At 36.3% G+C, this 57,671-nt stretch carries 52 protein-coding genes and 1 riboswitch (2 of these 53 cut by a window edge); of the genes, 24 read left to right on the forward strand and 28 right to left on the reverse strand.

Translation table 11 applies throughout. From position 1 onward, the window contains the following. Positions 1 to 225 carry the 3' end of a thioredoxin fold domain-containing protein gene (locus NHE85_RS08560; protein ID WP_252811610.1) on the forward strand. Its footprint begins 237 nt before the window's first position, so only the last 225 of its 462 coding nucleotides appear in the window; the start codon falls outside the window, past its left edge; the stop codon is at positions 223 to 225. Positions 226 to 336: 111 nt separating this feature from the next. Next, complete coding sequence (locus NHE85_RS08565) at positions 337 to 804, forward strand: thioredoxin family protein (protein WP_252811611.1); 468 nt, start codon at positions 337 to 339, stop codon at positions 802 to 804. 9 nt (positions 805 to 813) lie between these two features. Here NHE85_RS08565 and NHE85_RS08570 read toward each other — a convergent pair whose 3' ends face one another. From NHE85_RS08570 to surE, 4 genes are all read right to left on the reverse strand, one after another. Beyond that, the gene (locus NHE85_RS08570; protein ID WP_252811612.1) at positions 814 to 2,856 is read right to left on the reverse strand and encodes a ComEC/Rec2 family competence protein; all 2,043 of its coding nucleotides are present in this window, start codon (positions 2,854 to 2,856) and stop codon (positions 814 to 816) included. A gap of 31 nt (positions 2,857 to 2,887) precedes the next feature. After that, on the reverse strand, positions 2,888 to 3,646 hold the full coding sequence (locus NHE85_RS08575; RefSeq protein ID WP_252811613.1) for a C40 family peptidase: 759 nt from the start codon (positions 3,644 to 3,646) through the stop codon (positions 2,888 to 2,890). A 72-nt stretch (positions 3,647 to 3,718) separates the two neighbouring features. Beyond that, a complete protein-coding gene (lpxB, locus tag NHE85_RS08580; RefSeq protein WP_252811614.1) occupies positions 3,719 to 4,831 on the reverse strand; it encodes a lipid-A-disaccharide synthase in 1,113 nt (370 codons plus the stop codon). A 26-nt stretch (positions 4,832 to 4,857) separates the two neighbouring features. Then, entirely contained in the window at positions 4,858 to 5,640 is a 783-nt protein-coding gene (surE, locus tag NHE85_RS08585) for a 5'/3'-nucleotidase SurE (RefSeq protein WP_252811615.1), read from the reverse strand. A 154-nt stretch (positions 5,641 to 5,794) separates the two neighbouring features. On the opposite strand from surE, the gene NHE85_RS08590 reads away from it, so the two are divergent. Both NHE85_RS08590 and NHE85_RS08595 read left to right on the forward strand, forming a co-directional pair. Then, a complete protein-coding gene (locus tag NHE85_RS08590) occupies positions 5,795 to 7,996 on the forward strand; it encodes a carboxy terminal-processing peptidase (RefSeq protein WP_252811616.1) in 2,202 nt (733 codons plus the stop codon). A gap of 6 nt (positions 7,997 to 8,002) precedes the next feature. Beyond that, positions 8,003 to 9,109, forward strand: coding sequence for an ABC transporter permease (locus tag NHE85_RS08595; protein WP_252811617.1), 1,107 nt, complete (start codon positions 8,003 to 8,005; stop codon positions 9,107 to 9,109). Between the two features lie 24 nt (positions 9,110 to 9,133). On the opposite strand, the gene rodA is transcribed toward NHE85_RS08595, so the two are convergent. The 6 genes from rodA to purH form a co-directional block, all read right to left on the reverse strand. Next, a complete protein-coding gene (gene rodA / locus NHE85_RS08600; RefSeq protein ID WP_252811618.1) occupies positions 9,134 to 10,390 on the reverse strand; it encodes a rod shape-determining protein RodA in 1,257 nt (418 codons plus the stop codon). Positions 10,391 to 10,408: 18 nt separating this feature from the next. After that, positions 10,409 to 12,280 (reverse strand): penicillin-binding protein 2, encoded by a 1,872-nt coding sequence (mrdA, locus tag NHE85_RS08605; RefSeq protein WP_252811619.1) that lies wholly within the window; start codon positions 12,278 to 12,280, stop codon positions 10,409 to 10,411. Continuing rightward, positions 12,277 to 12,783, reverse strand: coding sequence for a rod shape-determining protein MreD (locus NHE85_RS08610; RefSeq protein ID WP_252811620.1), 507 nt, complete (start codon positions 12,781 to 12,783; stop codon positions 12,277 to 12,279). The genes mrdA and NHE85_RS08610 overlap by 4 nt, the downstream gene beginning before the upstream one ends. After that, positions 12,776 to 13,606, reverse strand: a complete 831-nt coding sequence (mreC, locus tag NHE85_RS08615; RefSeq protein WP_252811621.1) for a rod shape-determining protein MreC — start codon at positions 13,604 to 13,606, stop codon at positions 12,776 to 12,778. The genes NHE85_RS08610 and mreC overlap by 8 nt, the downstream gene beginning before the upstream one ends. Positions 13,607 to 13,619: 13 nt before the next feature. Next, positions 13,620 to 14,648, reverse strand: coding sequence for a rod shape-determining protein (locus NHE85_RS08620; protein WP_252811622.1), 1,029 nt, complete (start codon positions 14,646 to 14,648; stop codon positions 13,620 to 13,622). Between the two features lie 61 nt (positions 14,649 to 14,709). Then, the gene (purH, locus tag NHE85_RS08625) at positions 14,710 to 16,233 is read right to left on the reverse strand and encodes a bifunctional phosphoribosylaminoimidazolecarboxamide formyltransferase/IMP cyclohydrolase (protein ID WP_252811623.1); all 1,524 of its coding nucleotides are present in this window, start codon (positions 16,231 to 16,233) and stop codon (positions 14,710 to 14,712) included. 156 nt (positions 16,234 to 16,389) lie between these two features. Here purH and NHE85_RS08630 point away from each other — a divergent pair, with 156 nt between their 5' ends. Beyond that, complete coding sequence (locus NHE85_RS08630; RefSeq protein WP_252811624.1) at positions 16,390 to 17,637, forward strand: ABC transporter permease; 1,248 nt, start codon at positions 16,390 to 16,392, stop codon at positions 17,635 to 17,637. 287 nt (positions 17,638 to 17,924) lie between these two features. Here the strand turns inward: NHE85_RS08630 and NHE85_RS08635 are convergent, their stop codons facing one another. The 4 genes from NHE85_RS08635 to NHE85_RS08650 all read right to left on the reverse strand — a co-directional run bounded on the left by NHE85_RS08635 (position 17,925) and on the right by NHE85_RS08650 (position 24,548). Beyond that, positions 17,925 to 19,781 (reverse strand): tetratricopeptide repeat protein, encoded by a 1,857-nt coding sequence (locus NHE85_RS08635; protein WP_252811625.1) that lies wholly within the window; start codon positions 19,779 to 19,781, stop codon positions 17,925 to 17,927. A 208-nt stretch (positions 19,782 to 19,989) separates the two neighbouring features. After that, positions 19,990 to 20,844 carry an acetyl-CoA carboxylase, carboxyltransferase subunit beta gene (accD, locus tag NHE85_RS08640; protein WP_252811626.1) on the reverse strand — a complete coding sequence of 285 codons (855 nt, stop codon included), beginning with the start codon at positions 20,842 to 20,844 and terminating at the stop codon, positions 19,990 to 19,992. A gap of 40 nt (positions 20,845 to 20,884) precedes the next feature. After that, entirely contained in the window at positions 20,885 to 21,952 is a 1,068-nt protein-coding gene (gene fbaA, locus NHE85_RS08645; RefSeq protein ID WP_252811627.1) for a class II fructose-bisphosphate aldolase, read from the reverse strand. Between the two features lie 46 nt (positions 21,953 to 21,998). Continuing rightward, positions 21,999 to 24,548, reverse strand: a complete 2,550-nt coding sequence (locus NHE85_RS08650) for a BamA/TamA family outer membrane protein (protein ID WP_252811628.1) — start codon at positions 24,546 to 24,548, stop codon at positions 21,999 to 22,001. Between the two features lie 39 nt (positions 24,549 to 24,587). Here NHE85_RS08650 and NHE85_RS08655 point away from each other — a divergent pair, with 39 nt between their 5' ends. After that, on the forward strand, positions 24,588 to 25,328 hold the full coding sequence (locus NHE85_RS08655; protein ID WP_252811629.1) for an RNA methyltransferase: 741 nt from the start codon (positions 24,588 to 24,590) through the stop codon (positions 25,326 to 25,328). Here NHE85_RS08655 and NHE85_RS08660 read toward each other — a convergent pair. The 10 genes from NHE85_RS08660 to NHE85_RS08705 form a co-directional block, all read right to left on the reverse strand. Further along, the gene (locus NHE85_RS08660; RefSeq protein WP_252811630.1) at positions 25,315 to 26,028 is read right to left on the reverse strand and encodes a porin family protein; all 714 of its coding nucleotides are present in this window, start codon (positions 26,026 to 26,028) and stop codon (positions 25,315 to 25,317) included. The genes NHE85_RS08655 and NHE85_RS08660 overlap by 14 nt on opposite strands. Before the next feature lies 1 nt (position 26,029). Then, complete coding sequence (gene ubiE, locus NHE85_RS08665) at positions 26,030 to 26,761, reverse strand: bifunctional demethylmenaquinone methyltransferase/2-methoxy-6-polyprenyl-1,4-benzoquinol methylase UbiE (RefSeq protein ID WP_252811631.1); 732 nt, start codon at positions 26,759 to 26,761, stop codon at positions 26,030 to 26,032. Positions 26,762 to 26,923: 162 nt separating this feature from the next. Beyond that, a complete protein-coding gene (locus tag NHE85_RS08670) occupies positions 26,924 to 27,463 on the reverse strand; it encodes a hypothetical protein (RefSeq protein ID WP_252811632.1) in 540 nt (179 codons plus the stop codon). A gap of 2 nt (positions 27,464 to 27,465) precedes the next feature. Further along, positions 27,466 to 27,957: a dihydrofolate reductase gene (locus NHE85_RS08675; RefSeq protein ID WP_252811633.1), complete on the reverse strand. Its 492-nt coding sequence runs from the start codon at positions 27,955 to 27,957 to the stop codon at positions 27,466 to 27,468. After that, positions 27,957 to 28,298: a 2TM domain-containing protein gene (locus NHE85_RS08680; RefSeq protein WP_252811634.1), complete on the reverse strand. Its 342-nt coding sequence runs from the start codon at positions 28,296 to 28,298 to the stop codon at positions 27,957 to 27,959. Before NHE85_RS08680 ends, NHE85_RS08675 begins: the two co-directional genes overlap by 1 nt. A 161-nt stretch (positions 28,299 to 28,459) precedes the next feature. Further along, positions 28,460 to 29,284 (reverse strand): thymidylate synthase, encoded by an 825-nt coding sequence (locus tag NHE85_RS08685; RefSeq protein ID WP_252811635.1) that lies wholly within the window; start codon positions 29,282 to 29,284, stop codon positions 28,460 to 28,462. After that, entirely contained in the window at positions 29,281 to 29,916 is a 636-nt protein-coding gene (locus NHE85_RS08690; RefSeq protein ID WP_252811636.1) for a hypothetical protein, read from the reverse strand. The genes NHE85_RS08685 and NHE85_RS08690 overlap by 4 nt, the downstream gene beginning before the upstream one ends. A gap of 3 nt (positions 29,917 to 29,919) precedes the next feature. After that, positions 29,920 to 30,543: a bifunctional nuclease family protein gene (locus NHE85_RS08695; protein WP_252811637.1), complete on the reverse strand. Its 624-nt coding sequence runs from the start codon at positions 30,541 to 30,543 to the stop codon at positions 29,920 to 29,922. Between the two features lie 95 nt (positions 30,544 to 30,638). Further along, the gene (locus tag NHE85_RS08700) at positions 30,639 to 31,610 is read right to left on the reverse strand and encodes an electron transfer flavoprotein subunit alpha/FixB family protein (RefSeq protein ID WP_252811638.1); all 972 of its coding nucleotides are present in this window, start codon (positions 31,608 to 31,610) and stop codon (positions 30,639 to 30,641) included. Between the two features lie 88 nt (positions 31,611 to 31,698). Beyond that, the gene (locus NHE85_RS08705; RefSeq protein WP_252811639.1) at positions 31,699 to 32,445 is read right to left on the reverse strand and encodes an electron transfer flavoprotein subunit beta/FixA family protein; all 747 of its coding nucleotides are present in this window, start codon (positions 32,443 to 32,445) and stop codon (positions 31,699 to 31,701) included. Positions 32,446 to 32,719: 274 nt separating this feature from the next. Here NHE85_RS08705 and NHE85_RS08710 point away from each other — a divergent pair, with 274 nt between their 5' ends. From NHE85_RS08710 to NHE85_RS08735, 6 genes are all read left to right on the forward strand, one after another. After that, positions 32,720 to 33,697 carry a pyruvate dehydrogenase complex E1 component subunit beta gene (locus NHE85_RS08710; RefSeq protein ID WP_252811640.1) on the forward strand — a complete coding sequence of 326 codons (978 nt, stop codon included), beginning with the start codon at positions 32,720 to 32,722 and terminating at the stop codon, positions 33,695 to 33,697. Positions 33,698 to 33,764: 67 nt separating this feature from the next. Continuing rightward, positions 33,765 to 36,260, forward strand: coding sequence for a DUF5686 and carboxypeptidase-like regulatory domain-containing protein (locus NHE85_RS08715; RefSeq protein WP_252811641.1), 2,496 nt, complete (start codon positions 33,765 to 33,767; stop codon positions 36,258 to 36,260). Positions 36,261 to 36,323: 63 nt separating this feature from the next. After that, positions 36,324 to 36,848, forward strand: coding sequence for a hypothetical protein (locus NHE85_RS08720; RefSeq protein ID WP_252811642.1), 525 nt, complete (start codon positions 36,324 to 36,326; stop codon positions 36,846 to 36,848). A gap of 94 nt (positions 36,849 to 36,942) precedes the next feature. Then, positions 36,943 to 37,506, forward strand: coding sequence for a hypothetical protein (locus tag NHE85_RS08725; RefSeq protein WP_252811643.1), 564 nt, complete (start codon positions 36,943 to 36,945; stop codon positions 37,504 to 37,506). A gap of 229 nt (positions 37,507 to 37,735) precedes the next feature. Further along, on the forward strand, positions 37,736 to 38,266 hold the full coding sequence (locus NHE85_RS08730; protein ID WP_252811644.1) for an inorganic diphosphatase: 531 nt from the start codon (positions 37,736 to 37,738) through the stop codon (positions 38,264 to 38,266). Positions 38,267 to 38,377: 111 nt separating this feature from the next. Then, a complete protein-coding gene (locus NHE85_RS08735) occupies positions 38,378 to 40,804 on the forward strand; it encodes a sodium-translocating pyrophosphatase (RefSeq protein ID WP_252811645.1) in 2,427 nt (808 codons plus the stop codon). A gap of 82 nt (positions 40,805 to 40,886) precedes the next feature. On the opposite strand, the gene NHE85_RS08740 is transcribed toward NHE85_RS08735, so the two are convergent. Continuing rightward, positions 40,887 to 41,501 (reverse strand): deoxynucleoside kinase, encoded by a 615-nt coding sequence (locus NHE85_RS08740; RefSeq protein WP_252811646.1) that lies wholly within the window; start codon positions 41,499 to 41,501, stop codon positions 40,887 to 40,889. After that, complete coding sequence (locus NHE85_RS08745) at positions 41,501 to 42,295, reverse strand: hypothetical protein (RefSeq protein WP_252811647.1); 795 nt, start codon at positions 42,293 to 42,295, stop codon at positions 41,501 to 41,503. The genes NHE85_RS08740 and NHE85_RS08745 overlap by 1 nt, the downstream gene beginning before the upstream one ends. Before the next feature lie 170 nt (positions 42,296 to 42,465). On the opposite strand from NHE85_RS08745, the gene NHE85_RS08750 reads away from it, so the two are divergent. The 4 genes from NHE85_RS08750 to NHE85_RS08765 all read left to right on the forward strand — a co-directional run bounded on the left by NHE85_RS08750 (position 42,466) and on the right by NHE85_RS08765 (position 46,903). Beyond that, positions 42,466 to 43,353: a GLPGLI family protein gene (locus NHE85_RS08750; RefSeq protein ID WP_252811648.1), complete on the forward strand. Its 888-nt coding sequence runs from the start codon at positions 42,466 to 42,468 to the stop codon at positions 43,351 to 43,353. 52 nt (positions 43,354 to 43,405) lie between these two features. Further along, the gene (locus NHE85_RS08755; RefSeq protein WP_252811649.1) at positions 43,406 to 46,150 is read left to right on the forward strand and encodes a TonB-dependent receptor; all 2,745 of its coding nucleotides are present in this window, start codon (positions 43,406 to 43,408) and stop codon (positions 46,148 to 46,150) included. A gap of 148 nt (positions 46,151 to 46,298) precedes the next feature. Further along, positions 46,299 to 46,595 (forward strand): hypothetical protein, encoded by a 297-nt coding sequence (locus tag NHE85_RS08760; protein ID WP_252811650.1) that lies wholly within the window; start codon positions 46,299 to 46,301, stop codon positions 46,593 to 46,595. An 89-nt stretch (positions 46,596 to 46,684) separates the two neighbouring features. Further along, on the forward strand, positions 46,685 to 46,903 hold the full coding sequence (locus NHE85_RS08765; protein ID WP_252811651.1) for a hypothetical protein: 219 nt from the start codon (positions 46,685 to 46,687) through the stop codon (positions 46,901 to 46,903). Between the two features lie 60 nt (positions 46,904 to 46,963). Here NHE85_RS08765 and metK read toward each other — a convergent pair whose 3' ends face one another. Further along, a complete protein-coding gene (gene metK / locus NHE85_RS08770; protein ID WP_252811652.1) occupies positions 46,964 to 48,214 on the reverse strand; it encodes a methionine adenosyltransferase in 1,251 nt (416 codons plus the stop codon). A gap of 280 nt (positions 48,215 to 48,494) precedes the next feature. Between metK and NHE85_RS08775 the strand changes: the two genes are divergently transcribed. The 5 genes from NHE85_RS08775 to NHE85_RS08795 all read left to right on the forward strand — a co-directional run bounded on the left by NHE85_RS08775 (position 48,495) and on the right by NHE85_RS08795 (position 52,166). Then, positions 48,495 to 49,088 carry a TetR/AcrR family transcriptional regulator gene (locus tag NHE85_RS08775; protein WP_252811653.1) on the forward strand — a complete coding sequence of 198 codons (594 nt, stop codon included), beginning with the start codon at positions 48,495 to 48,497 and terminating at the stop codon, positions 49,086 to 49,088. Positions 49,089 to 49,099: 11 nt separating this feature from the next. Beyond that, on the forward strand, positions 49,100 to 49,324 hold the full coding sequence (locus NHE85_RS08780; RefSeq protein WP_252811654.1) for a hypothetical protein: 225 nt from the start codon (positions 49,100 to 49,102) through the stop codon (positions 49,322 to 49,324). A 61-nt stretch (positions 49,325 to 49,385) separates the two neighbouring features. After that, positions 49,386 to 50,633, forward strand: a complete 1,248-nt coding sequence (locus tag NHE85_RS08785; RefSeq protein WP_252811655.1) for an MFS transporter — start codon at positions 49,386 to 49,388, stop codon at positions 50,631 to 50,633. 458 nt (positions 50,634 to 51,091) lie between these two features. Then, positions 51,092 to 51,532, forward strand: coding sequence for an OsmC family protein (locus NHE85_RS08790; protein WP_252811656.1), 441 nt, complete (start codon positions 51,092 to 51,094; stop codon positions 51,530 to 51,532). A 109-nt stretch (positions 51,533 to 51,641) separates the two neighbouring features. Beyond that, entirely contained in the window at positions 51,642 to 52,166 is a 525-nt protein-coding gene (locus NHE85_RS08795) for a hypothetical protein (RefSeq protein ID WP_252811657.1), read from the forward strand. A gap of 68 nt (positions 52,167 to 52,234) precedes the next feature. On the opposite strand, the gene NHE85_RS08800 is transcribed toward NHE85_RS08795, so the two are convergent. Next, entirely contained in the window at positions 52,235 to 52,765 is a 531-nt protein-coding gene (locus NHE85_RS08800; RefSeq protein WP_252811658.1) for a GNAT family N-acetyltransferase, read from the reverse strand. 90 nt (positions 52,766 to 52,855) lie between these two features. Next, positions 52,856 to 52,962: riboswitch (SAM riboswitch) on the forward strand. 173 nt (positions 52,963 to 53,135) lie between these two features. Between NHE85_RS08800 and NHE85_RS08805 the strand changes: the two genes are divergently transcribed. The 3 genes in view from NHE85_RS08805 to metF are tightly spaced (each overlapping or abutting the next) and all read left to right on the forward strand, a layout consistent with a single transcriptional unit that may run on beyond the window. Beyond that, a complete protein-coding gene (locus NHE85_RS08805; protein ID WP_252811659.1) occupies positions 53,136 to 54,137 on the forward strand; it encodes a homocysteine S-methyltransferase family protein in 1,002 nt (333 codons plus the stop codon). Beyond that, complete coding sequence (metH, locus tag NHE85_RS08810; RefSeq protein WP_252811660.1) at positions 54,138 to 56,810, forward strand: methionine synthase; 2,673 nt, start codon at positions 54,138 to 54,140, stop codon at positions 56,808 to 56,810. It begins immediately after the preceding gene. Then, positions 56,810 to 57,671, forward strand: the 5' portion of a protein-coding gene (metF, locus tag NHE85_RS08815) for a methylenetetrahydrofolate reductase [NAD(P)H] (protein WP_252811661.1). The gene runs 95 nt beyond the window's last position; the window shows 862 of its 957 coding nt (coding positions 1-862); the start codon lies at positions 56,810 to 56,812; the stop codon falls past the right edge of the window. Before metH ends, metF begins: the two co-directional genes overlap by 1 nt.

The following is a 57,671-nucleotide window of genomic DNA, read 5'->3' on the forward strand; positions in this document are numbered from 1 at the left end:
AATGCAGAAAGTAATTCTGAAATAAATTATAAAGGCAAAAAGTACACTAATCCGCAATACAATCCTGATCGTAAAGGGAGAAATGCAGTACACGAATTTGCTATGTTTTTAGGAATAAGAGCATATCCTTCTATGATAGTATTTAATGCTAAAGGCGATGTTAAAGAGCCTATTGTAGGATATTATCAGCCTTCACAGTTACTGGAAGCACTTAAGTCTAAGTAATTATCTTAATTATATATAAAGTCCCTTTTCGCCTTTTTGTCGGAAAGGGCTTTTTTTGTTTAAGTAATATTATTTCTTTTCTTAAATTAGGCTCATTAAAATTTAGATAGCATGAAAAAGATATTTATACTACTATTTATTGCTTTAGGTACTATAACACTGCAGGCACAGGAAACAGAATGGCATACTAATCTTAGTAAAGCGATTACTTTGTCTAATAAAACCCATAAACCTTTGTTTCTTTTCTTTACTGGAAGCGACTGGTGTGGTTGGTGCATGAAGCTTCAAAAAGAAGTTTTTAAAACTCCCGAATTTAAAAAATGGGCGAAAGAGAATGTTATTCTGGTAGAACTTGATTTTCCGAGAAGGACACCACAACCTGACGAACTTAAGCAGCAAAATGCTCAGTTAAATAACTTTTTTAAAGTAAGGGGCTATCCCACTGTATGGATCACTGATGTTGTAATGACCAGTGAAGGCAAGATTCAGTTTGCGCCACGAGGCAGCAGCGGCTATGTTGCCGGAGGGCCTTCGGCATGGCTTGAAGGGGCTAATAAAATAATGGTTAATAAAACATAATAGTTATTGCTATTCAACAATTCTGTAAAATCCTTTTTCGGCTGTGGCATGAAAAGGGATTTTTTCTTTTCTGCACGTAGCCCGCCATTGACTTAGCTTAGTTTTATAGTTTGTGCCGTCTGCTATTACCTGTCTGGGTTTATATTGCTTTATAATACGCTCCAGGTTTATTTTTGCCGATTCGGTTAGTATTACTATGTCAGGTTTTATATTCTGTATAATGCAGTCCTTATCTATCAGGAGTATTTTTTTTCCGTTGAACCAAATTATATTTTGTTTTTTCTTTAAGTTTACCGGAAGATTAAAATTATCTCTTGTATAATCACGCCCCAAATTACTGGCCGGCATTAGGCTGTCATCACTTATAAATGTAATAGAGTTGTTTTGTTTTAATGCAATGCTGGTATTTTTGTAATCATTAAAAACTATCAGTTCTTGATTAGTTCTTGTCTCCAAAACGGTTAATGTATATGTACATTGAAGAAGTAATATTGAGACTAAAAAGAAAACTGTCCGTATAAAATTCTTTTTATAGATCCACAAACCAAAAAGAAATATAACTATATATAATGTACAGGTCAAAAGCAGCGTAAAAGGAATATCTTTTATAATAAAGCTCTCAAAAGACGCTATCCAGGCTATAAACAAATTCATGAGCGTCACTACAAATCCTAACAGTTTTCCTAATAGTAATGTGGCATCTATCCATATGAAATTTAATAATAGAACAATGAGCCCCAGTAGTAAGATTATATTTGATAATGGAATAACAATTAAGTTTGCCAACAGGAACAATAAAGGGAAACGTTTAAAATAAAACAATATTAAGGGAAGTACACCTACCTGAGCAGATAATGAAACTAATACTGTATCACGAAAATAATTTACAGCTTTGAATTTTGATGTTTTTAATTGTTGGTAAAAAGGCTCAAACCAGACAATTGCAAATACTGCCAAGTAACTAAGCTGAAAACCTGCATCAAAAATAAAACCGGGTTTCGCAACTAATAATACAAGCATTGAAATTGCTATAGAATTATAAATTGGGGTTTGACGATTAAGATACTTTCCGATGCTTATGAAACTAAACATAATAACTGAACGCACTACCGATGCAGACAGTCCGGTTATAAATGCAAATCCCCAAAGTAAAATAAGAATAGTTATAAGCTGTATAATCTTGCCTTTATTTTTTAAGCGTTTTAATGGTTTGAGTATATTTATTAAGGCGTAAAAAAGTACAGCGAAATGTAATCCGGATATTGCTAAAATGTGCATCACACCTGCATCTCTATAGCTATTGTTGGTTGCGGTATCAATATCCTGCCGCTGACCCAGCAAAAGTGCATTAAGTGTGTTTTGTAATGTAGTACTATAATTGTGTATTTTAAAACTATTTGAAAGTTTAAATCGAAGTAAACCTAAATAATAATTGAAATTATATTTTCTTCCGGTTTTTATATAATTGCTTCTGAGTTGCAGTTGATAGAAAATATCCTGTTTTTCCATATAAGCAGCATAATCAAACTGATTTGGATTTAAAGGTTTTGCTATAGCTGTAGGAGTGTCTGCAATGATAAATATATCACCTGGAAACAGGAGAGTTTTCAGACTGTCTTTTGCTGTTGTCAGTAAAATTTTTCCTCTTGTCTTTTTTTTGTTTACCGAAACAACTTCTAAATAATATTTTTCCTGATAATTATTAGGCTTTAAGCGTTCTAAAATAATACCTTTTATAACATTATCCGTGTTTTTTAAATAGTGGCTGTAATGTAGTTTGTTATTTGGGCTATAGTGCAATATTTGTATCAGCGAGCCCAGTGCAAGCATGAATGAAAATGCGGCAATACCAAAATAAGGTTTAGGTAAGAATGTTTTTTTAGAATGCCAATAAGCTATAATTAAAATAATAAATGTAAAGGAACATACAATAAGAGATGTTTCAGGTGAGGGTTTAAAAAAATCCCCGATAATTATGCCTAAAGCTAAAAATAAGGTAAGGACTGCAATAGGATATTTCAATGCCGGCAAACTGTCAGTATTGAAACGCACTATAATAAAATTTAATTTAAATGGATTTTAATTAATCTTCTATAACCCTGTTAGCCTGAACAAATGTTCTTTCATTGTAAGGCTCATTCATAGATGATATAATTACGCCTGAACTTGTAGATGCGTGAATGAATTTGATTTCGCCTTCAGGTGTAACTTCTGTAACCAATCCAACATGATTTATAACATTTCTGCGCCTATTATTATTAAAGAATAAAAGATCGCCTTTTCTTACTTCAGAAAGTTTTACTTCTTTTCCTGCTTTAGCCATGTCGTATGAACTTCTTGGCAGGGTAATGTCAAAAATCTGAAATGTTGCATATACCATTCCCGAACAATCCATTCCGGCTTTTGTAGTGCCGCCGCCTCTGTAACGAACACCTTCAAACTCCATAGCATTATTCACTATCTGCACAGCAAGATAATTTTCATTGGGAGCAGGAGTAAAGTCAGGATCATCTTTATCTTCTAAGATAATTGCATGGCTTTTCTTTATAGGATTTGTTTTTACGGAAGGAGTTTCATATTTGTTAGGGCCTCCTTTGCTTAATTCTTTGCCGGATACCGGTTCGTAAGCTACTATCTCTTTATTATTGAGAGATGCCATTTCTTTAACTACAGCATCTTTATTTACTGTAGCCTTAGCACTGGTTTTTTTGGCTTCTTGTTTTTCAGTATAAGAATAAACTCCCTTTTTCTGGGCTTCTTTCTTTGAAGTGATAATTTGCGCTGAGGATTTCACGGAAATCATCAAAAGCAAAAACAGGGATATGGATGCGAGGTTTTTCAAATCTTTATTGTTTCAAATTCAAATCGTGTTTTTACAAATATAGAAAAATAATTTTATCAAAATTTTTAGAATCTATGTTAAATGTTCAATAATTAATCCGGCTGTTTTTTGGCTTGCACCACCGCCTCCTAATTTTTCTTCCAGTAAATCATAGTCTTTCCGTAGCTTTTCACGATATTCAGGTGTTAATATTTTTTGTAATTCTACCTTTATATTTTTGGTGTTAAAATCATCCTGAATCAATTCTTTAACAATTTCTTTATCCAATATAAGATTTACCAAAGAAATATACTTAAGTGTTATAATTCTTTTAGCTATTTGATAAGATATCCAGTTTCCCTTGTAACATACTACTTCAGGCACTTTAAATAAAGCGGTTTCCAGTGTGGCTGTACCTGAAGTAACTAAGGCTGCATATGCAATACTTAAAAGGTCATACGTTCTGTTAGAAATAAATTTCACATTGCTTTTCCCTAAAAACTGCTGGTAAAATGAATATTCCTGAGATGGTGCTCCTGCAATTACAAATTGATAATCCGGAAAATCATGTACTACCGAAAGCATTCTTGTAAGCATTTTGGCAATTTCCTGTTTTCTGCTGCCGGGTAAAAGTGCTATAACCGGTCTGTTGTCAAGATCGTGTTCTTTACGAAATTCAGCCTCATTGGTAGATTTTCGGTTGTGTATTGCATCAACTAACGGGTGTCCTACAAATTCAACCGGGAAATTATGTTTTTTCTCATAGAAATCTTTTTCAAAAGGTAGGATAATATACATATGATCTACATCGCGCTTTATGGCTTTAATGCGGTTCTCTTTCCATGCCCATATTTGTGGTGAAATATAGTAGTGGGTTTTAATGCCTTGTTCTTTAGCCCACTTGGCAATACGCATATTAAATCCCGGGTAATCTATAAATATAATTACATCAGGACTGAAAGCGGCTATATCCTGCTTACAGAACTTTATATTATTTAATATGGTTTTTAAATTTTGCACTACTTCTGCAAATCCCATGAAAGCCAGGTCACGATAATGTTTCACTAATGTACCGCCAACTCCCTGCATAAGGTCGCCGCCCCAAAAACGTATCTCAGCTTCAGGATCCTCCTTTAAAAGCTCTTTCATTAGATTAGCTCCGTGCAGGTCACCTGATGCCTCGCCTGCTATAATATAGTATTTCATGCCTTTTATTTGTATGGCAAAGTTAATTATTTTGTAGTATTCAGTTTCCAGCCGTTTAATGTCTGAATAGCATGGTGCGCTGTAAGATCAAATTGTACAGGTACAACAGATATATAACCGTGTTCCAGAGCCCATTCGTCAGTATCTTCTCCTTTATCAAGATTAATGAATTCTCCTGTAAGCCAGTAATAATCTTTGCCCATAGGGGTCTGGCGTTTATCAAAACGCTCCTCCCATATAGCTTTTGCCTGACGACATACTTTAATACCCTTAATTTCCTTTTCTTTTAGTTTAGGGAAATTTACATTTAATATCACGCCTTCAGGAAGACCGTTTTGCAAAACTTCTTCGGTAATTTTCTTTACATAAGCCTTTACCTGTTCAAAATCCGCATTCCAGTTATAATCAAGAAGTGAAAAGCCAATTGCCGGTATGCCCTCTATTCCTGCTTCTACTGCAGCACTCATGGTGCCCGAATAAATAACATTAATAGACGAATTGGAACCATGATTTATTCCGGAAACGCATAGGTCGGGTTTATGTTTCAGTATTTCGCTCACAGCAAATTTAACACAGTCTACAGGAGTGCCGCTGCAACTGTATTCCAGTTTTACATCAGGGTCAATATCTATCTTGTTTATTGATAGGGTGTTATTTATTGTGATAGCATGTCCTGTGGCAGATTGCGGACTATCTGGAGCCACAACAACTACTTCTCCAATTTGCTTCATAACATCTATAAGCGCCCTAATACCAGGTGCCGAAATTCCGTCATCATTAGTAACGAGTATTAAGGGTTTTTTCTTCATTGTATAGAAAAATCAAAATAAGTATTGTACTTTTACGTTTGCTAAATTAAGCAATTTTAAGGTGTCGCCCCCATTTACGGTTATTGGAGATAAAAATTTTAAAACAATGCATTTTGGCACGCTTTTTAATGTAATAGACTATACGATTATTTAAATGAATGCCATTTTAAGCTATATGAAAAGAAATTATAAGATATTAGCGTTTGTTGCCTTACTGGCAGTTGCGCTTTGGAGTTTTATACCCAAACAGGATATTGTTAAGAATGATCCGGATAAAGACAGATTGCTTTTAGAATTAATGACATTTGTTATAGAAAAGGGGCATTATGATCCGGCTAAAATAGATGATACTTTCTCAAAAGGGGTTTATAAAAGCTATCTGGAGTCTTTAGACCCTTCTAAAAGATTTTTTATACAGTCTGATATTGATGAGTTTTCAAAATATGAAACCCAGATTGATGACATGATCAATAATAAAGATCTTAGTTTCTTTGATCTTACTTACGCAAGATTGAAAAAAAGGATAAAAGAATCTGAAGGCTTTTACAAAGAAATTCTTGCGCAGCCGTTTGATTTTAAAATAAACGAAGATTTTAATGTTGATTATGAAAAGATGCCTTATCCTAAAAATGATGATGAGCTGAGAAACCGATGGGAAAAGCAACTTAAACTTTCTGTGCTTTCTACAATTACAGATAAGCAAAAAATCCAGGAAACCCCTGCAGATAAAGCTAAGGGCGAAGAAGGTAAAACAGAGACTGAAGAAGTTAAGAAAAAAACTTTTGAAGAACTTGAAAAAGAAGCACGCGAATCTACACTAAAATCACTTAACGACTATTTTGGAATTATAGATGATCTTGACCGTGATGAATGGTTCAGCATTTATCTTAATGCCATAGCAGAACGTTTTGATCCGCATACTTTTTATTTTGCGCCTGATGATAAAGATAAGTTTGATACCAGTATGAGAGGTTCTCTTGAAGGTATTGGCGCAAGGCTGCAAAAGAAAGGCGATTATGTGGAAATATCTGAACTTATAATAGGTGGCCCGGCATGGAGAGGTAAAGAGCTTGAGCAGGGCGATATTATAATGAAGGTAGCACAGGGCAAAGAAGACCCTGTTGATATTGCAGGTTTACGCCTTGATGATACTGTTAAGAAAATTAAAGGTCCTAAAGGAACTGAAGTAAGGCTTACAGTAAAAAAAGTGGATGGTACTATAAAAGTTATTTCAATAATAAGAGAGGTAGTAGAGATCGAGGAGACCTATGCAAAATCAAGTGTTGTTAAGAAAGACGGCAAAACGTATGGCATAATAAATCTTCCTAAGTTTTATATTGACTTTGAAAATAAAGATAGCCGTGATGCTGCAAAAGATGTTGCAATTGAAGTGAAAAGACTTAAAGAGCAACATGTAGATGGTATAATCATGGACCTTAGGGATAATGGTGGAGGTTCACTTAAAACCGTTGTTGATATTACAGGATTATTTATTCCTCAGGGACCGGTTGTTCAGGTTAAATCTGCGGGTAAACAACAGGAAGTCTTATCTGATAGTGATTCGTCAGTTCTTTGGGATGGTCCGCTGGTAGTATTGGTTAATAACTTTTCGGCTTCGGCTTCAGAGATATTTGCTGCTGCAATTCAGGATTACCACAGAGGAGTTATTATGGGTAGTAAACACACTTATGGTAAAGGTACTGTTCAGAATCTTATAGATCTTAACCAATTTGTAAGGAATAATTCAATGGGCGATCTTGGGGCTCTTAAAACGACTACACAAAAATTCTACAGAATTAATGGTGGTTCAACACAAAGAGAAGGTGTAGAAAGTGATATTGTTATGCCGGACAGATATTCTTATATAGATATGGGAGAACGCGATCAGGACAATGCCATGCCATGGGATAAAATTGAACCTGCACAATATAAACCTATAAAAAATAATTTTCAGAGTGTTATAGCCAATAGTAAAAGCAGAATGGCAAATAATCCGCAATTTAAATTAATGGACGAAAATGCCAAATGGGTTAATGAGAAAAAAGACAATACAACTTATAGCCTTAATATAGATAAGTTTAAAGCTGAGGTTGAAAAAACTGAAGCGGCAGCTAAGAAATTTAAAGCGCTTAACGATTATAAAAATAATCTTAAATTTGACGCCCTTTCCTATGAAAAAGCAATTTTTGCTAAAGAGCCGGAACTGGCAGAGAAAAAGGAAAGATGGTTTGAAAGTCTGTCTAAAGATATTTATGTAGAAGAAGCACTAAATGTGCTGGATGATATGCAGCCTAAAACAGCTAAAGGCAATGCTGTTACGGTTAACAAAAAAGAAAAAATGGTTAAAACAAGATAAGCCCTGATGGATAAAACCAATCATTCGCTTACAGGCTTAGCGCTCCGGAAATTCAAAAAGAATTTTTGGGGCGTTTTAAGTTTTGTATTTATTGTAATTTTAGTTTTCATAGCGATTTTTGCTTATGTGCTTTCGCCCGATAAAACCCGCAATGCCAATTGGGGAGATCTGTCAATACATTCTAAATCGCCCGGATTTACAGTTAAAATGCTTACGTTGCCCGCTAAGCATAATGATAGTAGTTTTTCAGATTATTTTGTTGGTAAAACTTCAGTTTCTGCAAAAATACCAATACTCAAATATACTGTAACTGCTGATAGCCTTACCTATTACGAATATACCGATGAACCGTCTTTCGCGGTAACAAAAACAATTCCGTTGTCTGCATTTGGTAAAAATAGTACGTCAAAGGAAATTCAGGAAAATTATATTAGTGAACAAACATTTATTCTCGGTACCGATAGTCAGGGGCGTGATATGCTAAGCCGTCTTATAATTGGCTCAAGAGTATCCATAGCAATTGGTTTTGTAGCAGTATTTATTTCTTTAATTGTAGGAATCTTTTTTGGAGCTATTGCAGGCTATTATGGAGGAAAAGTAGATGCTTTTGTAATGTGGCTGGTTAATATTATATGGTCTATACCTACATTACTATTGGTAATAGCCATAACGCTGGCTTTAGGTAAAGGCTTCTGGCAGGTTTTTGTTGCTGTGGGATTAACTATGTGGGTTGAAGTAGCAAGAGTTGTCAGGGGGCAGGTAATAAGCCTTAAGCAAAGTCAGTTTGTTACTGCTGCGCGTGCTTTGGGATATAAAAACAGCAGGATCATTTTCAATCATATATTGCCTAACAGTATGGCACCTGTAATTGTTATTTCAGCAGCTAATTTCGCTTCGGCAATATTAGTAGAAAGCGGACTTAGCTTTTTAGGCCTTGGGGCACAGCCGCCAATACCAAGCTGGGGGGGTATGATTAAAGATCACTACAATTATATTATTCTCGGGAAACCTTATCTTGCTATGGCTCCGGGTATTGCAATGTTGTTGCTGGTGCTTGCCTTTATGATGATGGGTAACGCATTAAGAGATGCACTGGATGTAAAGAGTGAGTAATTTTATAATTAAAACTCCGATTTACTACCACTCATTTACTTTATTAGCATCCATTTTAATAAATATAAATAGTAAAATGGTAAATGCCCAAAGGCTTGATCCTCCATAGGAAAAGAATGGGAGGGGAACACCTATAGTTGGGAATAGTTTAATGAGCATTGTAATATTTACAAAAAAATGCATAAATAATATTGCAGCTACACAATAGCCGTAGGTTCTGCTTAATTTAGACTTTTGACGTTCTGCCAAATAAATTATCCTGAGTAATAAAGTTACAAATAAGGCTATAACTACACAGGCGCCTACAAAACCCCATTCTTCGCCAACCGTAGTAAAAATGTAATCCGTATGCTGTTCAGGTACAAATCCCCCTTTAGTTTGTGTACCTTCAAGGTAACCTTTACCGAACCAGCCACCCGAGCCAATGGCAATCATACTCTGGTTAAGGTTATAACCTTCTGCCTGCTGATTCACATCTTTGTTGAACAATACATTTATACGGTCTTTCTGATGTTCTTCCAGTACATTTTCATATACAAAATCCACCGAATAGACAAAGCCTGCTATCGCTACCAGAACCAAAGTTGAAAGTATAGGATTTCTATGAGCTCTACGCGTGAGGAAAAAATGAATTAATATAATAATTAAAGCAAATAGTACTATAAAAAGCGGTTTTACCAATAATGCTAAAAGGAAAAGTACAATAGCTATTGCACCGGTGGCTAAGTACCATCCAGGTAAACCTTCCCTGTATAGTACCAATGCAAGTGCTGCAAATATCATTGCGCTCCCTGCATCGGGCTGCATCATTATAAGTAAAACAGGAAGGCCTAAAATAGCAAACGCTATAAGCTGATGGTTCGTGTTTTTAAGATTTATCTGTACATCACTTAAAAATTTAGAAAGCGCAAGTGCAGTACCTATTTTTGCAAATTCTGATGGTTGTAAGCTAAAGCCCCCAAACGAATACCAGTTGGTCTGGCCTTTAATGGTTTTACCTGCAACAAAAAGTCCTGCAAGCAGAACAATGCCCAAACCATAAAAGATAAAAGCGTATTTGTCATATATTTTTGCATCTATAGTAAGCAATACTATAATTAGAGGAATACTCAGTGCTATAAACATTATCTGCTTACCATATATCTGCCCAATATCAAATATCGATGTAGTTTCATTAGGCAGTGAAGCGGAATAAATAGTCATCCAGCCGGCCCCCACTAATAGTATATATAGCAGAATGGTAATCCAGTCGATATTGTTAGCTACGCTTTGATTCTTCATTACCGGATAACGAACGTTTTAGGGTATATAATTTTCGTTAATCTTAAAAGGCTGACCGCTTATAGGTTTGTTATATTCATACTGAAGTCCTTTTGTCATCATTCTTTCTTCGCGTGCTTTTTGCGTCACTTCACCTTTTATGTATTTTTCAATCATAAGACTGGCAATAGGTCCTGCCCAGCGCGCACCCCAATAACCATTTTCCACAAATACTGCGATAGCAATTTTCGGATCATTTCTTGGTGCAAAAGCAACAAATATAGAGTGGTCTGTAAGCTGTGTTTTTACACCGTTTATTTTTGTAAAATTTTCTGCAGTACCCGTTTTACCACAAATTTCTATACCTTCAACTTTTAAATGACTTGCAGTACCATAATTATACACGTCATATAATCCATCTATAACAGGTTTGAAATGTTGTTTGTCAATTGTAGTATAGTGTTTTGTTGTAAACTTTTTATCAATACTATTATGGCCTTTAATTTTTTTAATTACGTGGGGTGTATAAAACCAGCCTTCATTAGCTACGGTAGCCATCATGTTTGCAAGCTGTATGGGTGTCATTGCTACCTCTCCCTGGCCAATTGAGTTTGAAATTATAGTGGAGCTTCTCCAGCCGCCATTAGGGTAAAAACGTTTGTAAAATTTAGATGTTGGCACTCTGCCAGGCCTTCCAGGAGGCAAGTCGTAACCTAAAAAGTCGCCAAGTCCAAAACTTTTAAGATGGTTTGCCCAGGCATCTACACCATATTGCGGTTTAGGATATTTATCTATTGTAAGCTTAAATACATTGGCAAAATAAGTATTACATGAATTGTAAATACCATTATTTAATTGATGAGGGCCAAAACCGTGACATTTCATAAATGCACCACGCCCATAAGAAAAACCATGGTGGCACATAAATGTTGTATTAACGTCTATAACTTCTTCCTGTAAACCTACAAGCCCGGTAAGTATTTTAAATGGTGATCCTGGAGGATACTCAGCTAATAATCCACGGTCATATAAAGGCATAGCAATAGTGTCATTATACATTTGTGTATAATTTTTAGATCGCTCACGGCCTACAAGAATGGCAGGATCATAGGATGGCGCTGTAACCAATGCCAGAATTTCTCCGGTTTTAGGTTCTATGGCTACTATTCCGCCACGTTTTTCAAACATAAGGGCTTCGCCATACTTTTGAAGTTCAGAATCAATGGTGAGAGTTATATCTTCCCCCTGAACGGCAATAGTATCATAAATACCTTCTTTAAAAGATCCTATTTCTCTGTTAAATCTGTCTTTCTGAATGTATTTTACACCTTTAACACCGCGTAAAACTTCTTCATACATTTCCTCAACGCCCTGTTTTCCAATAAGGTCGCCACTTTTATAGTAAGGATTTTTTTTAATTATGGCATCGTTTACCTGTTGGATATAACCAAAAATATTCGCGCCAACATCTACCTGATAATCACGTAACGAACGTTTTACAATATCAAATCCTTTAAAACGTCGTATCTTTTCCTGAAAAGCAGCAAATTCCCTTTTATTGAGCTGAGGCAAAAATACCGAGGGAAGCCTTGGGCTGTAAACATTGGCCTTTCTTAGTCTTTCAATAAAATATTCTTTAGTAACACCAAGAAGAGAGCATATTTCAAGGGTGTCAATATCTTTCATCTCTTTTGGCGTAACCATGATGTCGTATGAAGGCTGGTTGGCAACCAGAAGCTTGCCATTGCGATCATATATATAGCCTCTTTCCGGATAATCGTATTTTATTTTTATTGCATTATTGTCTGATTTCTTGATGTATGAGTCGTCAAGAATTTGCAAATAAAAAAGCCTTGCCACAATAATAACGGTTGCGACAATAATAACAGTTGGCAGTAAAATCTTTCTCATTGTTTGCCCGGCTTAATTAAATAGATAATTATTATACAAAGTATAAGTGTAAACAGTGTTGTAAGTAAAGTCCTTATAAGCACATCAATTATAAGGCTGAATTTAAATACCTCCAAAAGGTATAAAATTAAATGGTGAGTTACAACTGAAATTAGTATAAATGAAAATCTTTCGGGCGAAAGCCTGTCGTTTATTTTTACAGTTTGGTATTCATAACTAATACCAAATGAGAACTTAAAGAATGTTGGCCTTAAATAGGCCAGTGTTACACAGGCTACTGCGTGAGAACCTCCGGAATTAAGAAACATATCCAGCGCCAGCCCGAGAAAGAAAGAGGATAGAAGCAGTCCGGCTTTACTGCCATTTACCGGATATAATAGTATGAATAGTATGTACGGATAAGGATTCAGAAAACCAAAGAGATTCAGCCTGCTGAATATAACTACCTGCAATAGCAGCAGGAATAGAAACCTGAATATGTTTACAATTACAGTACTACTCATTGGTTTTTATTGTTTCTTCTTCCAGTTTAATTATCTCGTCGCGGTCTTTATTTTCAATAATGTACACATGCCCTAGGCTTGTCATATCATTAAACAGCCTTACATTAAGAGTGTAATAATTAGTTTTTTTATCTACATATACCTTGTCTATAGTGCCAATTGGTATATTTTCCGGAAATATTCTTGATTCTGCTCCTGTAACAATAGTATCGCCTTTTTGTACTGTTGCAAGTCGGGGAACATCTATAAGCTGGGCAAAACCTGTATTTTTTCCATCCCAGGTAAGGGTTCCAAAATGATTGTTTTTCTTAATCTTGGCATCTAGCCTGAATTTAAGGTTAAGTATGCTTATAACAGTTGCGTAATTACCGGAAGTATTTTCTACTATACCTACAACACCAAGACTGCTTACAACACCCATATCAGGTTTCACACCCTGATTGCGGCCACTGTTTATGGTAAAATAATTTTCGTGTACGCTGTAAGAATTGCGGATTACCTTAGATTGTATTACAGCAAAATTACCCATAGCTTCAGGTAATTGCACAGGAGGCTTGTTGGCTGTATCCTGAGTGTTAAAGAGTATTTGTTTTAAGCGCGCATTTTCTCCTGCAAGTGCCTCATTCTGCTCTTTGAGGCTAAGATATTCTTCTACATTATTTACCTGATTATATACATAACCTGAAATGGCATTTGCAGACGTTACAGCTTTACTTCTGTGATAAGAATGCGATTGTATAGTGAGCGTTAATGAAATGCCCAAAAGCAGCAAAAACAGTAGTAAAATACTGTTTTTAAATATAAAGTTAAATATTTGCTGCATCTATTAGCTTTCTTTATTTGATGAGTATGCTTCTGAATTTTTGTATGTTTTTTAGTGCCATCCCCGTTCCTCTTACAACGGCTCTTAGCGGATCTTCTGCAATATATACCGGCAGGTCAGTTTTTTGGGATATTCGTTTGTCCAGCCCTCTGAGCATCGATCCGCCACCTGCAAGATAAATACCAGTATTATAAATATCTGCTGCAAGCTCAGGCGGTGTTTGCGATAAGGTTTCCATTACCGCATCTTCTATACGCTGTATTGATTTGTCCAGGGCTTTTGCAATCTCACGATACGAAACATCTACCTGTTTTGGTTTACCTGTTAACAGGTCACGTCCCTGTACCGACATATCTTCAGGAGGAGTTTCAAGATCTTCTATTGCAGCTCCTATTGTAATTTTAATTTTTTCTGCTGTGCTTTCACCTACAAAAAGGTTGTGCTGGGTACGCATGTAGTAAACAATATCGTTAGTAAAAACGTCTCCTGCAATTTTAACCGATTTGTCGCAAACAATACCTCCTAATGCAATCACAGCAATTTCTGTAGTACCGCCACCTATATCTACAATCATATTACCTTTTGGCTGCATAATATCTACACCAATACCTATTGCAGCAGCCATTGGCTCATGTATAAGGTAAACTTCTTTACCGTTTACTCTTTCAGCCGATTCTTTTACCGCACGCATCTCTACCTCAGTAATACCTGAAGGTATGCATATAACCATGCGAAGAGCAGGGGTAAACAGTTTTTTCTTTAAGGCAGGTATACTTTTTATAAACATATTTATCATCTTTTCAGATGCATCAAAGTCTGCAATAACCCCATCTTTAAGTGGTCGTATGGTTTTTATGTTTTCATGGGTTTTACCCTGCATCATATTAGCCTCTTTACCTACGGCAATTATTTTGCCTGTCACACGGTCGCGTGCTACTATCGAGGGGCTGTCTATAACAACTTTATCGTTATGAATGATAAGGGTATTTGCGGTACCAAGGTCGATGGCTATGTCCTCGGTCATGAAATCAAAAAATCCCATACTGTTTTAGTGTATTAAGGTTTGGTATTTAAAAATGTTTGGCCTACAAAAGTAGTGAAAATTAATGTTTAAAATGACGGGTACCGGTAAATACCATGGCAACATTATTCTCGTTGCAATAGTTAATACTAAGTTCGTCTTTTATTGAGCCACCGGGCTGAATTACCGCAGTGATTCCGGCATTTTTAGCAAGCTCAACACAATCCGGGAAAGGGAAAAATGCATCGCTGGCCATTACGGCGCCGTTTAAGTCGAAATTAAAAGAAACTGCTTTTTCTACAGCCTGCCTTAAGGCGTCAACGCGGGAAGTCTGTCCTGTTCCCGATGCATATAGCTGTTTGTTTTTTGCAAATACAATCGTGTTAGATTTTGTATGCTTGCAAATTTTGGAAGCAAAAAGCAAATCTTCAACTTCCTGAGTAGTAGGTGAAGTTACAGTAACGGTAGTTAAGTGTTCTTTATTGTCTGTAATATTATCTTTATCCTGAACTAAAAGTCCGTTAAGGCAGGTACGAACCTGTTTGGCAGGAAGTTCAACCTCATTTTGAACAAGTATAATTCTGTTTTTCTTTTCCTGAAGCACAGCAGCTGCATCATCATCATAAGCAGGAGCAATAACTACTTCGCAGAAAAGGCTGTTTATTTCATCGGCTGCCGCCTTGTCTATTTTTGCGTTTGAAATAAGAACACCACCGAATGCAGAGGTAGGATCTCCCGCAAGTGCATCAAGGTAAGCCTGTTTTACAGTGTCTCTTGTAGCTATACCACAAGCGTTGTTGTGTTTAAGTATAGCAAAAGTAGGACCGTCATTTTTAAATTCATTTATAAGGTTTACAGCAGCATCTACATCAAGCAGGTTGTTGTATGAAAGCTCTTTACCATGAAGTTTAGTGAACATTTTGTCAAAATCTCCAAAGAAATATCCTTTTTGGTGAGGGTTTTCTCCATAACGAAGTACTTGTCCGTTGCTAACGCTTTCTTTGTAGAAAGTTTCATCTTCATTAAAGTAGTTAAAAATTGCAGTATCGTAGTGAGATGATGTATGGAAAGCTTTTGTTGCAAAATATTTACGTTCTGCAAGTGTGGTTCCACCATTGTTTTTTGTAATTACCTCAAGAAAATCAGCATATTCATTTACCGATGCAACAATTACAGTATCCTTAAAGTTTTTTGCCGCTGCGCGGATGAGAGAAATCCCGCCTATGTCTATTTTTTCTATAATATCAGCTTCAGAAGCGCCTGAAGCAACAGTTTTTTCAAATGGATACAGGTCAACAATAACTACATCAATCTGTGGAATGTTGTATTCCTCCATTTGCTGTACGTCGCTTTCATTGTCCTGACGGTTAAGAATTCCGCCAAAAACTTTTGGGTGAAGCGTTTTAACCCTTCCGCCAAGAATTGATGGGTAAGAAGTCACATCTTCAACTGGTACTACCGGTATCCCCAGGTCTTTTATAAAAGCTTCTGTACCGCCTGTAGAATAGAACGTTACGCCCTGCTCGTGCAGTTTTTTTACAATAGGCTCAAGACCCTCTTTGTCAAATACTGAAATTAGTGCCGATGAAATTTTTTTGATGCTCATTTTTTTGTGTATAAATAAAGATGCAAAAGTAGGTATTGTATAGTTAACATTCAAAAGCTGTGAACACTAAATTTTTAAGAAATTAAAAATTTATTCAAATAGTCTCGCACCATTTAAAAAAAATGTGGAATTTTACAGAAGTCAATCAAAATAATCATGCTTTTATACCTGCGTTTACTTAAAGAAAGCCTTTCTTTTGCCATGAATGCCCTTACAAATAACAAGTTGCGTACTTTTCTTTCGCTGCTTGGGGTTACTATTGGTATATTTTCCATTATTGCTGTACTGGCGGCTGTAGATTCACTTGACAGAAAAATCAAGAAGGATATGAGCAGCGTTGATAAGAACACAATGTATCTTAAACGTTTCTCATTTGGCCCCAGTGAAATACCACGATGGAAGAGGGAGCAGTTTCCTGATGTAAGTTATGACGAATATCAATATCTGAAAGATAATGTAACTTCTGTTGAGGCTATGGCTTTTCAGATATTTACTAAAAGCGAAACAGCAAAATATGAAGATAAATCTGCAAGCAATTTAAATGTGGTGCCGGTATCTTATGAATTTACAGATATACAAAGCCTTAAAATTGAGCACGGACGATTTTATAATGAGGCTGAATCAAATTCGGGTACCGCAGTAGCTGTTTTGGGTTATGAAACTGCCCAGTCGCTTTTTGGGGATGAAAATCCTATAGAAAAGAAAATAAGGCTGTATGGTCAAAAATTTACGGTTATTGGCGTTCTTGAAAAACAAGGTCAGGGTATGTTTGGAAGTAATGATACAGCAGTTATTATTCCTGTAAATTTTCTTCGTAATATGTATGGCGATCATAATGATTTTATGACTCCTGTAATAATTATCAAACCAAAATCCGGCGAAGATCCGGAAGCTGTTAAAGCAGAAATTACTCAAAAGCTTCGGAACTACAGAGGTATAAAAGCCGGAGAAATAGATAATTTTATTATTGATATTCTTTCAGGGTTTACAGATCTTATAGATGATATTATTGGTAAAATGAATGTAATAGGCTGGATTATTAGTGCGTTTTCTCTTTTGGTTGGCGGTTTTGGGATAGCTAATATAATGTTTGTGTCTGTAAAAGAGCGTACCAACCTTATCGGTATCCAAAAGGCCCTAGGAGCAAAAAACAGGTTTATATTATTTCAGTTTCTTTTTGAAGCTGTTATATTGTCATTAATAGGGGGTGTAGTAGGTATGCTTATGGTGTGGGGTATAGCAAAGATACTTACAAGTGTAATAGATTTTGAATTTATCCTTGGACTTTCAAATATAATAATAGGTACAGGACTTGCAGCTTTTATAGGTTTGCTTTCAGGGATACTCCCGGCCATATCTGCATCTAAACTCGATCCTGTTGAAGCAATACGAAGCGGTATGTAATAAAAAAAACGCGATACGTATTAAGCCCCCACTTTCAACGTACCGCATTTTTTAATAAAAACAATTTGCTGCTTTTTGTTTCATGGTTCAGCATGATTTTACAGCAGTTGTACCAAAAAAATAAAACACATAATTTTATTTTTCAATTGCAAATCTAAATTATTATTTACCTTAAACCCTAATAATTAATATAGACAAAATACGGACAACGCCTGTTTTTAAAGGGTTTTTTGCAACAAAGTAATGTTTTTTGAAACGTTTCAAAAAAATGGGGAAGCTGTAAAATTTTATAAAGGCGTGTTTAAAAGTATATTTTCAAGTTCGCTTTCGGTCTCTATACCCATCTTCTTTTTTACCCGGTATTTTTTCTTTACAATGCTTTCGGGAGTCACCTGCATTAGCATTGCCATATCTTTATAAGGAAGATTTAGTTTTAATAAAGAGCAGAAAAACAAATCATTTTTAGTTAATGCGGGAAAATTACTTTGAAGATTTTTCTGAAAATTTTCATAAGCTTCATTAAACCGCTTTCTAAAAAGGTTCCAGTAATCATCGTCGCTGGTTAAAGAACGGAGTTGATCTTTAACTTCTTCAATGTGCATATCTGCAGGACTCTCACTGCACAGTGCTACCAGGCGGCTAATGTTGCCTTCCAGCGTTGCAAGCGTTAGCATACCCGAAAAGAGTTCCTTTTTTTTAATTTCAAGATTTTCTTTATTTACCTTATTTAAGTTTTTAGTGTTTTCATATTCCTGCAACAACGATTCTTTTTTTTCTTTGGCAAAAACAAGGGCTTTATGACATCTTTTGTTTCTAAGGAAGAGAATGAATGCAAAGCCGATTAATATCAGTATGCAGCAAATTAGAGGGATGAGTTTATTTTTTTTATTATCAAATAACGTTTTCTTTAAAACAGTATTTTTCTGCTTAAGAGCTTTCTCTTTGCTTTGCTGATATTTTGTCTGATATTCATTCTGAAGTGTTAATGCAACCAGCTCATTGTCTGATTTATTTAGTGTATCTTTTAATTTCAGGCTGTTTTCAATAGAAACAAGAGCTTTGTCTTCATGATTTAAATTTTGGTATGTTATTGCCTTCTGTGATTCAAAAAATGCCTTTTCAGAAAGATTTGCTTTTTCTAATAATATAGGTTTTTCTATTAAGGGTATTAACTTAGAGGCTTCTGTATATTTTTTTTGCAGGTTTAATAGCTCCATATACTCGGCTCCTATAAAAACTGTTCTTAGTGAATTGTTGGCGATAACTTTTTTAAAAGCATAATTAAAGAGTTCTTCTGCTTTTGGTAAATTGTTTTTTTCAAACTCCATTTTTGCAAGTTTTGAATAAACTACTCCAATAAGCTCCTGATCATTAAATTTTTCGAGGTTTACAATAGATTCATTAAATGCCTGTTTTGCGTCATTATATTTCCCCATTCTATTAAGGCAGTCACCATAATTTAATAATGTTATGGCATAGTTCTTTATTATATTTCTCTCTTTATATGATTTAAGTATTTCCCTGTACAGATCTGCTGCAAAGTCAAGGTTTCCTGAATTTAAATAGGCATTTGCCAGGCTCAGTTTTATAGGGAGTATATAAAAAGTATCTTTTTTTCTTTCAAGTATTTCTATTGCTTTCAGCATATACTGTATAGCCTCTTCACTGCGTAAAAGTATATTATAGTTGGAAGCAATATCCCCATATACTAATGCTACACCTATTTCATCGTTTACAGATTTATGCAGTTTTTCTGCTATTGAAAGATTTTTTAAAGCTTCATTGTAATTTCCCCTTTTTTTATAGGTGCTGGCTTTATTTCTTAAAAGGCGGGCATAAAGTTTCGGGTATTTTACCTCATTTAAAAATGTTGCAGACCTGTCGTAATAAAATAAAGCAGAGTCTGTAATGTTTTTGAGATGGCAGCAATATCCATATGCCATATATGCATTAGAATATACGGTGTCGTGTAATCTACCTTTATAGTTTAGTATCTGCTTAATATAAAAGCGGGCACTATCCGGCTGCGAAGTCATGGTTCGCTTTATCTGACTTTCTTTTTTAATTACATCTATGCCGGGAAGCTGAGCATAGGTAAGGTGAAAAAGTAAAATAAAGAAGATACATAATGATCTTAGTTTCATCTTATAAACAGCATCTTTTTGTATCCGGGGGCGAGATGAAATGCGATACAAAATAAATCATAAAAAATTTAATTAGCAACGTTTGAATATTACAAAATAAGGAAAGTTTAATTTGTAAAGCAGGTTATTTAAATTAGTTAAGATTTATTTTGTTAAATATCTAAAAGAATATATTATAAAAAAATCCCCCTTACAAAGGGGGATTTTTTTATCGTACAGGCTGGTTTAATATAAGATCCAGATATAAGTTTATTTTGTCTTTTAATTCCTTACGGGGTGCTATAAAATCAAGAAAACCATGTTCTAATACAAATTCAGCAGTCTGAAAGCCTTCAGGAAGGTCTTTACCTGTAGTGTCTTTTACAACACGCGGCCCTGCAAATCCAATTAAAGCTCCGGGTTCAGAAATATTTACATCACCAAGCATTGCGTAAGATGCTGTTGTTCCTCCTGTAGTAGGGTCTGTACATAAAGATATATAAGGTATTTTAGCATCGGCAAGCTGAGCAAGTTTAGCAGAGGTTTTGGCTAACTGCATTAATGAATAAGCAGCTTCCATCATTCTTGCCCCGCCCGATTTGGAAATCATGACAAACGGAATTTTATTTTTTATAGAATAATCAATAGCACGGGCTATTTTTTCTCCTACCACGGCTCCCATAGAACCTCCAATAAAAGCGAAATCCATACAGGCAACTACAAGGTCTCTCCCTTTAGACTTACCTACAGCTGTTCTTACAGCATCTTTAAGTTTAGTCTTTTCGGTAGCCTCTTTAATACGGTCGCCGTATTTTTTTGTATCAACAAACTTTAGAGTATCCTTAGACGTCATGTTTTTGTCAAACTCTGTAAACTCATTGTCATCAAAAAGGATATTGAAGTATTCTTTACTTCCTATTCTTACATGGTAGCCATCTTCCGGGCTAACATAAAAGTTTTTAGCAAGTTCTTCTGCATCAACAATTTTACCGGTTGGCGACTTGTACCATAATCCTTTAGGTACATCTTTTTTGTCTTCAGTTGGTGTTGTTATCCCTTTTTCTGTTCTTTTAAACCAAGCCATCTTTTTCAGTTAAAGTTATTACTGCAAGCAGTTAGTTGTATTATAGTGTATTAACGTTGTTAAGGTCTTTAAAAGCCTGTTCCAGCCTGGCATTAAAGGTAAGCTCTCCTTCGCGAACCCATTTTCTTGGGTCATAATGTTTTTTGTTTGGCGATTCAGGTCCTTCAGGGCTGCCTATCTGTGTTTTAAGGTAATCAGCTTTGCTTAAAATATAATCACGTATACCTTCTGTATAAGCAAACTGAAGATCTGTATCAATGTTCATTTTAATAACGCCGTAACCAATGGCTTCTCTTATTTCTTCAAGTGTAGAACCTGAACCTCCGTGGAATACAAAATCTACAGGGTTTTCGCCTGTGTTAAATTTGTTCTGTACATATTCCTGTGAGTTTTTAAGAATTTTTGGAGTAAGCTTAACGTTGCCCGGCTTATAAACACCATGCACATTACCAAAAGCCGCAGCTACGGTAAATCTAGGTGATATTTTGCTAAGCTCCTCATAAGCATAAGCAACTTCTTCAGGCTGAGTATATAGTTTTGAGCTGTCAACATCAGAATTGTCAACACCATCCTCTTCACCACCTGTAATACCAAGTTCAATTTCTAATGTCATACCCATTTTGCTCATTCTTTCAAGGTATTTTTTAGAAATTTCCATGTTCTCTTCAATAGGCTCTTCTGAAAGATCTATCATGTGAGAGCTGAAAAGAGGTTTTCCAGTTTCTGCATAATGTTTTTCACTTGCATCAAGCAGTCCGTCTATCCATGGTAAAAGTTTTTTCGCGCAATGGTCAGTGTGTAAAATTACCGTAGCACCATAAGCTTCGGCTAAAGTATGTATATGTTTAGCTCCGGCAATAGCACCTAGTATAGCTGCTTTTTCGCCTTCGTTAGATAATCCTTTACCTGCATTAAAAATCGCTCCGCCATTAGAAAACTGTATAATTACAGGAGCTTTAAGTTTTGCTGCAGTTTCCATCACACCATTAATAGTGCTTGATCCGGTAACATTTACTGCCGGAAGCGCAAATCCTTTTTCTTTAGCATATCTAAAGATTTCCTGAACCTGATCTCCGGTAGCAACACCGGGTTTAATATTATGGGCCATTATATTTAATTTTAGAATTAGAAGAGACAAAAATAATATTTTAAACTTAGAACGGATAATTAATTCCGACATTTAGGACTGATTTTGAAAGATTATATCCTTTAAACCAGCGTTCGCCTTCGTCACGCCCCGGATCATAAGTCTTAAATCCTACATCAAAGCGCACCACAAAAAAGTTGAAATCATATCTGAAACCAAGGCCTGAACCAAAGGCAAGGTCTTTAAAAGACTGCAGTCCGTTAAAAGTTTTATCTTTTTCCTTCACTACGTCAAAAACATTCCAAATATTTCCTACATCGCCAAAAAGGGCACCGTTAAGTTTACCGAATATATTAAAACGCAGCTCTGCGCTATAAGCCATTTTAAGGTTAGCTTCATTAAAGTCATTTATACCGCCACTACTGCCGGGTCCCAGGCTATAAGGCTGCCATCCTCTGTTGTCATTAGATCCTCCTGCAAAATAACTTCTCGTAAAGGGGATAGAGTTTGAATTGCCGTAAGGTACCGCAAGGCCAAAAAAGGCACGCATAGCAAGTACTTTACCACGCCTTAAATCCCAGTGTTTTATAAAATCAAGTTCACCTTTAAGGTATTGCGAATAGGCAACATTAAAAATTGTACGTCCCTGATTGCTCCCGTTGGGGTCTACCACTGTACCTCCTAATAGTGATAATAAAGCACCGGCAGATTCTACTTTTGTTTTAAAAATAAAAAATGTGTTATCGTTAAGGTTTTCACGGCTGCTTGTTGTAAATGTATAGTTTGTGGCGAAAATAAGGTTATTCTCTGTTAATCGGTTTCTACGTTCATCAATACTGTTTATGCTTTCTTTATCATTTTTAGATACTGCTATATCGTTACTTTTTACATCTTTAATAAAATTATCTGCTCCACCGTTATCTATATCCAGATTTCCTTTATCATTTAAATAGGAGTCCGGGATGGCAGGGTACAGTTGTGCAATATCATTGAGCCTGTCATATGATGATTTATATACCTTGAAATATTTATCAGGGTTTACATTTCTTATATATTGAATGTTAAACAGGTCAAGTTTGGCTGTACGATTTCGTTTGGGTGTCCAGTTGTAACTTAATATTCCGGTAAAATTTTCTTTATCAAGCCCTATATTTTGCTGCCTGCTCGTTCCAAGGCTCATTACAGTAGATGGTATCATTTCCTTACGTACTAACCTTTCTGTGCTTATAGGAAAAAATATCCTCGGGAATGTAAGCTTAAGGTCAGCTCCGTACTCAAGAATATTAAAGAAAGCTTTATCATTTATTGCAGGGTCACGCGATGAACCAATATTACCACGAGTCGAAATATCCAGCGTCTCGGCACCCCTAAATACATTACGCATTGTTATACCTAAACTTCCGGATATACCAAAATCCTGAATGTTTGAATGCATAAAATCTGCTGTAGCATTAAACCTGAATTTTTTTCTTGGCGTAAGGGTTATGTTAGTAATAAGCGATTCGCCTGTAGGATCATTCGGATCCTCCACATATTGTATAGAAGGGTAATTGAAAACTCTTAAATTGCTTAAAGAACGTGAAGTATATGTTCTCCTGAAATCGGAATATGTGCTGCCGGGGGTTACAAATACTGCATCTGTAATAGCTTTTGGCCTGTAATTAAGCTTTCCTGTACTGTACACATTAAAGCCGTTGTAGGAAGTACTGTCTATAGCCTGGTTTTCACTTGTAGGATTGGTTGTGTATATGTTTACCTTACTTATCTTATATAGCTTAAAAGGTCTTACATAAGTTGAATCTCCCTGTCTTACCGACTCATTATCTACAATAAGGTCTATATTTGCTTTATAGTCATTGCCTATGGTGTCTACAATGTAGGTAACGTTATTTTGCTGAAAATAATACGCACCGTGATTTCTAAAGTAATTGGTGATTCTTTCTCTTTCGGCTGTAAAATTTACTTCATTATATTGCTGTCCTTTTTTTATAACAGATGCCTTTTGTGTACGGTTATATAGGCTGTCCAGGGCAGGTGTTTCTATATAAGCATTAATACTGTCCAGTATATATGGTTTTCCGGTAATCACATCATAAGTAATGGATGCTCTTTTATCAGGCAGAGTGTCTATTCTAAATCCGGCGCCTGCTCTGAAATAACCTTGCTTATAATAATAGGCAAATAACCTGTTTCTTGATTTTTTTACCCTGCTAATATCTATTATAACAGGAGGTTCACCGGTTTTTTTAAGGAAATTGCTAAAACCTGAAACAATAAAAGATTTGGAAAGCCGCTGTACCTGCTTTTCAGAAAGCAGTTTTCTCATACGTTCATGCCTTCCCGGTTTTCTGTCCAGCCATGCGTGGTATGATGAGTCTGCATTAGGGGTTGCCAGGTTATACATGTGCAGCCTAAGGTGGTAACCTAACAGGTCACTATTGGGCTGTTGATAAAGAAGATCTTTAAGTGCATCTTCATTTTTTTTCTCACCATTTACCGTAATATCAACCTTTTCGAGCAGATGCTTACCTTCAGGAACTCTTTTTACAAGAGAACACGAATATAAAACCAAGCCCGATAATATAATTAGTGCTATTTTTGTTGTTTTATTTCTCAAGACGGTATAGCCAAATAGTAATTCAAAAATACATTTTTTATGGTTAGTAAAAACCAAATTAAAACAATAACGGGCTTACAGCAAAAAAAATACAGGAAGCAGCATAAATTGTTCTTTGCCGAAGGGATAAAGGTAGTGCAGGAATTGCTTAATTCCAATTTTGAATTACATCAGCTTTTCACAACTCAGGATATTTTTAATGATGACGTCTCTAAGAGCAAAACAGAATTTATTACAGAGACTGAACTGAAAAAAATAAGTGCCCTTACCACACCTAATGTATGCGTGGCTTTATTTGTTATGCCCGATGAAAAAACAGTGCCTGATACAGGATTAATTATGGTACTTGATGATGTTAGGGATCCCGGGAATCTGGGCACTATAATACGCCTTTGCGATTGGTTTGGTGTTGGCCATCTTGTGTGTTCAGAACAATGTGTAGATGTTTATAACCCAAAAGTTGTTCAGGCTACAATGGGGTCTTTAGCCCGTGTAAATGTGGTGTATACAGATATTGAGGCTTATCTGGCTAAGACTAAATTACAGGTATTCGGCACTTTTATGGATGGCGATGCTATATATGGCGAATCATTGCCAGAAAATGCAATTGTTATTATGGGTAACGAGGCCAATGGAATATCACCTGAAATAGAAATGAAAGCAGGGCGCAGAATAAGCATACCACGCTTTGGCGGTTTACAACAAACAGAAAGCCTGAATGTAGCTACAGCAGCAGCTATTATTTTAAGTGAGTTCAGGCGCTCTTCTAGTGGAAGGTAAAGTTTACAAAAACACCACGTGTTTTCATTGACTCAATATTTCCTGTATATGGGCTGTCCGCAGTATTATCGCGGATAAGTTCATCATTAAGACTGAATACCCCACGTATAGATGGTGAGAATTTAAAATATTCAAAGTAAATATCTATACCTGCACCTATCTCATAATAATTAGTCCATTTTTTCATTCTGAATTTCTGCCCCGTAATATTATCATCCTTTGCATTGAAATTACTGGAAAGGTTTAGCGAACGTGAAACACCTCCTAAAAGATAAGGTTTGATATTTCCTGTTCTTTTCGCTGAAAACTTAAGGAGTAACGGAAAATGAATATAAGTAGATTTTACTTCTCTGAATCTGTCTGCCTCCGTGCCCTCTACATTATGGAAAGTCAGGTCACGCTGGGTATAATAAAGTCCAGGTTCAAAACGAAGGTCAAGGTATTCAAATATGCGCAGGTTACCTACAAGCCCTACGTTAAAGCCTGTTGTTCCTTTTACCTGAATATCAACTTTTGGGTCGTTAATATAATCCCATTTAAAATCATAGCTGTTAAAACCAAGAAAATAACCCCAATGCACTCTCTGTTTGTCAAAGTTTTCAAGGTTAATAATAGGCTTTTTGCTAAATATTTGCGTACCAAACTGCGCATAAGAGCACAAGCCGGTAAATAGCAGTATGTATAAAAACAGTTTCTTCATGTTATTGTTTTGAAGCAGAGTAAATTGTTGCCACTCCAAAAGTTTGCGGCATATTCTTAACCTCTATAAACCCAACTTTTCTCAAAATATTGTTCAGTGCTTCACCATGAGGAAAAACAGAAGCCGATTCACTCAAGTAAGCATAGGCAGATCTGTCTTTAGAAAAAAGCCTTCCAATAAGCGGCAGCAGGTACTTGCTGTAAAAATTATATCCTTGTTTGTAAGGGAATTTTGTAGGTACAGATGTTTCAAGAATTACAAAAATTCCATTAGGTTTTAACACTCTTAAAATTTCCGCAAGACCTTTTTCAAGGGTTTCAAAATTACGAACGCCAAATGCAACGGTAATAGCATCAAAGTAATTGTCTTCAAACGGAAGATTCTCACTATCGCCATATACCAGTTTTATTTTAGCATCAAGGTTTTTTTCGGTTACTTTTTTTCGGCCAACCTCCATCATTCCTTCCGAAATGTCTGCGCCTATTATTTCAGTTGCAGAGGTTTGTGCCATAAGTATAGCAAGGTCTCCTGTTCCGGTGGCTATATCCAGAATTGTTTTTGGGTTTTTGGCAGCAACAAGCTTTAATACCTTTTTACGCCATTTAACATCTATACCAAACGAAATTACACGGTTAAGACCGTCATAATTACCGGAAATGGTATTAAACATTTGGGCTACCTGTTCTTTTTTACCCAAGCCGGAATCTTTATAAGGGGTTACATTTTGTGACATTGCAAATATTTACGGCGCAAAGATAGAAATAGTTTTGTTAATAGGGAGTTAGAAAAGATTATTAGGTTGAAAGTTGCAATTAGTTAATTATTTATCCTTCTCTACTTAAGTTGTAAATTAGTTTTGATAAAGACTGTCAAAAATTAGTTTTTTCTATAAAATTTATTGTGAATCAATCTGTTTCCATGCGCCTTTTTTGAAAAACATATTGCCGAATTTATCAGAATGAAGCACCAGATAAAAATCCCATGCTCCTCGGTAGGTTGTAGGATTCTCTTTTACAATGTGGTGAACAGGCTTATTCATTTTAAATATTAGCCTTTCACTATTTGTGGGTTTTACCGTTGTTATGCGTCCTCTGTAGATTTTTTTGATTTTTTGTTTGTCTGTACTGTAAAAGTAAATTGAATCATTTTCTTTTATCTCGAATCTGTAATGGTCATACTGCCAGTTAGCTTGTTTTCCGGGGAAATAAGAGCGATCTACAACATAGCTCCCATAGTAGTCATGTTTTTTAAGCTCTTTTTTAGAAACAAGAACACATATAGTAAAAGCTAGCATTATCAACACGGCAATGCAGACGATTATACCTAAAATTGCTTTTCCGAAATACTGTTTTTTGGTGGCTACATATAATATAAACAGAATTACTATGGCTGGAAAGATTATAAATATCATCCCGAGATTAAATCCGAATCCCATATTTAGTGCTTGCTTAAATACACCTGAAATGTCATATCAAAAGCGTGTTTTTCATTTTTAGGATGAAAATTTTCAGAAGTAAGGTCCCATTTAGTGGTATCAATTTCAGGGAAATAGGCATCGGCATCAGGGAAAGTTGCATGTACTCGGGTTAAGTCCAGTTTGTCGGCATGGCCAATACTCTGGTTGTATATTTCTCCGCCACCAATTACAAATATTTCCTCATCCTGTGGGCAGGCTTTTAGGGCTTCTTCGAGGCTGTTTACTACAATACAGCCATCTGCTTTATAATCTTCCTGACGTGTTATAATTACCGATGTGCGGTTGGGAAGGGGTGAAGGGAAGCTTTCAAATGTTTTTCTTCCCATTATAATATGGTGTCCTGATGTACGGCTTTTAAAATGTTTAAAATCGTCTGGCAGGTGCCACATCATTTTATTGTCTTTTCCTAAGGCATTATTTTCTGCTATAGCAGCTATAAGGGTAAGCGTCATTATAGGTTGGTAAGGTTTTGGTCGTTTTCAATTTTCTTTTCCAGCTGGCTGATGCGGCGTTCCTGACGGGCCACCAGTTTATCTATCTGTTCCTGTTCCCATTTTTTGTTAATAAAGCTTTCAGTAACAAATACTTTAATAAAGTGCATTATAAATAAAAACGCCCATGCAGTAATTGCCCAAAGGTACCAGTCGTACTCAGGATCTACATTAAGCCACTTATTTATAATATAAAGGAAAACGCTTCCTACAAAAAAAAGTATGAAGTGAAAGTAAACACGTTTTTTTTGTTTTACCCTCTTTCGTGCATATTCATATAGCTCCTGTTGGTTTGGTTCCATTTCTTGTTTTTTTGGAAACTAAAGATAGGGAAAAATATAAAATTGCAATAGTTCTTAATTAAAGTTTAAGACTGCCTGGGAGGTAAGTCTGTTTGCTCTTAATTTTACTTAAATAAGAGATTAAGGAAATACTGTTGAGTTAAATTAACTAGTCCTTGATATTATACGGCTACAGCACCTTTGATATGTGGGTGCGGATCATAATTCTCTAAAGTAAAATCTTCAAATTTAAAATCGAAGATGTTTTTTACTTCAGGGTTTAACTTCATAGTAGGTAAAGCTCTTGGCTCACGGCTTAACTGAAGTTCCAGTTGTTCCATGTGGTTGTTATAAATATGTGCATCACCAAAAGTATGTATAAAGTCTCCGGGCTTAAGGCCGCATACCTGAGCGATCATCATGGTAAGCAGTGCGTAAGAAGCAATATTAAAAGGCACTCCTAAGAATATATCGGCACTACGCTGGTATAGCTGGCATGATAGTTTTCCTTCGGCTACATAAAACTGAAAGAAAGCATGGCATGGCGGCAGGGCAACCTTGCCATTGGCTACATTCTCTGCAAAAGATTTTGTTGTGTCAGGCAGTACACTAGGATTCCATGCAGAAATAAGCATCCTGCGGCTGTTAGGGTTGGTTTTTAAGGTCTCGATAAGTTCAGTGATCTGGTCAATTTCCTTATCGTCCCAATTGCGCCATTGGTGGCCATAAACCGGACCCAGATTGCCATCTTCATCTGCCCATTCATCCCAAATGCGGACTCCGTTGTCATTAAGGTAGCCGATGTTGGTTTCACCATTTAAAAACCAAAGCAGTTCATAGATAATAGATTTAAGGTGCAGTTTTTTTGTAGTTACCAAAGGAAAACCTTCACTAAGGTCAAAGCGCATCTGGTAGCCAAAAACGCTTTTAGTTCCCGTGCCTGTGCGGTCACCTTTTTGTACTCCGTTCTCTAAAACATGCTTTACTAAATCGTGATACTGCTTCATTTTTCTTTAATTTCTTCTATTGTTATATAAAAGTCTCCTCTAGTTGATGCCCAATATTTAAAGGTTATAAAATTAATTATGTAAGTGTACAGTTTTTTATTAACCTCTTTATTGTTAGCAGCTACAACAATAGCAATCTCATCTGAATTACCGCTGTTGAATGTGAAAATTCCTTTTATGCCGGGTTTTTCAAAATCATTTGCCCATTTGTTTTCGACCGTCGTAATCTCAAGTTTTGCATTCAATTTATCGAATACATCGGCTATGGGGATAAATACATATTTATTAGTGCTCATGTGAGTGTCCGGTAAAGTATGTATTGTAACTTTATAATTTGTATTCGGATTTACATTGGCAAAGAGTTCTTTATAATTGCTGTAAATTTTCTTATTTCCGCTGGGATACATCGTAACAGAATCGGTTGCTGCTAATGTAAACTTCAGTCTTTTTCCAATGAGTAAAGTATTGCTTTCATTTTTTATTCCCCGTTTTGTGTGAGGCGTAATCTTGCGCCCTGTCAAAAGATGATAGTCCGCTTTTGGAATGATCTTTTTGGAACCCGAGCAACCTGTAATTGTAAAAAAAATAATAAGAACGACTGTAAGCGGTATTCTTTTGTATCTCAACTTCATTAATTAACTCTCTCTCTTTGATATCTCGTCGCGGATCTTAGCCGCTTTTTCATAGTCTTCATTTTGCACGGCGCCTTCCAGCATGTCGTTTAACTCTTGCAGGCTGTAAGCTGAGTAGCCTTCGCCTGAAACAGTTTCGGTGCCAAAAGTCTGTGGTTCAGAGAGTACATCTTCCTGTTGTGTGGTATTTCCCTCTGCATCCTGTTCAGGGTTTAGCTTAAGGTAAATACCTGCCTTGTCCAGTATATTTTTATACGTAAATATAGGTGCATTAAAACGTAGCGCAAGGGCAATTGCGTCAGAAGTTCTGGCGTCAATAATCTCCTCTATGCGGTCCCTTTCGCAAATAATGCTCGAAAAGAAAACGCCGTCTACCAGTTTGTGTATAATAACCTGTTTAACGACAACGTCAAACCTGTCGGCAAAATTTTTAAATAAGTCGTGGGTGAGTGGCCTTGGCGGCTTGATCTCTTTTTCTAATGCTATGGCAATAGACTGAGCCTCAAAAGCGCCAATAACTATGGGCAGTTTCCGTTCTCCATCCACTTCATTAAGGATAAGCGCATACGCACCATTTTGTGTCTGGCTGTATGAGATTCCTTTTATAGTAAGTTTTACTAAGCTCATAATTGGTCTTTCCTGTATATAAAAAGGGCTATCCGGGCAAAGATAAAACTACCATTAGCCAGATAGCCCTTTTATGGGCACAATTTAAAATAAAATTATGAGTTTTGAGCCTTAAACGCTTTAATTTTTTCAGTCAGTTTAGGAACAATTTCAAAAGCATCGCCTACAACGCCGTAGTCTGCTACCTTAAAGAAAGGGGCATCTGCATCTGAGTTTATAACCACTTTTACTTTAGAGGAATTGATACCTGCAATGTGCTGTATAGCTCCTGAAATACCTATAGCTATATATAAATTGGCAGCAACAGGTTTACCTGTCTGTCCTACGTGTTCAGAGTGAGGCCTCCATCCAAGGTCAGATACCGGTTTAGAACAAGCGGTAGCGGCACCAAGAACAGAAGCAAGTTCTTCAAGCATTCCCCAGTTTTCAGGGCCTTTAAGTCCGCGCCCACCGGATACTACTATTTCAGCATCAGCAATAGTTACTTTTCCTGAAACTTTTTCAGATGATTCTACCTTTACTGAGAAATCGGCATCGTTAAGCGATGGTGAAAATTCTTCTTCTGTAGCGCTTACAGCATTTTCAAAAACACCATAAGAGTTTTTGCCTATGGCAAGAACTTTTACATCTGTAGTTATTTCGGTTATATTGAATGCTTTGTTAGAAAAAGCATTTCTTTTTACCTGAAAAGGAGAAAGGCTTACAGGTTGTGCTACTACGTTAGAAGCATACCCTGCCTCAAGTGCAACAGCTACAAGCGGAGCTATATAAAGGCTGTCTGTTGTAGAGTTGAACAATATAATTTTAGAACTTTCTTTTTCGGCAGCCTGCTTGATAGCATCTGCATACGCTTTAGCGTTAAAAGCTGTAAGCTTGTCAGATTTTACATTAAGCACTTTATCTACGCCGTATTTTCCAAGCTGTGTAGCAGCATCGTTAGCGTTTATTGTAAGCGCCGTTACGGTTGTTCCTGTTTCACCTGCTATTTTTTTAGCGTATGAAGCAAGCTCTAAAGTTGTTTTTTTGAATTTGCCTTCGGCGTATTCAGCATATATTAATATTGACATCTTTTTTCAATTTTTAAATTTACTAATGTATCAATGTAACAATTGTGTTAAGTTAATTGGTACACCGAATAATTAATTCATTGTTACATTAAATTACTTTAGCTTCGTTATGTAAAAGATTTACAAGCTCATCAAGATTGTCAGGGCTTATAAGTTTTACCGCAGATTTAGGTGCAGGTTTTTCAAACTTAACTGCTTTTGTATTGTTGTTTGCTGCAACAGGCTCAAGTACCGTAAGTGCTTTCTGTCTTGCCATCATAATACCTCTCATATTTGGTATTCTAAGGTCTTTTTCTTCTACCAGGCCTTTTTGTCCGCCAATTACTAACGGCAGTTTAGCGCTAAGCGTTTCTTTACCACCATCTATTTCTCTAACTGCTTTGGCATCTGTTCCTGTAACTTCAAGATTTATACATGAATTAACAAAATCAAAACCAAGAAGGCCTGCAAGCATTCCCGGTACCATACCTCCATTATAGTCTAAAGATTCTTTACCCGCTATAACAAGATCATATCCGCCATTTTTTACTACTTCTGCAAGCTGTTTTGCAACAAAAAAACCATCAGTAGGAGCCGCGTTAACACGAATGGCTTCATCTGCACCTATTGCAAGTGCTTTTCTAAGTGTAGCTTCGGCATCAGGGCCGCCTACATTTACCACAGTAACGTTAGCACCGGCCTTTTCTTTAAACCATATAGCTCTGGTAAGACCAAATTCGTCGTTAGGGTTTATTACAAACTGAACGCCGTTGGTGTCAAACTCGCTGTCGCCATTGGCAAAATTGATTTTTGAAGTAGTATCAGGCACGTGGCTGATGCAGACTAATATTTTCATTTTTATAAAGTTATAAAGTTGAGGTTTTTCCGTTACGAAAATAAGAAATTTATCTAAATAAAAAACTATGCACGCATATTAAATGTAATTTTTTTAAAAATTCATCAATTAAAATTTATTAATCATAAAAAAAAGGCTTTAAAGCAAGTATTATTGCGAATAGTGAAAGAATTATCTACAAGTTACTAACAATGTATTTATTTAAAGATATAAGGAGGTTAAATAATTTTAAATCTTTATTTTTGCCATTCATTTAATACGAATTAAAAGTTACATGAGAACGATACAGTTTAGAGAAGCTATTTGCGAAGCGATGAGCGAAGAAATGCGCCGCGACGAATCTATATATTTAATGGGTGAAGAGGTAGCCGAATATAATGGTGCTTATAAAGCCTCAAAAGGAATGCTTGACGAATTTGGCCCTAAAAGGGTTATAGATACTCCGATTGCTGAGCTTGGTTTTGCAGGTATTGCTGTTGGAAGTGCTATGAACGGTAACAGGCCTATTGTTGAGTTCATGACTTTCAACTTTTCATTAGTAGGTATAGACCAGATCATTAATAACGCAGCAAAAATGCGCCAGATGTCTGCCGGGCAATTTACAATGCCAATGGTATTCCGTGGTCCTACAGCATCTGCAGGACAGCTTGCTGCAACCCACTCTCAGGCTTTTGAGAACTGGTATGCAAACACACCGGGGCTTAAGGTTGTTGTACCTTCTAACCCGTATGATGCTAAAGGGCTTTTAAAATCTGCAATACGTGATAATGACCCTGTAATTTTTATGGAGTCTGAACAAATGTATGGCGATAAGGGAGAAGTGCCTGAAGGAGAATATACAATTCCTCTTGGTGTTGCCGATATTAAAAAAGAAGGTAAAGATGTTACAGTAGTTTCTTTTGGTAAAATATTAAAAGAGGCTTTTATTGCTGCGGAAGAACTTGAAAAAGAAGGCATCAGTTGTGAGATCATAGATTTAAGGACTATCCGTCCGATGGATCATGATACAATTCTTAATTCAGTTAAAAAAACAAACAGATTGGTTATACTTGAAGAGGCCTGGCCATTCGGAAGTGTTGCGTCAGAGATAACTTACATAGTTCAGGAAAGGGCTTTTGATTATTTAGATGCTCCTATTCAGAGAATAACTACTGCTGACACGCCTGCGCCATATTCGCCGGCACTGCTAAAAGAGTGGCTTCCTAACGCGGGAGATGTTGTAAAAGCAGTGAAAAAAGTTATGTATAAATAAGAAAATAATCACTTATATTTGAAACTTCATCATACTATTTGATGAAGTTTTTTGTTTTATAGCCTATATGAAAAAAAATATACTGTTTTTAGCTGGATTATTTCTTTTGCTTTCAGGCACGCTAATGGCACAAACAAAAGTTAGCGGACTTGTTGTAGATGATACTAATGCGCCTATACCATATGCAAATGTATACTTTAAAGGTACAAGCGAAGGAGTAATTACCGATGAAAACGGTAAATTTTACCTTGAGTCATCCAGTACTTATGATGAGGTAGTTATTTCTTTTGTTGGTTTTGCTCCAAAAGAAATTAAGCTTACCAAACCGGTGACTTATAATTTAAGTGTAAAACTTAATGAAGCCCAGGAGCTTAAAGAGGTAGTGCTTTATTCGGGAAAAACATCAAAAAAAAATAACCCTGCAATAGATATTCTGCGAAAAATATGGGAACGCCGCCGTAAGAACGGTCTCAAAATGTTTAAGCAGTATGAATATGATAAATATGAAAAGGTTGAGTTTGACATGAACAGCATAGATAGTGCTTTTATGAAAAACAAGATATTTAAGGGCATGGAGTTTATATTTAAGCATATTGATACTTCTAATGTTACAGGTAAAACTTACCTTCCAATTTTTATAAACGAAGCACTTAGTAAAGTATATGGAGATAATGTTGCTAATAGAAAAAAGGAAGTTACCACTGCGAATAAGAATTCGGGTTTTAGTGACAATCAGCAGGTTATTGCATTTATAAAAGACCTGTACACTGATTATGATATTTATGATAACTACCTGAAGTTTTTTGATAAGGATTTTGTAAGCCCGCTTTCCCGTACCGGTATAAATGTATATAACTATGTACTTGCAGACAGTACCTATATTGATACAAAGTGGTGTTATAATATAGTATTTTATCCGAGGCGTAAAGGCGAACTTACCTTTAAAGGTAACTTTTGGGTTAATGATACAACCTTTGCTATAAAAAGAATAGCAATGTCTGCCAGCAAAGCAGCAAATATTAACTGGGTTAAAGATATTTATATTGAGCAGGAGTTTGATGTGCTTAACGACTCAGTGTTTTTATTAAACAGAGACCATATGATGACTGACTTCGCACTTAATAAAAAGGAGAAATCTAAAGGGGTATATGGTAAAAGAACCACCCTTTACAGGGATTATGTTTTTGACAAGAAAAGGCCGGACGATTTTTATGTAGCAGAGGTTAATAAATATGATGAGGAAATACATGAAAAGAGCGATGAGTTTTGGGATGAGAACAGGTTTGAATCGCTAAATAAAGATGAACGGGGCGTTTATAAAATGCTGGATACCCTAAAAACGGTTCCTAAATTTAAACGATTGTACAGCCTTGTGGCTACTTTAGGCAGCGGTTATTATCAAATGGGGCACTTTGACTATGGCCCCATATTTTCCAGTTTCGGCTATAATGATGTGGAGGGTATAAGAATCCGAACCGGAGGGCGTACTTATTTTGGACAAAATGATCCGTGGAGAATTGAAGCTTATACGGCCTACGGTTTTAAAGATAATAAATTTAAATATGGCACATCCGGTAAATGGATGGTGAACAGAGATAAAAGGATTATTCTTGCTGGAGGCAACAGAAGAGATATAGAGCAAACAGGAGTAAGTCTTACCGCTACAAGCGATGTGCTTGGAAGGAGTTTTGCTTCGTCATCGCTTTTTGCAAGTGGAGATAACAGTAAACTTACCAATGTTAACTTTACTACTTTTTCGGCAGAAATTGAGCCTGTAAAACATTTGGTAATTAGGGGTAGTTTTAATTATCGGACACTGGAATCGGCTTCGCCCGAAACTTTCAGGATGGATTACTATTTAGATCCTAACGATCATTCCAAAGGCACAAAGGGTTCTTTAAAACAATATGAATTTGGAGCTTTACTGGATTATACACCGGGAAGAAGAACTATTGGTTATGGAGTAGAGCGTACAGATGTTGATTTAAATTATGCCAGATTGTATCTGAATTATTCTCAGGGTATAAAAGGGTTATTTGGCAGTGATTTTGAATACCAGAAACTTCAGTTTTATTATCGTCAGCCCGTACTTGTAGGAGGGTTTGGCAGATTGTTTGCCACTCTTGAAGCCGGAAAAATATTTGGGGATGTACCCCTTGGGCTTATGGGGATTGTGCCAGGTAACCAGTCATATTTTATAATTGAAAATACGTATAACCTTCTTAACTACTATGAATTTGTGGCAGATGAATATGTGTCACTGCATTTTGAACACAATTTTAATGGAAGGCTTTTTTCAAGAATACCAGGCCTTAGAAAACTCAATTTAAGGGAGATTATAGGTATAAAAGGTATTTACGGAACAGTTTCGCAAGGTAATATAAAGCTTAATGCTTCAAGTATAGTTTATAATGCACCGCAAGATGTTTATTGGGAATATCATGCAGGTATAGGTAATATTTTTAAAGTGTTCAGGATAGATTTTGCGTGGAGGGGAAGCTACCTTGATATGCCTGACGCTAATAAGTTTGCTGTTAAAGGTGTTTTTGGATTCCACTTCTAAAAAAAATCAGAATTAGCAAAAAAAAGATGTAAATTAGTATCGTTAACACCTTTAATTTCAGTTATGAAAAATTATATTGCCGGATTATTGATTATTCTGGCTCTTATTTCCTGTAATTCAAAGCCAGAAAAAAATGTACAGGATACAAGAGAAAATTATATATATGAGCAGGTAGGTGCAGTTGATAATAATGATATATATGTTGTTTCTAATCAGGACAGCATAAATAAAAAATGGAGTAGGCTGGTAGGGCGAAAGCTTAATTATACAGACTCTATAAAACTTAAAGAATTTAGAATAGTTAAGACTCTTACCAAGGGAGATAATGCTCAGCAATGTTATCTTTTATTAGCTTCTACACCCGATAATATAGCGACTATTGGGGCAATTCTTAATCTTGTTAATGGTAAATTTTACTTTGAACTGAAAGAAATATCCGGAGAAAAAATTAGTGAAATAATTATATGTAAAGGGCCTGCCTGTATAGATAGTAATTGTAGTCCTAATGTAGTATTAGTAGGAAATGAGAAAAAGCTAATGTGTTCTACTTGTGAAGAATGTGAAAAAATTTCAGGCAGTATATTTTAATTTTGTAAGATAATTTAACATACTCTTGTATGTTTTAATTAACCGTTTAAAGTATATTCGTAATACAATATTCATCCAACATAATCATATAGCTATGAAAAAAATAATTTTAAAAAGCATTGGATGCCTTTTGCTTTTAAGTATGGCCTGGGGCTGCAGTAATGAGAATGATACTATAATGTCTGATCAGGAACAAAACCGCTTATCCGATGGATTTCAGTTAAAAGACGGTAGTGTATGGGATGGACAGATAGGAGAAGACCGCGCAGGTGTTCCAACCATTACAGCAAATATTCAGGAAATAAAAGATGGTTTCGAGGAAATTCTTATATCCAGAGGAAATCCGGTTAAAATTGAGACCGTACAGATAATAAAGAAAAATGCAACTAATGATCCTTCTGATTTTAATTTTTTCCTGATAGGCGGCGGTCGTGGAACCGATAATACGTCAACATCTATTGGTAAGCCATTAACAGTTAGTGGAGGGAAATACTTTATTAGCTCAGGTGCAGGTATAAATGGAGATCCTGAAGAAACCGTTAGCTGCAGAGGATGTGGTACCGGATGCTTTATTGAATATTATAAAGTTGACGGGCATCTTGTTCCTTATTGTGATTCAGCAGGCTGCGGTCCAATATGCAGTAGGGAGAAGTCTTAATCAGATTATAGAGTTCAGTAATATAAAACATGCCTTCATTTTTGAAGGCATGTTTATTTATAATAATTCGATCGAAATTATTTTGTTATTATAATTGGGAAGTAAATAATGATCGTTAAATTTCTGTAAACTCCTAATCTTGCTGTGTTTTTAATGAGTAAAGCTTTGCGGAACAGTATTTTTTATGCTATTTTTGCACCCGCTTAATACGAAATAAAGATAAAGAAAAATGACAGCAGCAAGATTAAATACTTTTGATGTGCTTATAGAGATACCAAAAGGTAGCAGGAACAAATATGAATATGATTTTGAATTAAAGAAAATACGCTATGACAGAATGCTGTTCTCGTCTATGATGTATCCTGCAGATTATGGTTTTATACCTGAAACTTTAGCACTTGATGGAGATCCTTTAGATGTACTTGTATTAGTTACTGAGCCTACTTTCCCGGGCTGCGTTATGGAAGTGAAACCTATTGGTGTTTTCCATATGGCTGATGAAAAGGGGCCGGATGAAAAAATCATCTGTGTGCCGGTATCAGATCCAATATGGAACAGATTAAATGATCTTAATGAAGTTAACCCACACCTTGTAAAAGAAATTGAGCACTTTTTCCAGGTTTATAAAGATCTTGAAAATAAGAAAGTTGATGTAGGTGGATGGGGAGATGCTGCTGAAGCCCGTGAAATTATTGATAAATGTGTAGATCGTTTTGAAGCTATTGATAACAAACCTGAAGAGTTGTTCAGCATCAGATAAGAAACACTGGCATAATTGATAAAAAAAGCAATATTCTGTTAAAGAATGTTGCTTTTTTTATTTTGGTTTTTGTTATATTTACAATATTAACAACAAACCAAAACTTTATTTATGGATTCAATAATGATTTACGTGCCGTTAATAATGGCCGTGCTGGGACTGCTTTTTATGGCTGTCAAAAGATCATGGGTTTTAAAACAGGATGCCGGAGATGGGAAGATGAAGGAAATTTCAGATCACATCTATGAAGGTGCCCTTGCCTTCCTTAAAGCAGAATACAGGTTACTTACTTTTTTTGTTATAATAGCAAGTGCCGCGCTTGCAGGCATAACGTTTTTGCCCGGTGCAAAAACACACTTATTAATCGTTATTGCATTTATTTTTGGTGCTGTATTTTCAGCTTTGGCCGGTAATATGGGGATGAAGATCGCTACTAAAACAAATGTGCGTACCACACAGGCCGCACGTACAAGTTTACCCCAAGCACTTAAAGTATCTTTTGGTGGTGGAACGGTTATGGGGCTTGGAGTTGCCGGTCTTGCGGTACTTGGGTTAACGAGCTTTTTTATATTTTTCTTTCATTATTTTATGAATGGTGTATGGACTAATGCTGCCGATATGACCATGGTGCTGGAAACCCTTGCGGGATTTTCACTTGGAGCTGAATCTATTGCTTTATTTGCACGTGTTGGTGGTGGTATTTATACTAAAGCTGCCGATGTAGGTGCCGATCTTGTTGGTAAAGTTGAAGCAGGTATTCCGGAGGATGATCCGCGTAACCCGGCTACTATTGCAGATAATGTAGGGGATAATGTAGGGGATGTTGCAGGTATGGGGGCTGACCTTTTTGGGTCTTATGTAGCCACTGTACTGGCCGCTATGGTTTTGGGTAATTATGTATTAAGAGATATTATTATTGCCAACCCTACTTTTACAGATGTTTTTGGAGGTATAGGCCCAATATTGCTTCCTATGGCTATAGCGGGTTTTGGTATATTGTTTTCTATTATAGGAACTACTCTTGTTAAGATTAAAGATAATAACGCTAAAGAAGCACAGGTTCAGGGCGCCTTAAATGTAGGTAACTGGGTATCTATAGTATTGGTAGCCGTATCCTGCTACTTTTTAGTAAAATATATGCTGCCTGATACTATGCTTATGCAGTTTTATGGTGAAGAAGCAAAAGAAATATCTTCATTAAGAGTATTTGGAGCTACGATAGTCGGCCTTTTTGTTGGAGGTGTTATTTCTTCGGTTACGGAGTATTATACAGGGCTAGGTAAAAAACCTATACTGGCAATTGTACAAAAATCCAGCACAGGCGCAGGGACTAATATTATTGCTGGTCTTGCTACAGGTATGATATCTACTTTTCCTACCGTGCTATTATTTGCAGGTGCCATTTGGGGTTCTTATGCCTTAGCCGGATTTTATGGTGTTGCCTTAGCAGCGTCCGCTATGATGGCTACAACGGCTATGCAGCTTGCTATTGATGCTTTCGGGCCAATATCTGACAATGCAGGTGGAATTGCAGAAATGAGTGAACTGCCTAAAGAAGTGCGTACACGAACTGATATTTTAGATTCTGTAGGTAATACAACTGCTGCTACAGGAAAAGGATTTGCCATTGCTTCTGCCGCATTAACTTCGCTTGCGCTGTTTGCGGCTTACGTAACCTTTACAGGAATTGACGGTATAAACATTTTTAAAGCGCCTGTACTGGCTATGCTTTTTATAGGAGGTATGATTCCGGTTGTATTCTCTGCCCTTGCTATGAATTCTGTTGGCAAAGCAGCAATGGATATGGTTTATGAGGTAAGAAGGCAGTTTAGAGATATACCGGGTATTATGGAAGGTACAGGTAAGCCGGAATATGGAAAATGTGTTGAAATATCTACCAAAGCTGCATTAAGGGAAATGATGCTTCCGGGAATACTAACTATAGGATTTCCTATAGCTATTGCGCTATTAGGTATGCTGGTTTATCCGGACAATAACCAGCTTGTAGCAGAAATGCTTGGCGGGTATATGGCGGGAGTTACAGTATCTGGCGTGCTTTGGGCTGTATTTCAAAATAACGCCGGTGGTGCATGGGACAATGCTAAAAAATCTTTTGAGGCCGGTGTAATGATCAATGGAGAAATGACGTATAAGGGATCTGATGCACATAAAGCTGCTGTAACGGGAGATACAGTTGGTGATCCTTTTAAAGATACTTCAGGGCCGTCCATGAATATTTTAATAAAGCTTACATGCTTAATTGGGCTTGTAATCGCTCCAATTTTAGGCAGCCATACCGAAGGCGCCGAAATTATGAATGTTCAGGCAGCTACTGTTATTGAACAGCCGGTAGTTACGGGACAGGAATCAAGTAAAGAGATTTCTATTGAACGCCAGAAAGATGCTGATGGAAATGTAATGGCCACAGTTACTATTTCTACCAAAACAAACAGTGAAGAATTAAAAACAGAACAAAAGACATTTCAGGGTACTGAAGAAGAAGTAAATGCACAGATCGAAGCCCTCAAAAATAAATAGCTAAACCACAATTATGAATGAACAAAGCCCATTGCTAAGCAATGGGCTTTGTTTTTATAGTGTTTGTTTAAAAGAAGTTATTTTAGAATAATCCGTTTACTTCGGCATTTATTTTATTAATTATTTCCCCTAAATCTTCGGTATTATCTACAAAGTTATTTTTATCTACATCTATAATAATCAGTTTGCCTTTATCATAGCTTTGTATCCATGCTTCATAGCGCTCGTTAAGGCGACTAAGGTAATCTATAGAAATAGAATTCTCATAATCACGCCCGCGCTTGTGTATTTGTTTAACAAGGTTTGGAATAGAGCTTCTAAGATAAATAAGCAAATCGGGCGGGCCTACAAAACTTTCCATCATGTCAAAAAGTGTTTTATAATTGTTATAATCACGATTTGTCATAAGTCCCATAGCATGCAGGTTAGGAGCGAAAATATGAGAATCTTCATAAATTGTCCTGTCCTGTATAGTATTTTTTCCACTTTCGCGTATCTGCATTACCTGGCTGAAACGGGTATTTAAAAAGTACACCTGAAGGTTAAAAGACCAGCGTTCCATCTGGTGATAAAAATCATCAAGGTAAGGGTTGTCTACCACATCTTCATAGTGTGGTTCCCATTTAAAGTGTTTGGCTAATAATCCGGTAAGGGTAGTTTTTCCTGCACCTATATTTCCTGCTACAGCTATATGCATTATTTGGGTAAAGTTATTTTATATGTGTTGATTTCAGCGTCTGTAAAAATAGACAAAATTTGGGCTGTATACTGAAAACTTTCAAAGCTTTTTTCAATTATGGCAATTGGCGTTTGAGTTTGCTTTTCAAAGTTATAGAAGTAAAGTTTACTGTCTTTTTTTATAATAATTTCATTATTAGAGAGTATCTGTACCTGATCATAGGCGGGTACGTTGCCAAGTGATGACACACTCCCGAAAAGATTTGCCATAAAGCAATTATTAGACTGGTCTATCCAGTAAAAATAATTATAATCGTTCTGATAATATTTAAGTGTATCAGAAAAAGGCGGGGTTATTGTTTTAAAATTGCCCTGCCCCAGGTAATATAATCCCAGCTTTTGCGTAGTAAGGTCATATACCCATAGCCTGTTTTGTGAAGCAAGGCCTACGGCTTCGGCAATAAGAGGCTCATTAATATTTGAAAAATTTATACGGGCGGTTTCTGTAAGCTGATTGTCCAGCAATACTACCGTATTAAATTTTTTGTAGAATAACACGATCTGCAAAGGATTTTGTAGGTCAGCCTTATAAATTTCTCCTAATGAAAGGTTTCTGTATTTAAGAGCTCTACCATCTTTTTCTTTACGAAACTCATTATTTACAATAGTATATTTCCACCCGAAAGCATCTGTGCCTAAATAACGCTGCGGGCCGTTTTTAGTATTGGAAAGAAACTTTACGGGAATTGCAAGCTCCTGTGCCGGCAGCAGGGTTTGGAAACTTAATATAATTAATAATAACAGGTGCTTCATAGTATTGGAAAAGTACAAAAAATAAGCGGGTATTTATATTAAATTTTAAATACAAAGATAGTACTCTGCCGAATTCACAATAGTAAGCCTAAATAAGATAATTAACACGTTTTTCAGTAACAAAAGAGTGTTTCAATAGTCTTATAAGCAAAATGATATAATTTAAGACCATGAAAAAAATAGTAATACTTTTCGTTTTAGCCTTATTTTCAGTTGTATCTGTAACGGCTCAGGATTTTCAGGGAATGGCTGTTTATGAATCTAAAACCAGTTTAGGAGATAATATGCCCAAGTTAGATGATAAACAGATTACTCCCGAAATGCGAAAAATGATCGAAGAACGCATGAAATCTATGTTTGAAAAAACGTTTGTGCTGAATTTTGATAAAACCGCATCCCTTTATGCTGAAGAAGAAAAAATTGAAGCCAATGATGAAATGAGCAGAGGGTTTAAAATGATGGGCTCAATGATGGGCGGGGGCGGAAAACAGTATAAAAATATTAAAGACAAAATTATACTGCAGGAAAAAGAAATTTTCGGTAAAGAATTCCTTGTCAGCGATTCACTTCCGCAAATAAAATGGAAAATGGAAGGGGAATCAAAAAAAATAGGTACCTATACCTGTTACAAAGCAACAGCTTCTGTACCTGTAGATAAATCTAACTTAATGAATTTCAGGCCAAAAAAAGGGGCTGAGGAAGAAATAAAAAAGAAAAGCGAGGAAGAGATAAAGTCTACCAATTTTATGGATATGATTGAAATGCCAAAAGAAAAGACTATTACGGCATGGTATACTCCTGAAGTTCCTATTAGCCAGGGGCCGGAAGGTTATTATGGCCTGCCAGGACTTATACTTGAAGTAACCGATGGCAAAACTACATTGCTATGTTCTAAAGTCGTGCTAAACCCTAAAGAAAAAGTTGAAATAAAACCTCTGAAAAAAGGTGAAAAAGTTACTCAGGCTGAATTTAGCGAGATCATGATAAAAAAAATGCAGGAAATGCAGGAAATGTATGGAGGCGGAAAAGGCAGGACCCAGATTAGGATAGGAGGATAAGCGCTGCAAGGCAAAAAACCAATAAAACTTTACTTATAACACTGAACTTTAGATGAAGAATTTCTTACTCGCCTTATTGTTATTTATGTCGGCTTTGTCTTATTCGCAAACCATAAAAATGCAGGGTACTATTAAAGATTCTACAGGATTAGCTCTTGAAATGGCTAATGTTATGGCTGTGAATAAAACAACCAACAGCATGGATTCGTATGGTATTACTGATGACGCAGGAAGGTACCAGCTGGCTTTAACGGCAAATACAACATATATTATTAAAGCAAGCTATATCGGATACACACCTTTTGAGATTACCATTACTACGGGTACAGAGAATATGGTTAAAAATATTGCATTAAAACAGGGTGTTGAACTTAACGAACTGGAAATTGTGCATGAAATGCCTGTTACAATTAAAGGAGATACAATTGTTTATAATTCTGATTCTTTCACCAATGGCACTGAACGAAAATTGGGCGATGTACTTAAAAAATTGCCCGGCGTTGAGGTAGATAAAGACGGAGGTATAAAAGTAGAAGGAAAAACGGTATCTAAATTAATGGTGGAAGGCAAAGATTTTTTTGATGGCGATACCAAGCTTGGAGTTCAGAACATACCTGCCGATGCTGTAAGTAAAGTTGAGGTATTGCGTAACTACAGTGAGATCAGCCAGCTTAAAGGTGTTGAGAATAATGAAGATAATGTTGCAATGAATATTAAGCTGAAGGAAGGTAAAAAGAACTTTTGGTTTGGGGATATTAGCGCAGGAGCGAGTATAGGCGAAGGTGAGCGTTATATAGCTAATCCTAAATTGTTTTACTATAACCCTAAACTTAGTTTAAACTTTATTGGTAATTTTAATAATACTGGTGAGTTGCCGCTAACAATGCAGGATTATTTTAAGTTTAGCGGAGGTTTTCGTAACATGATGAAAAAGGGCGGAACCAATTTTAATGTAGGGTCAAATGATCTGGGTCTTTCATTAATGCGTAATAACAGGGCTAAAGAAATAGAAACAAAATTTGGAGCTGCAAATTTTAGTTATAACCCGATAACATCACTAACGTTAAGCGGTTTTGCTATTATAAATTCCAGCAGAACAGAAATGGAAACAAAGAGCCGTAATACACTTCTTGACCCGATAACAGGAAATCCGCAGACTATTCAGGATACCGAAGAAACAACAGAGCAAAAAACAGACTATGCCATGTTTAAGCTTAGTTCAAGTTATAAGCCCAATAAAAACTTTCAGGCAGATTATGATCTGTTCATGAAAACATCCGATCAGCAGGAGTATGGCGAGCTTTTGTCATCTGTAATGCCGGAAACATCGCAAAGCCAGGATATTTTTACTACTAAAAAGCAGAAACCTTTCTCTTTTAATCAAAACCTGAATCTTTATTACACCTTAGACGATAAAAATATTTTTGCTTTTGAAGGTCAGCATCTTTACCAGGAAGAAGATCCGTTATATAATGTTAATTTAGGCAATAATCCGTTTCCTGATACTGGAGGGGCTTCACCAGGTCTTGGACTGATAGATGCGTCGAGGTATGATATATCCCAGACACGATTTGTAAAAACCAATAAAACCGATGCCAAGCTGGATTATTATTACACTCTTTCGCCAAAAAGCATTATTAATATAACGGCAGGTAACACCTATTCATATCAGAGTTTTGATTCGTCTATGTTTCAGCTATTAGATGATAATAATGTAAACACTATGAGTGATGAAAAAAAAAATGATGTTAGCTATGCATTTAATGATGCCTTTCTTGCTGCGCATTTTAGGTTTATAACTGGTAAATTTGAATTTAATCCCGGATTAAGTATGCATAGTTATACAATGTATAACGACCAGTTAGGATCGAGGACAGATAATTATTTTTTCAGGGTTTTGCCGGATGCATTTGCCCAGTTTCAGATTAAAAAATCAGAAAGGCTTACTTACAGGTATTCTATGACAACGGATTTTACCGATGTTGCTGATTTTGCCCGTGGACTTGTACTTAATAGTTATAAATCGTTATTTCAGGGTAACAGAAATCTTAAAAACGGTTTATACCAAAGCCATTCACTGAACTATTTTAAATATAATATGTTCAATTTTACCCAAATATATGGTAGTCTTACCTATACCCGTAAGATGGATGCTATAAAAAGCTTATCGGCATTTAGCGGTATTAATCAGGTAAGTACTGTAGAAAACTCTCCCTTTGCTGATGAAAGCATTACGGCTTATGCAGGTTATAACAGAAGTTTTGCAAGGTTTTATAAAGCATCTTTAAATGCAAGTGTTTCCTGGAGCAGGTTTAATAATTTCAGAGCCAACGGTATAACAGGCGAAAATACAAGTATTGCTAACTCTATAAGGCAGGTAAGTGAGCAGGTTTCTCAGAGCTATACTGCAAGTTTTGGTACTAATTATAAAACTATTCCAAATCTTGAATTGGGGTATTCATTAACACTGAATGATTATACCAGCAATAAATTTTACAATCATAGTCCTTTTGCAAGGCTTGATTATTATTTTTGGGATGCTTTTACTGTTACGGCAAATTATGAATATACACACTATTATAACGACAGCAGGACATCTGATAATGAATATGATTTTCTTAGTGCAGACATAATGTACAGGCAAAAAGATAGTCATTGGGAATTTAAAGTGGGAGGGACTAATCTTTTAAATACCACCTCTTTAAATGATGACAGCTTTAATCAGCTTTCTACTTATACTTCGCGTTACAGGGTACAGCCAAGATATTTGCTGCTAACTATAAAATATAATTTATAGGATATAATATTAGTTTAATTATGTATAAAAGGCTGTCATTTGACAGCCTTTTTTTACATTTTATCTATATTGTTTACCTTGTTTATAGCTTGTAATACATATTTTCTACATTTGACAATCCCCTTACTTTAACGAGTTTCGAATATAAATGAATGTAACTGTTGTATTGCCGGTTATGGATAGATTTATTAAAAGCGTACCACTTATTGTGGCACTAGGCGTTTTATCGTTTGTTTTGCAGAGTGAGGAAGAAGAATATTCCAACATTGTATCAGCCAGTATTTGCGGCGCAATCGTATTTATATTATCTGCTGCAGCTTATATTTTTATGGCCAGGCAAAATAAACCTATAATGGCGCCTCATAAATTTATACTTGTAATGATTGCCGCAGGTTTACTTGCTTTTTTTGTATTATATGCCAGTCTGGAATATTTCTATGCTTAAGTAAAACAATTTGCTGCTTTTATAATTATATCTTATAATTATAGTTTTTGATATAAATTACATCTATATTTATACCTAAATTATATATTATGGTAACAGACTTACAGTCTAAAAAAGCGAGTTTTAATACTCTTGCTTTTCAAATCAGGGTTGATAATCTTGAGTATTTCAGAGGAAAAACACTTTCAAAAGTATTCTCTATAGGAAGTTCAGTAGATAATAAACCTGAATTGAATTTTTCCAAAATTGAAATACCTCAGGATATTAAAGAAAAATTGAAAGCTGCTTTTAAAACTATTTTCGGCTAGTTTACAGATAAAAAAATCCCGCTACATAGCGGGACTTCTTTTTATAATTTGTTCTGGTATTTATATGCCAAAAGCGGTTTTTACTTTTTCAACATAATCAAGTTTTTCCCACGTAAATAGTTCTACTGTTACTTGCTTTTCTTCTCCGTTAGGAGCTTTAAAAGTTTTGGTAACTGTTTCCGGCTTACGTCCCATGTGTCCGTAAGCAGCAGTTTCGCTATATATAGGATTTCTTAACTTAAGTCTTTGCTCAATAAAATAAGGTCGCATATCAAATAATTCCTCTACTTTTTTGGCTATCTGTCCGTCGGTAAGGTTTAGTTTAGATGAACCATATGTATTAATATAAATACCCATAGGTTTTGCAACACCAATAGCATAAGATACCTGTACCAGTATTTCATCTGCAACACCGGCTGCAACAAGGTTTTTAGCAATATGTCGGGTTGCATAAGCAGCGCTCCTGTCTACTTTACTTGGATCTTTTCCTGAAAAAGCGCCACCACCGTGCGCTCCTTTTCCGCCATAAGTGTCAACAATAATTTTTCTTCCTGTAAGTCCGGTATCACCATGAGGCCCGCCTATAACAAACTTACCCGTAGGATTAATATGGTATGCAATATCATCATTAAAAAGATGTGCATACTGAGGGTTATTTTTAATTACGCGCGGTATAAGGATGTTTTTAATGTCCTGGTCTATTTTGGCAAGCATTGTCGGCTCATCCGCAAAATCATCATGCTGTGTAGAAACAACAATTGCTTTAATGCGAACAGGTTTGTTATTGCTGTCATACTCTAGGGTTACCTGGCTTTTTGCATCGGGGCGTAAATAATCTATTTCGCTGTTTTCACGGCGTAAAGCAGCCAATTCCTGTAGTAATTTATGAGACAGGTTTAATGCCAAAGGCATATAATCTTCGGTTTCGTTGGTTGCATAACCAAACATCATTCCCTGATCGCCTGCTCCCTGCTCTTCTTTGCTTGCTCTGTCCACACCCTGATTAATGTCCTGAGACTGCTCGTGTATAGCACTAAGAACACCACATGAGTTAGCTTCAAACATATATTCGCTTTTTGTATATCCTATTTTTCGGATAACATCACGAGCTATTTGTTGTACATCAAGATATATTTTAGATTTTACTTCTCCGGCAAGTATAACCTGGCCTGTAGTAACTAATGTTTCGCATGCAACTTTAGATTCAGGATCAAATGCAAGAAAGTTATCAATCAGCGCATCTGAGATCTGGTCAGCAATTTTATCAGGATGCCCTTCGCTCACTGATTCTGACGTAAATAAATAAGCCATAATATTCTCTATAATTTTAATAGAGCAAAGAGATTGCCATGAAGCATAAAGGAGGTAAGTCCTGCTTTAGCATTTTTTCATGAGGTTGCAATCAGTCAAATCTTTCCTCTCAATTTTATGGTACAAAGGTATAAAACCTTAACTGAATAAAAAAAGTGTATTATATTTTTAATTAGTTAATGTTCTGTTTTATTTTTTCAATCGAAATATTATGTAAATATTAAATTTACTAAATAAGTGAATGTTCATTCATTTATTATTATATTTGCCAAAAAATAATATGCGCGCAAGAGATACAGATAAAGAAAAACTGGTAACACAACAGGCTATTAAGCAAATAGCTAAAGATGGTTTTCAGGGTTTTAGTATGAACAAGCTGGCAAAAGCCTGCAATATCTCGGTAGCTACATTGTATATATATTATCATGATAAAGACGATCTGATAAAAAAAATTGGGCTAGAAATAGGAGATAAATTCTTTTCTACTACGATCAATGGATTTACGCCGGATATGTCTTTTGCAGATGGATTGTGGAAACAATGGCAAAACCGCGCTACATTTGCTATGAATCATCCTGATGAGGTTGCCTGTTTTGAAGCTATTCGATACTCTCCGCATGGCGAGCATATTCTTAAATCAGAACAGTTGGCAAGGTTTAAAGAAATAATGGGTGGTTTCTTTAGAAATGCTCTTAAAAACAATGAGTTGAAAGAGATGCAGCTTGATGTTTACTGGAGCGTTGCCTATGGGCCATTATATACATTGCTGAATTTTCACAGAGAAGGTAAAAGTATGGGAGGAAGGCCATTTAAACTTACCGATGAGATGATGAGAGAAGCATTTGAAACGGTATTGTGTGCGCTTAAACCCTAAATTGTAAAAGTATGAAGACAGACATTGACAGGCTGCTTATTTTTAAAACAGATATAAGTGAAATGTGCAGCAATTGTGAAGTGTATAAAGCACTTAACAAACAAGAAGAAATAAAACATTGGAGTATAGACCATGACGATAGTGATTTTGTATTGCGGATAGTTTCGGAAACACTTACCGCCGAAGCTGTAATACATATTATTACAAGTCATGGGCATCAATGCGAAGAGCTGTAATTATAAAACTGAGTTCAATCATTTAGAATAGTTCAATCATCAATCAACATTAATCAATCAAATGGAAAAAACAAAACAGGAAGTTCCTAAGTTTACTTCCTATCAAAAATTTATTATTGTATTACTGGCCCTGTTGCAATTTACTGTAATACTCGATTTTATGGTAATATCGCCTTTGGGTGATATTCTTATGAAAAAGCTGGATATGAGTACCGCAAACTTTGGGTTTGCAGTTTCTGCTTATGCTTTTAGCGCAGGTACATCGGGCTTGCTTGCAGCAGGTTTTGCGGATAAGTTTGACCGTAAAAAGCTACTCCTGTTTTTTTATACAGGGTTTATTGGCGGAACCATTTTTTGTGCACTTGCAACAAATTATCACACACTTGTTGCAGCACGAATAATAACCGGTCTTTTTGGCGGCGTTATAGGTTCTGTATCATTAGCTATAGTAACCGATTTGTTTGTAATTAACCAAAGGGGGCGTGTAATGGGTTTTATACAAATGGCCTTTGCAACCAGCCAGATTTTAGGAATACCACTGGGTTTATATTTTGCGAATCACTGGGGCTGGCATTCGTCATTTTTTATGATTGCCGCGTTAGGTGTAGTTATTCTGGCTGCAATTATTATTAAAATGCAGCCTGTTAATAAACATCTTGAACTGCAGTCAGATAAAAATGCTTTTCTGCATCTGTGGCATACCCTTAGCAACAAAAATTATCAGGTTGGTTTTGCCGCAATAGCATTTCTTTCTATTGGCGGATTTATGCTGCAGCCTTTTAGCAGTGCGTTTTTGGTAAATAATATTGGCATTAGCCAGGAGCAGTTGCCACTAGTATTCTTCTTTACAGGAATTTCGGTAATGTTTATTATGCCGCTTGTAGGTAAGCTTAGTGACAGGGTTAGCAAATTCAGGTTGTTTAGTGCAGGGTCTTTTATCTCTATAGTCACCATATTAATTTATACACATTTGGGCCTAACACCCCTTTGGGAAATTGTAATAATTAATATGATAATGTTTATGGGAATTATGAGCCGTATGATCCCGGCAACCACGCTTAATACAGGTATTCCGGATATGAAAGACAGAGGAGCTTATATGGCAATAACCTCATCTTTACAACAAATTGCCGGTGGTATAGCGGCTGTATGTGCAGGTTTCATAGTACATCAGGAAACAAAAACAAGTCCGCTTGAAAATTATGACATTTTAGGATTTGTAATTGCAGCGGTAACGCTTAGTTCTATATTCCTTATCTGGAGGGTAGATAAGCTTGTAAAGCCAAAAGAAGAGGCTTTAAAGGGTTAAATACGTAGTGTTTAATATAAAGCAAACGAAAACGTTATTTGTTAAAATTTAAAATTTTGTTAGGTTATATCAAAAATAGTATCGAAGTTTGCTTCATCAAGTTAAAAGAAAAATGAGATCAATAATTTGTCATACGTACTTCTTTATGTGGAACATTTCCGCAGGGGTAGCTGTTGACTAATTTTAAGATTAAAATTATATAAGCATACAAGCCCCTGCAAACAGCAGGGGCTTTTTTTATTTTCATGAATTAAATTCGAAATGAAGGCATTAACATCAATTTTTCATAATCATTATCACATCTGTTTTACATGGATGTGGTGTATTATGCATTGGTGTTGCCAAAAGAGAATGACATAAATCTTAGTTTTCAGTTCAAGTGTCAAGGTCCTTTTGGTTTTCCCATCCAAAAGGACCTTTTTTATTTAACTCATTTTTAAACAATAAATATTTCAGCTATGAATCCAAATATCATCAATGTTTTAGGTTATTCCGGCAATAACAGCCAGTTTGTGGTAAAAACATTAAACGCAAATCTTCGCATAAGCGAAAACTCAAAATACCCCGAACTCGAAGGGCCAAATCCTTACGAATATATATTGGCAGGCTTTGCAGGCTGTATTAATGCCCTTGGGCAGCAGGTAGCTTTAGAGCAGGGCATATCGCTAAAATCATTACAAATAGAAATTACAGGAAACCTTAATGAGCCAAAGGCTAAAGGTAAAGGCAGGCCCGGTTTCAGTAATATTGAGATCACCCTTAAACCGGCAGCAATTGCGTCACTTGAGGCATTGCAAAAATGGCTGCAGGAAGTGCAGCGCAGAAGCCCGGTGTATGATAATCTGGTAAATAACACTCCGGTAGATGTAACGCTGTTTAAACAGTATTCCTATAATTAAGAAAGTAAAAGAATAAAGTTTTGTTATAAGTTGTTTTTTGTTTGTTTGTTAAGAAAGCTGCCTTTAGATAGGCTAAAGGCAGTTTCTTTTTAAAAAGCCCTTTAATCTCATGACCCAAAGAATAAATATAGTGCTTTTCGGAATAGGTAAGACCGGAAGTGCCCTGATAAATAAAGCGGTAAAATCCCGTAAAGATTTAGTAATAGATGAACAGATAGACCTGAGGTTTCCTGTTATAACCAATTCCAGTGTTGCCTTTTTTGAAAAAGAAGGAGCGAAATATTCATGGGAAGCCAACTTTATACAGTTTGGTATTCCGTTTAAGCTTGAAGATGTGGTAGAGTATGTACAGGCTAACAAGCTGAGCAACCTTGTTGCTGTAGATGCTACGGGTAATGCAGATTTTGTAAGGCAATATGCCGGTCTTGTAAAAAGCGGCTTTAATCTGGTATCTATAAATGAAACATTAAACAGTCTGCATCCTGATTTTGAAACAGAGCTATTGCGTACTGCTTTCAATCGCGGACTTGATTATAATTTTATAAATCTGCCTAAAGGTAATGACGCATCGGCAGCCAATGAGCTTTTTGAAGCCATACTTGCGATTGCCCAAAAAAGAAAGGCTGTAGCATAAGACAGCCCGGTAATAATTAGATTAGTTTGGTTTTTTTTAGAAAGACAGGTGTAGTGGCCTGTCTTTTTTTATTTTGAAATGGAATATATTACATTGTATGGAAAATCTTCATCAACTTCTCCTTCATCCCATATAAAGCCATTCTTTTTAAGTAGGTTCAATGAGCTGGCATTTTCACGGTGCGTGTATGCCGTAATGGTTTTTAGGTTAAGTTTAGAAAAACCATACTCCATTACGCATTGTAGTGCCTCATTCATATAACCTTTACCGTGATAAGCCGGAGATAATTCGTATCCGGTTTCTGCAATAGTTCTGTCTTCAGAAAAATTCCACAGACAGATGAGCCCTATAAAAGTACCCGAATCTTTAAGCGTAATTGCCCAGTTGACGCTCAACCCCAAATTTACATTATTATTTATTCTGAGTATCCATGCCTGAGCGTCGGTAATGTCGTTTACAGGAGCTCGGACGATGTATTTATTTACAATAGGGCTTGAACGCTGAATGTATACTGACTGATCATCATCAGGTGAAATTTTCCGGAGGATAAGTCTTTCAGAGGTAAGTATGGGGAAAGGTTGAAAGGGATTGGTTTGCATGAACTTTTCTTTACATTAAACCCAAAAATAAAACAAATTTGCATACTCCAAAGTTATATTGTACTTTTGCACTGTTCTTTAACAATTTGAATGTTATCACGAAAGGCAGAGGGAATAGACCCGATGAAGCCTTAGCAACCCTTTATACTTAAAGAAGGTGCTAAATTCTACCAAACTAAAGTGCGGATAGATAACACACGTAATATTGCTTACCGGCAATATTCCTACTTCCAATTTTGATGACATAAATAATTTTAGGCGGGCAGCCAAATACTTTTCGGGCTCATAACCCTTAGATCAATTTATTGATTATAGTTCGCTGTTCGCATAAAATTACTGTTTTAGGGCATTTACGCTTTAAATAATAATTATGTCAGGAATACAACAAGCTATAAACGAAAGGATACTTGTGCTCGACGGAGCTATGGGTACAATGCTGCAGCGCTATAATTTTTCTGAAGAAGATTTTCGCGGTGAGCGTTTTAAAGACTTTCCGCATTCGCTAAAAGGTAATAATGACTTATTGTCGCTTACCCAGCCCAAAGCTATCAGAGATGTGCACTATCAATATTTTGCAGCAGGAGCTGATATTGTAGAAACCAATACATTTTCGGGAACTACAATCGGTATGGCCGATTACCACATGGAGCATTTGGTGTATGAACTCAATTATGAGTCGGCACGCATTGCCCGAGAGGTTGCCGATGAATTTACTGCAAAAGAACCACACAAACCACGTTTTGTGGCAGGTTCTATAGGTCCTACAAACCGTACTGCCAGTATGAGCCCCGATGTTAACGATCCTGGCTATCGCGCCGTTACCTTTGATGATTTGCTTATTGCTTATAAAGAGCAGATAAAAGCTCTGATTGACGGAGGCTGCGATTTACTGTTGGTGGAAACTATATTTGATACCCTAAATGCTAAAGCAGCACTTTTTGCTATAGAAGAAATTAAAGACGAATTAGGGATTGATATTCCTGTTATGGTAAGCGGAACAATTACTGATGCTTCCGGGCGTACACTTTCCGGTCAGACGGTTGAGGCGTTCCTTATATCTATATCACATCTACCTTTATTAAGCGTAGGTTTTAACTGTGCTCTGGGTGCAGATCAGCTTAAACCTTATCTTAAAAGACTAGCCCATAATACATCATTTAGCATTTCGGCACATCCAAATGCAGGTCTTCCTAATGCTTTTGGACAATATGATCAGACTGCCGAAGAAATGCAGGTGCTTATTAAAGAGTATCTTGATGATAACCTCATTAATATAATAGGCGGATGCTGCGGTACTACTCCGGAGCATATTCGCCTGATCGCTGAAGTAGCTGCAAAGTATAAACCACGAAAAAGTGAGATTGCTATATAAATGAAAGTGACTGAAAGATATTTGAAATTATCGGGGTTAGAGCCATTAATTGTAACCCCTGAAAGCAACTTTGTAAATATAGGCGAACGTACCAATGTTACCGGTTCGCGAAAGTTTCTGCGCCTGATTAAAGAAGAAAAATATGAAGAAGCACTTGATGTCGCACGCGCACAGGTAGATGGCGGAGCTCAGATTATAGACATTAATATGGATGAAGGAATGCTGAATGGCGTGCATGCCATGACTACATTTCTTAATCTTATTGCTTCTGAGCCGGATATTGCCCGTGTGCCTGTAATGATAGATAGCTCTAAATGGGAAATTATTGAGGCAGGGCTAAAAGTAACGCAGGGTAAAAGCGTAGTAAACTCTATAAGTTTAAAAGAAGGAGAAGAGAATTTTATACACCATGCAAAAAAAGTTAAACGATATGGCGCTGCTGTAATTGTTATGGCTTTTGATGAAGTAGGGCAGGCCGATACTTATGAGAGGCGTATTGAGATATGTAAAAGGTCTTATGATATACTTGTAGATAAAGTAGGCTTTCCGCCTGAAGATATAATTTTCGATCCGAATATATTTCCTGTAGCTACAGGAATGGAAGAGCACCGCAAAAATGCACTCGACTTTTTTCTTGCAACAAAATGGATACGCGAAAATCTGCCTTACGCTCATGTTAGCGGCGGTGTTAGCAACGTTTCTTTCTCTTTTCGTGGTAATGACAGGGTTAGAGAGGCGATGCATTCGGCATTTTTATATCATGCAATACAGCATGGTATGGATATGGGTATAGTAAATCCTGAAATGCTTGAAGTATATGATAATATACCAAAAAACCTGTTAGAGCATGTGGAGGATGTGCTTTTAGACCGCCGGGATGATGCTACCGAACGTTTATTGGCATTTGCAGAAAACGTAAAAGGAGATGTAAAATCAAATGAAAAGCAGGCTCAGGAATGGCGATTGCTTCCCGTTCAGGAGAGACTTACCCATGCTTTGGTAAAAGGGCTTGATGAATTTATAGAGATAGATGTTGAAGAAGCCAGACAACTTGCAGCTAAACCCATTGAGGTTATAGAAATTAACCTAATGACAGGGATGAATGTTGTAGGTGACCTCTTTGGCAGCGGAAAAATGTTTTTGCCGCAGGTGGTAAAATCTGCCCGTGTAATGAAAAAAGCAGTTGCTTACCTGCTTCCTTTTATTGAGGCTGGTAAAGGTAAAGGCTCATCGGCTGGTAAAGTACTCATGGCAACTGTAAAAGGAGATGTGCATGATATAGGAAAGAACATAGTTTCGGTAGTTTTAGGCTGTAATAATTTTGAGATAATAGATCTTGGTGTTATGGTGCCTCCGGAAAGAATTATAGAAACAGCAATTAAAGAACAGGTTGATATTATTGGTCTTAGTGGTTTAATTACGCCTTCACTTGATGAAATGGTATATCTGGCCAAAGAGATGGATAAGCTGAACATCAGTATTCCTATAATGATAGGCGGGGCAACAACATCGCGTGCACATACTGCCGTTAAGATTGCGCCTGAATATAGAGATACCGTTGTGCATGTTAATGATGCATCGCGAGCAGTAACAGTAGCGGGTAACCTGTTAAATAACGCTACTAAAACAGAATATTCTAAAAACTTAAGGGAAGAATATGACAAGCTTCGCGAGGGCTATCTAAACCGTTCCCGCGATAAGGATTTTCTTAGTATTGAAGATGCACGAAGAAATAAACTAAAATTAGACTGGGAGAACTTTACACCTGTTGAGCCTAAGTTTACAGGAGTAGCAACTATTGAGCCTCATTCGTCTGAACTGATAGATTTTATTGACTGGACACCTTTTTTTCAGACATGGGATTTACATGGTAAGTTTCCTGCAATTCTTGAAGATGAGATAGTAGGAGAGCAGGCACAGGTTCTTTTTGCGGATGCTAAAAAAATGCTGAAGCAAATGATTGATGAAAACTGGCTTGAGGCGAAAGGTGTTTATGGGATATTCCCGGCACAGCAGGTTAATGATGACGATATTCAACTATATGATGAAAATGGTAAGCCGAATGTAAAGTTCCTTACGCTTAGGCAGCAATCACAAAAAACAAAGGGTGCGCCTAATATTGCACTGTCTGATTTTATAGCGCCTAAAGATACAGGTAAGACCGACTATATGGGAGCCTTTTGTGTAACCACAGGTTTTGGCGTAGATGAAAAAGCGGCAGCATTTGAAGCTGATCATGACGATTATAACTCTATAATGGTTAAGGCACTGGCGGATCGATTAGCTGAAGCATTTGCCGAATACCTACACTTAAAAGTGCGTAAAGAGATTTGGGGTTATGCATTAGATGAAAGACTCAGTAATGAGGAACTGATAAAAGAAAGATATGAAGGTATACGTCCGGCACCGGGGTATCCTGCCTGTCCTGATCACTTAGAGAAAAAAACGATCTGGCAATTGCTGGATGTAGAAAATAAAATAGGGGTAACCCTTACCGAAAGCCTTGCCATGTGGCCGGCATCATCGGTTTCGGGATATTATTTTGCGAATCCGCAAAGTAAATATTTCGGACTTGGTAAAATAAAAGAAGACCAGGTAATTGATTACGCAAAAAGAAGAAGTATAAGTACAGATGAAGCCACAAAATGGCTTAATCCTAACATCGCAGATTAATGAAAGTAACAGAACATATAGCAAACGCCAACGGCAAAACACTTTTTTCTTTTGAGATATTGCCTCCGCTAAAGGGACAAAATATACAGTCTATTTTTGATAGCATTGATCCTTTAATGGAGTTCGACCCTCCGTTTATAGATGTAACTTACCATAGGGAAGAATATGAATATAAAGAGCTGCCAAGCGGACTATTAGAGAAGAAAGTAGTTAAGAAACGCCCCGGAACTGTTGGTATTTGTTCTGCTATACAAAATAAATATCAGGTAGATGCCATTCCGCATATACTTTGCGGAGGGTTTACTAAAGAAGATACTGAAAACTTTTTGATAGACCTGGACTTTTTAGGAATTCAGAATGTAGTTGCTTTACGAGGTGATGCCGTAAAGAGTGAAATTTATTTTAAGCCGGAAAAGGAAGGTAACCATTATGCTACAGAACTTGTAACACAGATAGAAAATCTTAATAAAGGAATTTACCTCGATGCTGATCTGCAGAATACTTCGGCAACAAATTTTTGTATAGGTGTGGCAGGGTATCCTGAAAAACACATGGAAGCACCAAGTCTTGATAGTGATATTCATTTTTTAAAACAAAAAATTAAAAACGGAGCAACTTATATAGTAACCCAGATGTTTTTTGATAATAAGAAGTTTTTTGACTTTGTGGCTAAATGCCGTAAAGAAGGTATCACAGTACCTATTATTCCGGGATTAAAACCGCTATCTACAAAAAAACAACTGAACCAGATTCCGCATCGCTTTAAGGTAGATTTACCTGATGCGCTTATTATGGAAGTAGTAAAAGCAAAAGACAATGATGTTGTAAGGGAGGTAGGTATAGAATGGTGTACCGAACAGA

It is taken from the genome of Flavobacterium sp. NRK1 (assembly GCF_024054175.1).
Taxonomy (GTDB): Bacteria; Bacteroidota; Bacteroidia; order Flavobacteriales; family Flavobacteriaceae; genus Flavobacterium.

Coding starts and splice junctions, on each gene's coding strand:
- NHE85_RS08565 (WP_252811611.1), top strand. CDS start 337: ATGAAAAAGATATTTATACTACTATTTATTGCTTTAGGTACTATAACA.
- lpxB (WP_252811614.1), bottom strand. CDS start 4,831: ATGAAATACTATATTATAGCAGGCGAGGCATCAGGTGACCTGCACGGA.
- surE (WP_252811615.1), bottom strand. CDS start 5,640: ATGAAGAAAAAACCCTTAATACTCGTTACTAATGATGACGGAATTTCG.
- NHE85_RS08590 (WP_252811616.1), top strand. CDS start 5,795: ATGAATGCCATTTTAAGCTATATGAAAAGAAATTATAAGATATTAGCG.
- NHE85_RS08595 (WP_252811617.1), top strand. CDS start 8,003: ATGGATAAAACCAATCATTCGCTTACAGGCTTAGCGCTCCGGAAATTC.
- rodA (WP_252811618.1), bottom strand. CDS start 10,390: ATGAAGAATCAAAGCGTAGCTAACAATATCGACTGGATTACCATTCTG.
- mrdA (WP_252811619.1), bottom strand. CDS start 12,280: ATGAGAAAGATTTTACTGCCAACTGTTATTATTGTCGCAACCGTTATT.
- NHE85_RS08610 (WP_252811620.1), bottom strand. CDS start 12,783: ATGAGTAGTACTGTAATTGTAAACATATTCAGGTTTCTATTCCTGCTG.
- mreC (WP_252811621.1), bottom strand. CDS start 13,606: ATGCAGCAAATATTTAACTTTATATTTAAAAACAGTATTTTACTACTG.
- NHE85_RS08620 (WP_252811622.1), bottom strand. CDS start 14,648: ATGGGATTTTTTGATTTCATGACCGAGGACATAGCCATCGACCTTGGT.
- purH (WP_252811623.1), bottom strand. CDS start 16,233: ATGAGCATCAAAAAAATTTCATCGGCACTAATTTCAGTATTTGACAAA.
- NHE85_RS08630 (WP_252811624.1), top strand. CDS start 16,390: ATGCTTTTATACCTGCGTTTACTTAAAGAAAGCCTTTCTTTTGCCATG.
- NHE85_RS08635 (WP_252811625.1), bottom strand. CDS start 19,781: ATGAAACTAAGATCATTATGTATCTTCTTTATTTTACTTTTTCACCTT.
- accD (WP_252811626.1), bottom strand. CDS start 20,844: ATGGCTTGGTTTAAAAGAACAGAAAAAGGGATAACAACACCAACTGAA.
- fbaA (WP_252811627.1), bottom strand. CDS start 21,952: ATGGCCCATAATATTAAACCCGGTGTTGCTACCGGAGATCAGGTTCAG.
- NHE85_RS08655 (WP_252811629.1), top strand. CDS start 24,588: ATGGTTAGTAAAAACCAAATTAAAACAATAACGGGCTTACAGCAAAAA.
- NHE85_RS08660 (WP_252811630.1), bottom strand. CDS start 26,028: ATGAAGAAACTGTTTTTATACATACTGCTATTTACCGGCTTGTGCTCT.
- ubiE (WP_252811631.1), bottom strand. CDS start 26,761: ATGTCACAAAATGTAACCCCTTATAAAGATTCCGGCTTGGGTAAAAAA.
- NHE85_RS08670 (WP_252811632.1), bottom strand. CDS start 27,463: ATGGGATTCGGATTTAATCTCGGGATGATATTTATAATCTTTCCAGCC.
- NHE85_RS08675 (WP_252811633.1), bottom strand. CDS start 27,957: ATGACGCTTACCCTTATAGCTGCTATAGCAGAAAATAATGCCTTAGGA.
- NHE85_RS08680 (WP_252811634.1), bottom strand. CDS start 28,298: ATGGAACCAAACCAACAGGAGCTATATGAATATGCACGAAAGAGGGTA.
- NHE85_RS08685 (WP_252811635.1), bottom strand. CDS start 29,284: ATGAAGCAGTATCACGATTTAGTAAAGCATGTTTTAGAGAACGGAGTA.
- NHE85_RS08690 (WP_252811636.1), bottom strand. CDS start 29,916: ATGAAGTTGAGATACAAAAGAATACCGCTTACAGTCGTTCTTATTATT.
- NHE85_RS08695 (WP_252811637.1), bottom strand. CDS start 30,543: ATGAGCTTAGTAAAACTTACTATAAAAGGAATCTCATACAGCCAGACA.
- NHE85_RS08700 (WP_252811638.1), bottom strand. CDS start 31,610: ATGTCAATATTAATATATGCTGAATACGCCGAAGGCAAATTCAAAAAA.
- NHE85_RS08705 (WP_252811639.1), bottom strand. CDS start 32,445: ATGAAAATATTAGTCTGCATCAGCCACGTGCCTGATACTACTTCAAAA.
- NHE85_RS08710 (WP_252811640.1), top strand. CDS start 32,720: ATGAGAACGATACAGTTTAGAGAAGCTATTTGCGAAGCGATGAGCGAA.
- NHE85_RS08715 (WP_252811641.1), top strand. CDS start 33,765: ATGAAAAAAAATATACTGTTTTTAGCTGGATTATTTCTTTTGCTTTCA.
- NHE85_RS08720 (WP_252811642.1), top strand. CDS start 36,324: ATGAAAAATTATATTGCCGGATTATTGATTATTCTGGCTCTTATTTCC.
- NHE85_RS08725 (WP_252811643.1), top strand. CDS start 36,943: ATGAAAAAAATAATTTTAAAAAGCATTGGATGCCTTTTGCTTTTAAGT.
- NHE85_RS08730 (WP_252811644.1), top strand. CDS start 37,736: ATGACAGCAGCAAGATTAAATACTTTTGATGTGCTTATAGAGATACCA.
- NHE85_RS08735 (WP_252811645.1), top strand. CDS start 38,378: ATGGATTCAATAATGATTTACGTGCCGTTAATAATGGCCGTGCTGGGA.
- NHE85_RS08740 (WP_252811646.1), bottom strand. CDS start 41,501: ATGCATATAGCTGTAGCAGGAAATATAGGTGCAGGAAAAACTACCCTT.
- NHE85_RS08745 (WP_252811647.1), bottom strand. CDS start 42,295: ATGAAGCACCTGTTATTATTAATTATATTAAGTTTCCAAACCCTGCTG.
- NHE85_RS08750 (WP_252811648.1), top strand. CDS start 42,466: ATGAAAAAAATAGTAATACTTTTCGTTTTAGCCTTATTTTCAGTTGTA.
- NHE85_RS08755 (WP_252811649.1), top strand. CDS start 43,406: ATGAAGAATTTCTTACTCGCCTTATTGTTATTTATGTCGGCTTTGTCT.
- NHE85_RS08760 (WP_252811650.1), top strand. CDS start 46,299: ATGAATGTAACTGTTGTATTGCCGGTTATGGATAGATTTATTAAAAGC.
- NHE85_RS08765 (WP_252811651.1), top strand. CDS start 46,685: ATGGTAACAGACTTACAGTCTAAAAAAGCGAGTTTTAATACTCTTGCT.
- metK (WP_252811652.1), bottom strand. CDS start 48,214: ATGGCTTATTTATTTACGTCAGAATCAGTGAGCGAAGGGCATCCTGAT.
- NHE85_RS08775 (WP_252811653.1), top strand. CDS start 48,495: ATGCGCGCAAGAGATACAGATAAAGAAAAACTGGTAACACAACAGGCT.
- NHE85_RS08780 (WP_252811654.1), top strand. CDS start 49,100: ATGAAGACAGACATTGACAGGCTGCTTATTTTTAAAACAGATATAAGT.
- NHE85_RS08785 (WP_252811655.1), top strand. CDS start 49,386: ATGGAAAAAACAAAACAGGAAGTTCCTAAGTTTACTTCCTATCAAAAA.
- NHE85_RS08790 (WP_252811656.1), top strand. CDS start 51,092: ATGAATCCAAATATCATCAATGTTTTAGGTTATTCCGGCAATAACAGC.
- NHE85_RS08795 (WP_252811657.1), top strand. CDS start 51,642: ATGACCCAAAGAATAAATATAGTGCTTTTCGGAATAGGTAAGACCGGA.
- NHE85_RS08800 (WP_252811658.1), bottom strand. CDS start 52,765: ATGCAAACCAATCCCTTTCAACCTTTCCCCATACTTACCTCTGAAAGA.
- NHE85_RS08805 (WP_252811659.1), top strand. CDS start 53,136: ATGTCAGGAATACAACAAGCTATAAACGAAAGGATACTTGTGCTCGAC.
- metH (WP_252811660.1), top strand. CDS start 54,138: ATGAAAGTGACTGAAAGATATTTGAAATTATCGGGGTTAGAGCCATTA.